We start from the raw sequence: 57671 nt of genomic DNA, 5'->3' as shown, positions 1-57671 counted from the left end.
TAAAGCAGAGACCTTAGCCGATCAGGTAGCTTTGTTGCAACGTTTGCGCAAGAACCGATTGCCGAATATTAAAATTGTTCTGACTGGAAGAGGAAAAGTAGCTTACGGAGCTAAAGAAATGTTGGACGGTATGAAGATCAAAGAGGTTTCGGTTGAAGATTATCTGACTAAAAAATACGATCAGCCGGTTTATACTTTTATTGATGTTCTGGATTACAACAAGCGCAAAGACGGACAAAAGTTAGACAGAAATGATTTTATAACGAACCCGGAAGAATATGAATCTGATTTTGAACGATTTACTGAGGTTTCGGATCTGTTCATTGCCGGACATTTTTATGGAAACAATTCGCCTGTCATTTTGTCAAAAGCAATGTTGCGTTCTTCTAAATGCAAGCTGAAAGTAGTGGCAGATGTGTCATGCGATATTGATGGTCCGGTAGCCTGTACCATCAGAGCGAGTACTATTGCGGAACCTTTATATGGGTATTTGCCTTCTGAAGATAAGGAAGTAGCTTTTAATCACCCGGCGGCTATTACAGTGATGGCTGTGGACAATTTGCCTTGCGAATTGCCGAAAGATGCCAGTGAAGGTTTCGGAGAAGTTTTTTTAGAACGTGTGATTCCGGCATTTTTTAATAATGATAAAGACGGAATTTTAGAGCGTGCAAAAGTTACTGAGAACGGAAAATTAACACCACGATTTGCGTATTTGCAAGCTTATGTAGACGGTAAAGAATAGAGATTTTTTAACGATAAGAAGCAGTCCCAAAAGTTATTTCTAGCTTTTGGGACTGTTCTTTTTTAATTCCAGAGCGTCCCGTTAAAACCGATTACTGTTCCGATCCATAAAAAGAAGATATAAGCCAGTAAGCATAACAAAATCTTAAAAAGGTTAAACAGTTGGTTTCTAAAAGATATTGTACTAATTAAATAGGAAACACCGGCTCCGGTAGCAGCTATGACTGGAGTAAGCAGAATGGGTCTGACAAACCAGTTCTTGCCCCAGACCGGATTAGGGTTGTTCACACTTAGGATCAAAGCTGTAACCAAGACAAAAGCGATTGCAAAACCCAAAGTTAGAGCTATAAAAAAGTTTTTTGATTGTATCTGTTCAAATAGTTTCATAAGCATTACAATTTAGTTGTTCCAATCAATTTTTCGTGAAAAGTACATAACAGCGCCCAAGATCAGGAATAATCCGGTACTGCCAACTAATAAAGCATAGTCTTCTAACTGAATGATTACATAGATAAAGCTATATAAAGCAGTTAACGACAGGCTTATAAAGATAGCATATTTTGTACTTTTAAGTACGGAAACGGAGTAGAGTAGGAGCATAATAATAACTGAAGCGGCTGCGATTGCATAAGCCAAAGTAAAACTGGAGTGCTCGGTAATAGAGATCAGCAGCGTGTAGAACATGATAAGTGCTAAACCTATCATTGTGTATTGAAAAATGTGAATATTTACCTTGCTGATGGTCTGGATCAAGAAGAAGACTAAAAACGTAAGTCCGATAACCAGAAATCCGTATTTTGACGAACGCTCGTTTTGTTGGTATTCGTCAACCGGTTCAATTAATTTCACACCATACGAATAGTTGTTCAGATTTGGGATTGCCCCAGGTATTGTTGCGAAAAAGGTCGGTTAACATGTATGATCTTCCAGTCGGCATGAAAGTTTTCAGCTGTAATCTTTTTAGTAGAATCGTTAGAAGCAAAAGTTCCTGTAAAAGAAGGAGAACTCCAGTTGGCATCAATCGAAGTGGCGGTTGTTTTTCCAATAGGAATAAATTCGATGGAATTGCTTCCGTTGTATTGGATATTCAATTGGAACGGATTAGTAACATCGGGTTGGTAGCTAAAAGTTTCTGTTTCTAATACATCAAAATAAGCATCACTGTCTGCATTTGCTTCCAGAGTCAATTGAGAATTATTCAACGTAATTTTCAGATCACTTTTAATGCTTTTCAGATCTGTAGTTTTTACAATAACAGACGTTTTATCCCAAAGTATATCTTCCGGTTTACAATCTAGCTTTTGCAGATCTAAAGAACTGAAATTTCCTTTTGCCAGTAGATTTGCTTTAAAAACAATCGGTTTGTAAATACCTCTTTTCAATTGATCTACTTTTTCAATTTCAGTAGTATGCTGTAGCGTTTCAGGAAAGAAATAAGCATAGGTTAATTCTTCTTGTTTTTGAATGGATTTTGTTTTTGTTTGTTCATCGTAAACTTCGGTTTCAGTGTAGGTTTTAACAGGAACTTTTAAAATAGGTCCCATAAAATGGATATTTTCGCCCCAGGTTTGTGTTTCTTTTTTTATAACATCATCTTTGCGTATTGAACGTTCCTGAATTAAGTTTTGTACTAAATTAAGGGGAATGAGTAACACTAAAGTAAGGACACCTACCATGATCATTTTGGCTGTTGTACTTTGCAAGAAAGTCTTCTTAGGGACTTTAAACTGATTTTCTGATTGATTTTCCATGATGAATTATTTTATATTAAAAATTGATTTTATTTCTACTGTCGGTCGATGTAATAATTTATAGAATTCCAGGTCATAGAATAAATAAGCATTTTTGCCTCTTTTATAGCAATTGCGAAAACTATTGTAGTGTATCGGATAAAATACAATGCCGGTTAGGATGACCAGTAAAGTAAAAGGCGACCTTTTTCCATTGCCCAGAAGATAAAATTGCAGATCAACTTCTTCTTTAACCGTAGTACCGATAGTTGTAAGGACATGAAATACATCATGTTCTTCTAAGCTGTCCTGTACCTCAAAAGCATTGTTCTTAAAGAATAATCCCAGATCATTTCCCAGTGTTCCGGCATCAAAGAGCAGAAGAGATTCTACACTTATGCCCCAAGGCTTTACTCTTTTAAATAACAATTGGTACGGAATTTTAATCATTTTGTAGAAGAATTCAATTATTTTATCTTTCATAAAGTACTTTGTATTTCAAAGTTAAATGGTAAAAATTTTTAGTTTTGGTTGGAGATCAATTTTTCAAGTGCTTCAATATGTTCCTGAAATGCTTTTTTCCCTTCTTTAGTTGCAATATATTTTGTATTTGGCTTCCTGCCGATAAATTGTTTTTCAACGGTGATGTATTTTTCATTCTCTAAGGCTTTAGCATGACTTGCCAGATTACCATCGGTTACGCCTAAGATCTCTTTTAGCGTAGTAAAATCGGCACTTTCATTCACCATTAGAACCGACATAATGCCCAGTCGTATACGGTGATCAAAAGCTTTATTGATATTTTGGATGATATTTTTCAAGACGAATCCCGCTTTAATTAATTTCTATCGTATTTAAAATACATTATACTACCATATAAAATGTGACATACACCAAAACCTAATGCCCAGAATAATAAACCATAATTCAGGAACCAGGTCGACAGCAACCCCAAAAAGATCATGGTTAATCCTAAGTAGCGAACATCCCTTAAGGTATATTTACTGGCATTTACACAAGCCAGTCCGTAAAATAATAAAGTTAGGGGAGCCACAAGGTTCAGTATTTCTTTTTCAATTAAAAAAAGGATAAAGATACCACCGGCAACTAAAGGAATTGAAAAATTGATAAGCAACCGTTTTGAAGCAGTATTCCAGATGGATTCATTTTCTCTTTTAGCCTTTTGCATACTGAAAATGATTCCGGTTGCAACAGAAGCTATCAACACAGAAAAAGCAATAGCGATCAACCGATACAAAATGGTCTCTGTAATAACTAATCCGGCATATGGATCGCCCGGCATACTGTCAGTGTAAATTGTTCTGTAAGCCAGCCAAGCTCCGATTAAAGCATAAATACCAGCCAAGACACCTGATAAACCACTTAACGACAAACATAATGTCGATTTATTCATGATTTCTTTAATGTCTTGTATATCTTTTAAATATTTACTTGCTTCCATATAAAAGTACTTTGAATTGCAAAGTAAATGAGTTTTTATCAATTGAACAAATTTTTTCCAGTATTTTTACAAAATGAAAGTAGTAGATGAATATATTTTGAGACAGCCTGAATTATATAGGGAAATGCTGTTGCATGTAATTGCTGTCATAGCACATGATTTGCCGGAGGCAGAATTGCTTTTTAAATGGGGAATTCCTTATTTTTATTATAAAAAGAAACCGTTTTATTATCTGGCTCCGAACCATAAGAAAAAATTTTTGGATGTTGGATTTGCAAAAGGCTTTGAGCTGAAAGAAAATCAGGAATTTTTAATAGGAGAGAAGCGAAATACTGTAAAATCCCTTCGTTATTATGCACTGGAAGAAATTGATAATCAGGTTTTGATTGCTGTAATAAAAGAAGCTCTGACACTGTATAGAACCTAAAAAGCCGATTGAATTTCAATCGGCTTTTAAATGTATGTTTTGAATCGGAATTTTAGAGTTTAAAAATACCTCCGATAGCAATAATTCTTTGTAAAAACCAGAAATGTTGTTCTGCATGATCAGAACTGCTACTGGTTGTTCTGATGTCTTGCATATTGATATATCCGCCTTTTAGTTCAGTTTGTATAAAGAAATGTTTGAAGAAAGTAAAATTAAGTCCGGCCTTTGCAGAAAGTCCGAATCCGGCAACATGAAATTCGTCATAACGATCTTTGCCCAATAATTTAGTATTTGTTCTCGGATATAAAAAACCTCCGCCAATACCTTCTGTAAGGTTGATCTGGAATTTATCAGTATTTAATGTTTTACTGAATAACTTAGTAATATCGTCAACTCTTGAGATCTCTGTATTTACATAATTAAGACCATCAGTATGTTCAAATGTTAAAAAGGCTTCGTCTAAAGTCAATTGGTCAGCAGTCGGATTTTCGTTATAACTTCCGGCATTAGGGTAATACCCTGAATAGTTTACTCTTTTATCCTGATACATTACGTATTTCATGTGGTCTACACCCAATGAAATGTTGTAGTGATCTGTAATAAAATAACCGATTCGTAAGTTGGTTTGCGGGATAGTCATTCTTCCCGGATTGAAATAATCAATGTGCCAACCTTTCGGTTTGTCATGTGCTTCAACATCATAAATAGTAAAATCATAACCATCTCCTTTAAAGCGGATGTCTGATTTAGAGTAACTTTCGCGGTTTCCACCCCAAAAGATATAGAATTTACCTTTGTTATGGGCTGTGTATTTTTCAGGATTTTCAACGGTTTCTTGTGAAAAGCTGTACTGTGAAAAAACACAAAAAGATAGTACAACCATTAGAAATGATTGTTTCATTTTAAAATACAATAGATTAAGTTAAAATTGGTTTACGGTTTTTCTTAGGGCAACTAATTTTGTCATTAAACCTTCTAACAGGTCAAGGTGTAACATATTGGCACCATCACTTTTAGCATTAGCCGGATCAAAGTGAGTTTCTATAAAAATTCCGTCTACTCCGGTTGCAATTCCGGCTTTGGCAATAGTTTCGATCATCTCAGGACGTCCGCCGGTAACTCCGCTGGTTTGATTAGGCTGTTGCAATGAATGTGTAACATCCAGTACCGTTGTCGAAAATTGTTTCATTGTAGGGATTCCTCTGAAATCTACGATCATATCCTGATAACCGAACATCGTTCCTCTATCGGTAACCATTACCTTTTCATTGTTACTGTCCAATACTTTTTGTACAGCATGTTTCATACTTTCGGGACTCATGAATTGTCCTTTTTTCAGATTAACCGTTTTTCCTGTCTCTGCAGCAGCAACTACTAAGTCGGTTTGACGTACTAAAAAAGCAGGGATTTGTAAAACATCTACATATTCGGCAGCCATTGCAGCATCTTCATTGGTATGAATATCCGTAATAGTAGGGATTCCGAACTCTTTAGACACTTTTTGAAGAATCTTTAAAGCTTTTTCATCACCGATCCCAGTAAAACTGTCAACTCTTGAACGATTAGCCTTTTTAAACGAACCTTTAAAAACGTAAGGGATTTCCAACTTGTCCGTAATGGAGACAATCTTTTCAGCTATACGCATAGCCATTTCTTCCCCTTCTATGGCACACGGACCTGCAAGCAGGAAGAAGTTGTCTTTATCTGCGTTTTTTATTTGTGGTATGTTATTTATATTCATTTTGTTTCAATTAAGTTGCAAAGATAAAAAATAAAAACCATTTAAACGATCGTTTAAATGGTGACAAATGTTACGAAATAGAAAAATATTTTAATTATTGATCGTCTGGAATTTTTTGATAGTAAATCCTTTAGGACATACGATCTTACCTCTTTCATAACTGTTAAAGTATAACTTTTTAGTGATATTAGTTCCTTCAAATTGTACTTCATAAATAGATAGTGTTCCGGCTCCCATGTTGTTATGTTGGGTTGGGAAGGGACAACAGGTATCTACTTTCTTGAATAATATTTTTTCGCCGTTAGGTCCTGTTAATCCGTTAAAAAAATAGGTAACAAAGGTTTCCTCTTGTCTTTCCAGAATAAGACCTATATTGATAGGAAAATCTTTGTCATAACCATATTTAGTGTCTTCAGCATATTCCGTTATGATAAAAGCATTATTCTGTACCTGGGGCTTTTTAGCCGTATCATTAATATTCTTCAGGGTAGACTTTGTACTGGTACAGCTTACCGAAAGAAAGAGTAAAAACAAAATTAAATGTTTCATCTATAGTGGTTTAGTTTTACTAAAATAACTAATAATTGCTGCAAAAACAACTCCGAAAGAAAGCTTGTCAAAAATATTATTTTTTACAAAAGCCTGAATGTTGTAGTTTATTTTTGCCAGTTCCTGATCTTTACTCATTGCAATTGCTTTTTCAAAAAACTCAGGAGATAGTATTGTAAAAGTAATATAAACAATTATTGAACTGGTTAGAGCAATAAAAAAACTTAAGACAATTCCACTACCAAAACCTTGTTTCCAGTCCATTTGTCCATTGTAATATTTTTTCTTTTTTTCTTTAATAGCCAGTATATATAAGATAACAGCTATAGGAATAAACAATAAGTTGAACAAAGGTTCGGCATTAGCTTTATCAAAATGGAAACCTAAAAAGCGTTCAAAGAACATCCATACTAAATAGCTAATGGCATAAATGACAGACCATTTGAGTTCAATTTCAAATTTTTTCATTTTAAAGGACTAAAATTTAGCCCAAAGGTAGTAAAAGTAGTTTAGATAATAAAAGTCTATTGCTTTGGTAGACTATTAGTGTATCACTATATTTGCAGTCAAATTTTTTGAACAAAATGGAATTAATCTCAGGAACCTGGCATTGGGCAATTTCCGGCTTTTTAATAGGGATAATTATGTTGGTATTGATATACTTCGGAAAAACTTTCGGAATGTCGTCTAATTTGAGGACGATGTGTACCATGATGGGGGCCGATAAAGCCAGTGATTTCTTTAAAATGGATTGGCGGGAACAAAAATGGAATCTGGCAGTTGTTCTGGGAGCTATTTTGGGAGGTTTTATCGCTTCCTATTTTTTAAGTGATCCTGATACAATTCTGCATCTGAATCCGAAAACAGTTGCAAGTTTGAATCAATTGAATATTGATACTCCTGAAGGAAAATGGGTTCCCGATGCTATTTTCGGCTGGGAAAATGTTTTGAGCATAAAAGGATTTACCATTTTATTTATCGGTGGAATTTTAATCGGTTTCGGAACCCGGTATGCCGGTGGTTGTACTTCCGGACATGCGATCAGCGGTTTGAGTAATTTGCAAAAACCGTCGTTGCTGGCTGTGATCGGTTTTTTTATAGGAGGTTTGATCATGTCTCATTTTATTTTACCCTTAATTTTTTAATGCTATGAAATTATTTCGTTTTTTTAGTATAGGTATTGTTTTCGGAATTGTACTGACTAAAGCAGAGGCTATTTCATGGTATCGTATCTATGAAATGTTTATGTTCCAATCATTCCACATGTACGGAATTATAGCTGTAGCTATTGCAACAGGCGTGATCGGAATACAACTAATTAAAAAGAAAAAAATAAAAGATTACAAAGGTTTTCCCATTCAGTTAATAGATAAGGACAGAGGTTTTGTACGTTACTTGGCAGGCGGATTACTTTTCGGATTGGGTTGGGGATTGGTAGGTTGTTGTCCGGGACCTGTTTTTATTTTGCTGGGAACAGGAGCTTTTAGTATTATCATTGTACTAGCAGGAGCTTTACTGGGTACTTTTTTATACGGTATTTTGAAAGATAAATTACCACATTAAAAATAATTGTAACAAGAGTTGCCTAAAAGATGTTTAAAGTATTTTATTTTTGAACAAAAATAAAGATGACTACAACAATTTATATTCAAAACCTGAAATGTGGCGGTTGTGCCAATACAGTGACTAAAAATCTTTCTCAGTTAGATGGAATTGAAAATGTTTCTGTTTCGGTTGATGAAAGTGCAGTAACATTTGATTACAACCATGAGAACTTAGTTGCAGAAGTAAAAGAACTTTTAAAAAAGACAGGATATCCGGAAGCCGGTGATGAGAATTCATTGGGAACCAAAGCCAAGTCTTTCGTAAGTTGTGCCGTAGGAAAGATATCATAAAAAAATCCCGAAACTTAGTTTCGGGATTTTTTTATTGTATTTCAGCACTCAAACCGGCATCCAGCAGGGCTGTACATTGCGGCTTCAGATCGTCATAACTTCCGGTTTTAACGGTACATTTTCCCGTGTAGTGAACCAGAATAGCGCATTGTTCAGCTTGTAAAGCATCATGTTCGCAAACCTGTATAAGTGTTTCGATTACATGGTCAAAAGTATTGACATCATCATTGAATAAAATGATCTCGTGGTTTATTCCCACTTGCTCTTCTACTAAAACTTCTTCCTGTACTTTTTCAATTGTGCTCATTGTATTTTAGTTAAAAGTTTGAAAATCAGTGTAAAAATATAAAAAATATTGAGTTTTAAAAAATTATAATAACTGAATCTATTATTTACTATATTTTAATGCAGTCCAATTGTTGCGCTCTTTTTGTCCTACTAATTTTAGTCCTTTAGCACTGCAACAGTTATCAATAGCAGCTATATCTTCCCGATAAAAACCACTTAAAAATAAGATACCGTCTGTATTCAAGCAATCGGCATAAGTTTGCATATCGTTTAAAAGAATGTTACGGTTAATGTTAGCAATGATCACATCGTATTTCTTTCCTTCCAGTAAAGTTGCATCACCTTCATAAACTGAAATATGTTGGCAGTTGTTTCGTTCCACATTTTCGATGGAATTCAAATAACACCAGTTATCGATATCAATGGCATCAATAGGTTGAGCTCCTTTCATTTCGGCTAAAATGGCTAAAATAGCAGTTCCGCAACCCATATCTAAAGTTTTCTTTCCTTTAAGGTCGGTTTCCAGTAAATGTTGGATCATCATGTGGGTCGTTTCATGGTGTCCGGTTCCGAAACTCATTTTAGGTTCAATGATAATTTCGTATTCCGCATCTGTTTTTTCATGAAAAGGAGCTCTTACATGACATTTTCCGTCGACATCGATCGGTTCAAAGTTTTTTTCCCATTCTTCATTCCAGTTAACCTGTTCTATTTGTTCTACTTTATAAGAGACTTCAAAATTAGGATTATCCAGAATATGAACTCCGTTCAGAATATTTTCGTCCCATAAATCTTTTTGAATATAAGCTGAAAGACCTTCTTCGGTTTCAATAAAACTTTCAAAAGGTAATTCTCCCAATTCTGCAATTAAAATTTCGCTTCCTAAATCTTTTGGTTCTACTTTAAAATGGTAACCAACATAAGCATTTGACATAAAAAATATTTTTTTGCAAAGTTAACTAAAGAAAGAGTTATTATTTTAAAAATTTTATTTTTGCAGCCAAATTAACAACAACACAACCACAATGAGACCTTTTTTTAGTATTTTACTGTTTTTAGTCTCAATTTTTGCTTTTTCGCAAAAATTAGACTCTTTAAAGAATAATGATATTCGTTTAGCAGCCTTACCTTATTATAGTTATGGAAAAGGTTTGGGGGTAACTTCTCCTGATAGTTTATTCCAACTGAACATTCGTTTCAGAATGCAAAATCGGGTAACATATATCAGTGAAGAGGATAAAGACAACCGATACGAAGCACAAATTCGTCGTTTGCGTTTGCGTTTAGACGGTTATGTTTGGCATCCTCAATTTTTATATGTGATCCAATTGTCTTTTGCACCGGGCGATGTCGGTACAGTTCACGACGGAGACAATGTAAATATCATTCGGGATGCCGTATTCATTTACCGTCCGGATAAACATTGGAACTTTATGTTCGGACAAACCAAATTACCGGGAAACCGTCAAAGGGTAAACTCTTCCGGGGCTTTACAGTTAACCGACCGAACGATCAATAATGCTAAATTTACGATCGACAGGGATTTTGGTTTTCAGGCTTATTATCTGAATGAAGATTTGAATACTTTTTCTTATAATATAAAAACGGCTGTTTCAACCGGAGAAGGAAGAAACTGGACCAAAACATCAGATGACGGGGTAGCTTTGACGGGAAAAGTAGAATTAATGCCGTTAGGTGCATTTAAAAGGAACGGAATTTATTTTGAAGGCGATGTAGCTCGTGAAAAAAAGCCGAAATTGATGATTTCCGGAGCCTATCAGCAAAATAACAGAGCAGTCAGAACCAACGGACAATTAGGGGACGTTTTATATTCCCCTCGAACGCTTCGTTCGTACTTTGTAGATGCAATGCTTAAATATAACGGCTGGAGTTTAATGTCGGCTTATATGCAACGTGAGGCTAAAGATCTGGTAACCTACAATCCGGATGATGTAACTGATTTTAATTATGTATATGCAGGAAAAGGAATGGATTATCAGTTGAGTTATATTTTCAAGAACGATTTTGAACTGATCGGGCGTTTTTCTAACCAATATGTAGATAAGGAGATCAAACCCTATACTCCGGATTTGAAACAATACAGTATCGGCGTGACAAAGTACCTGAGAGAACATGCCTTTAAAATGCAGGCAGAATTGACCTTTGATGAAAAAGAATATTATACGGGCGATACTAAAAATAATTGGTACTTAAGGTTACAATTAGAAATAGGAATTTAATTCCGATACAATTGTTTACCTTTGCACCATATTTAATATCATTATGCTGCAAATAGGGGAATACAATAGGTTAAAAGTATTACGTGAAACAAAAGTCGGACTTTTTTTAGGAGATGAAGAACAAGATGTTCTGCTGCCTAAAAAATATATACCTAAAGAGTTTTTCATTGGTGATGAAATGAATGTTTTCATTTATCTGGATCATGAGGAACGTCCGGTGGCTACAACTTTAAAACCTTATGTAAAGCTTAATGAATTTGCACATTTAAAAGTAAATTATATCAATAAATTCGGTGCGTTCTTAGATTGGGGATTAGAAAAAGACTTGTTTGTTCCTTTCAAAGAACAGGCAAAGCCTATGGAAGTCGGGAAGCGGTATCTGATCTATGCTTATTTAGATGAAAAAACCAATCGCTTAGCGGCAACAAGCAAAGTACAAAAGTATTTTGCAACCGATGTTCCGGATTATGAACCAAATGAAGAGGTTGAAGTAATGATTTCTCATATCACGGATATGGGGATAAATGTCATTATAGAAAACCGTTACAAAGGGTTAGCTTATGCCGATGAAGTGTTTAAAGATATTAAGCTAGGTAAAAAGACTAAGGCTTATATCAAACAAGTGCGTCCGGACGGAAAAATAGATGTAACATTTACAAAAATAGGATTAGAAGCCATTGATGATGATGCACAAGTTATTCTGAAAGAACTGAAAGCGAATAACGGTTTTTTAGGACTACACGATAAAAGCCATCCGGAAGAGATCAAGACCATTTTGCAAATGAGTAAAAAAGCATTTAAAAAAGCAGTCGGATCATTGTATAAAGCCCGTTTGATCGATATTAAAGACAACGGAATCTTTTTAGTTTAAACAGATACAATAAAAATTTAAAGACCCTGTGAATAGTTTGATTTACAGGGTTATTTTTTAGAAATAATTTTTTAATTTAGTTTATGCCGTTTATAGAACATTCAAAATACAACGATTGGGTTCCGTTCATTCATAAAAATCCGCATATTGCTACCATTTATGCCGGCAAGTTTAAAAAATTTCCTATTCCGGATTACCAACGGGAAAAATTAGAATTAGCTGACGGAGATTTTTTGGCTGTTGATTTTAGAATGATCAATCCTGATAAAGCTGTAATACTTTGTCACGGACTCGAAGGAAATTCGCAAAGAACCTATATCAATAGTTGTGCAGATTATTTTTTAAAACATGATTTTTCGGTTTTTGCCTGGAACAACAGAAGTTGTAGTGGCGAAATGAATCGTTTGCCGCGTATGTATCATCACGCAACTATTGAGGATTTAGATGCGGTTATCCAATTTACCTTGTCTAAAGGGATACAGGAGTTGTATCTGATCGGTTATTCTATGGGTGGTGCCCAAGTGATGAATTATTTTGGAAGAATAAAAAATATTGATAGGAGAATAAAAGCAGGTGTTTCCGTATCGGTTCCGGTAGAAGTAAAGGCAAGTGCAGATGCTTTAAAAAAAGGATTCAATCAGGTTTACATGAAAAATTTCATGTTAGACTTAACCCGAAAGTTGAAAGTTAAGGCAAAACAATTCCCTGAATTGATTGATGCGGAAAAACTGAGTAAGGTTAGGAATTTTGATGATTTAGATGATAATTTTACAGCGCCTTTGCATGGTTTCATAGACGGAAAAGACTATTATTATAAAGTTTCACCCGCCAGAAGCATTGAAAATATAAAAACTCCGGTTTTGGTTTTAAATGCTTTAGATGATCCTTTTTTAGGGGAAGGATGTTTCCCTGTACAATTGGCACAAAACAATCCTTTTATTTATTTAGAAACACCAAAATATGGCGGACATTGTGCTTACCCGATGAAAAATTCTCATTATTCTTATGCAGAAATCAGAGCACTGGAGTTTATTAACTCTTTATTTTAGTTAAAATGTAATCTTAAGAGCAATATCCCTCTTTTTCCTAAAAATTATTGTTTTTCGGCAATTAAGATGTTTTCAATTCCTCTTATAAGAGCATCGGAATTAAAGGAAATACTATCAATTCTTTGTTCAACTAAAAACTGTGCAAATTCAGGAAAATCGCTTGGCGCCTGACCGCATAATCCCACTTTTGTATTCATTTTTTTTGCAACTTGAATAACAGTAGAAATTAAGGTTTTTACGGCTTCATTTTGCTCATTAAATAGATCACTTACCAATTCAGAATCACGATCAATGCCTAAAGTGAGTTGAGTCAAATCATTAGAACCTATGGAAAATCCGTCAAAAATTTCTGCAAATTGTTCCGCTAAGATTACATTGCTGGGAATTTCAATCATAGTATAAATTTCGAGATCATTTTGACCTTGTTTTAAACCATATTCGGTCATGAGATTTAGTACTTTTTTCCCTTCTTCTACGGTTCTGCAAAAAGGAATCATGAGCTTAACATTGGTAAATCCCATTTCATTTCGTACTACTTTTACGGCTTCACATTCCAGTTTGAAACCCTCTTTGTAGAGCGGACTATAATATCTTGAGGCTCCTCTGAATCCTAACATCGGATTTTCTTCTTTAGGTTCAAATTGTTGGCCTCCGATTAAGTTAGCATATTCATTTGATTTAAAATCACTCATTCGTAAAATCACATCTTTAGGATAAAAAGCAGCTGCGACCATAGCGATCGCTTGAGAAAGCTTATCTATAAAATAGTTGTTTTTATTGTCGTATCCGTGGGTTAAGGATTCTATCTGATTCTTTACATCCGGATTCTTTATGTCTTCAAATTTTATGAGAGCCATCGGATGTATCTTAATACTATTATTTATAACAAATTCCATGCGCATGAGCCCAACTCCTTTATTCGGTAAAAAGGAATTTTTAAAGGCTTTATCAGGATCGGCCATGATTAACATTGGTGCTGTTTCAGGAATTTTTATTTTTTCGGTATCAATAATGTCTTTGCTCCAATTGAGTTTGTCTTTATACACAATGCCTACTTTACCTTCGGCACAAGATACTGTAATTTCATCTCCGTCTTTGATTACAGTGGTAGCATTTCCGGTTCCTACAATAGCTACTGCACCCATTTCTCGGGCTACAATTGCGGCATGACTTGTACGTCCGCCTTTATTCGTAATAATGGCTGCCGCTTTTTTCATAATAGGATCCCAATCCGGGTCAGTAAGATTGGTTATGAGTACTTCGCCTTCTTTAAGTTTATCTGCTTCATCAGGACTTTGGAGAATTCTGGCTTTTCCAGAAGTGATTTTATTTCCTAGCGCAATACCCTTTGTTAGAACTTCTCCTTTCTCTTTAAGAGTATAATTGTAAATGAGGTTCATTTTTTGATCGGCATAAACCGTTTCAGGTCTGGCTTGTACAATATAGAGTTCATTAGTAAGACCATCTTTTGCCCATTCAACGTCCATTGGCCTTTTATAATGTTCTTCAATGGTATTTAGCCAGTGTGCTAATTTGATGATCTCATAATCATTTAATACCAATTGTTTTTGTTTTTCGGGAGGTGTATCCCGATTAATTGTTGTAGATAGTGTTTTTGAAGTATTTTCATTTTCCGGAGCATAGACCATTGTTTGTTGCTTTTTGCCCAAACGTTTTGAAATAATACTCTTTTTATGATTTTTTAGTGCAGGCTTAAATATTATAAATTCATCCGGATCAACAGCCCCTTGTACAATATTTTCACCTAATCCCCAAATGCCACTTATAAGGATCACATCCCGAAAACCGGTATCAGGATCTAAAGTAAAAGCAACACCGGAGCTACTTAAATCAGAACGGATCATTTGCTGTATACCAACAGATAGTGCCACTTTCATATGATCGAAACCATTATCAATTCTATATTTTATGGCTCTTTCTGTAAAAAGAGAAGCCAAACATTTTTTGAAAGCACTCAAGATTTCGTCAATACCTACAATGTTAAGGTAAGTTTCTTGCTGACCGGCAAAACTGGCACCGGGTAAATCTTCAGCAGTAGCACTACTGCGCACAGCACATGCTACATTTGGTACTGTTTTTTCACAAAGTTCCTGATAAGAATTTCGAATATCCTTTTCTATATCAAAAGGGATTTTACCCTCTAAAATTAGTTCTTTTGATCTTGTACTGACTTCTTTTAAATTCGAGAAATTTTGTAAGTCTAACGTTGCTAAGATCTCAGTAAGTTCTTTTCGAATAGAATTAGCCTCTAAAAAGGTCCAATAGGCTAGAGCAGTTGTTGCAAAACCATCCGGAACTTGAATACCTTTTGTACTTAAATTTTGGATCATTTCTCCAAGAGAAGCATTTTTTCCACCTACAATAATAACATCTTTTAAATTTACTTGAGTAAATGGAATAGTAAATTCTTTGTTCATATTGTGTTGTTTTTGAGTAGTTTAAGATTAGCTTAAAGATACAAGATTAATCTTATTAAAGAACATTATATTTTAGTTAAGTTGTTTTTGGTAAAAAATAAATAACTTTGAGTATCTCTTTAATTATCATTAAAATGTTTGGGAAAGAAAAAGTATATTTATTATTGAGTTTAATCAGCTCTTTTTTGTTACTTACTGGAATTATTCAGGTTTTTCCTAAAGTAACATTTATTGGTTTGCGTTTTTCCCTGATTTGGATTCCTGTTTGGATTTTGATCTTGCTACTTCCTTTATATGGAATTGTTGAAATCATTAAAAGAACCGATGAGGCTAATTATATGTTTTGGATTGCTTTGCTTTTAAATCTGTTTAATTTTTTTATTGCCATCAGACATTTTAATTTTCAATTCTTATCAACATGATATAATAGAATAAACAATAAATAAAAAACCACCTTATTTAAGGTGGTTTTTTGTGATTTTATTTTTGGAAGATTATCTTAAACTGGCTCCTAACTCTTTTTCAAAATTAGTTTGTAATTTAGTCATGATCTTTTCAATATCTTTATCTTTTAACGTCTTGTTATCGTCCTGAATGATAAAGCTGATCGCATACGATTTTTTACCATTAGGAAGATTTTTGCCTTCATAAACATCAAACAGGTTAATTTCTTTTAATAACGCTTTTTCTGTTTGTTTAGCTAATTTAAAGACTTGTTCAAAAGTAACATTGTCATTTAATAACAAGGCTAAATCCCTGCGTACAGCCGGAAACTTAGGAATGTCGGTAAACTTAATTTTATTTGAAATATATTTTTGCAATTTTGACCAGGCAAAATCAGCGTATAAAACTTCTTGTTTGATATCGAAATACTTTAAGATCGATTTTTTAACTGTACCGAACTCTACTATGGTTTCTTTTCCTATGGCCAGGGCAATACCTTCCTGAAAAACATCATTTTCAAAAGGAAGAGTACTTACTTTGGTATCTAATCCGATTCGGGATAAAATACTCATTATATATCCCTTAAATAAGAAAAAGTCGGATTTATCAGTAGGCTGTTTCCAACTTTCATTGTTTCGGTTTCCGGTTACTAATAATGTTAAATGTTTAATCTCATCATAACCTGAAGGTAGTTTATGATACGTTTTTCCGAACTCATAGAATTTCAGGTCATTTCTCTTGCGATTGATATTAAAAGAAACAGCCTCTAATCCGGAAAATAACATAGACTGGCGCATAGCTGACAGGTCATTGCTTAAAGGATTCAACATTAGAACGTTGAAATCTTCTTTAATCTTTTCTGAAAGCTTAACGTAATCAGGAGTAGTTAAAGAATTAGCCATCATTTCATTGAAACCTAAGGCACATAGCTGGTCAGAAATGATATTTTGTATTTTGAACTCTTCTGTTCTTGATGAGTTAGAAACCGTAGCATTCAATTTCTGTGAGAATTGAATATTGTTGTATCCGTAAACTCTCAGAATTTCTTCAATAACATCAATTTCACGTTGTACATCCACACGATAAGAAGGAATGATTAGTCCTAAACCTGATTCTGTAACGTTATTGATCTTGATATCTAAGGCAACTAATATTTTTTTGATGATCTCTTTCGGGATTTCTTCACCGATCACTTTTCTGACTTTTTCGAAGCTTACAAAAACCTGAAAATCGTCTACTTTCTTAGGATAAATATCTGTTATTTCCGAAGTGATTTCACCACCGGCAACTTCCTGAATTAAAAGAGCAGCACGTTTTAAAGCATATTCCGTGATATTAGGATCAATACCTCTTTCAAAACGGAAAGAAGCATCAGTATTTAATCCGTGTCTTTTAGCTGTTTTACGAATAGAAACCGGATTGAAATAAGCACTTTCTAAGAAAATAGCTTGTGTGCTTTCACTTACTCCTGATTCTTTTCCTCCGAAAACACCGGCAATACACATTGGTTCTTCAGCATTACAGATCATAAGATCTTCAGCGTCTAAAGTACGTTCCACATCATCTAAGGTTCTGAACTTAGTTCCGGCTTCAACAGTTTTTACGATAACCTTATTACCTTTAATCTTATTGGCATCAAAAGCATGCAATGGTTGTCCTAATTCGTGTAAAACGTAATTTGTAACATCCACTACGTTATTTTTAGGCGTTAAACCGATAGCTTTTAAACGGTTTTGTAGCCAGGAAGGAGAGGGCTTAACATTAATTCCTGAGATCGTTACACCACAATATCGGGGAGCCATTTTTTCATTTTCTACTGCAACATCGATTTTCAAAGTGCGTTTGTCTACTCTAAAGTTACTAACAGAAGGTGTAATCAATTCCACATTCTTTTCGTTATTGTAAAGTCCGGCCTTTAAGTCACGGGCAACTCCGAAGTGGCTCATAGCATCGGCGCGATTAGGCGTTAATCCGATTTCAAAGACTTCATCCGTTTCGATTTCAAAAAGTTCAGCAGCAGGAGTTCCGGGTTTAACGTCTTCGTCAAGGATCATAATTCCGTCATGACTTTCGCCTAAACCTAATTCATCTTCAGCACAAATCATTCCGTGACTTTCCTCACCTCTGATCTTCCCTTTTTTTATTTCAAATGCATTTCCTTCTTTGTCAAATAATTTAGTCCCGATAGTGGCTACAGGTACTTTTTGTCCGGCAGCTACATTAGGAGCACCGCAAACAATCTGAACCGGTGGGTTTCCGTCACCCAGATCAACGGTAGTAATTCGTAATCTGTCTGCGTTAGGATGTTGTACACAAGTTAATACATGCCCCACAACAACTCTTTTTAAACCTCCTTTTAAACTTTCAAAAGTATCTACGCCTTCTACTTCCAGACCCAGATCAGTCAATAAAGCCGCAGTTTCTTCAGAATTCCAATCTAACTTTATAAATTGTTTTAACCAATTATAAGAAATACGCATTTTCTATTCAATTTTAGTCTGCAAATATACATAATGCTCAGAAGAGTTTAAAACATTATTTTAATTATAGTGTTTAATACTTTTTTAGGCTTAAAATTAATGATTTGATAAAAAAATGTGATTTAAAATGAAATTTAGTGAAAAAATATATGTTAAAATTTAATTAAATAAAATCTTGTGCTATAAAATGAAAAAATTATGCTATTTTTTTATGGATTAGGGTACTACCTTTGAATAAAACCAAAAAAAACAAAGATTTATGAGTAATTTAGTTCAAAGACCAAATTTCAAACAAAAGTACGATAATTATATCGGAGGGAAATTTGTTCCTCCTGCAAGTGGTGAATATTTTGATGTTGTTTCTCCTATAGATGGAAAGGTATTTTCAAAAGCTGCACATTCTAACAAACAAGATTTAGAATTGGCCGTAAATGCTGCATCTGAAGCTTTTGAAAGCTGGAGTAAAGTATCACCTACAGATCGTAGTAACTTGTTGTTTAAGATAGCACAGGTTATGGAAGATAATTTGAATTTGATCGCAGCAGCTGAAACGGTAGACAACGGTAAGCCGATTCGCGAAACAATGGCTGCTGACATTCCGTTAGCAATTGACCATTTCAGATATTTTGCCAGTGTGATCAGAGCAGAAGAAGGTTCTGTAAACGAATTGGATGAGCACACAGTTTCTTTGATCGTACACGAACCAATCGGAGTTGTAGCTCAGATCATTCCTTGGAATTTCCCTATCTTAATGGCTGTTTGGAAATTAGCACCGGCTTTAGCTGCCGGAAACTGTGTGGTATTAAAACCGGCTGAAAATACACCGATCTCTATTATGGTATTGATGGAGTTGATCGGAGATTTAATTCCTGCCGGAGTAATAAATGTCGTAAACGGTTTCGGTGCTGAGTTGGGTAGAGCTTTAGTGACTAATCCTAAGGTAGCAAAAGCAGCTTTCACAGGTTCTACAGCTACAGGACGTTTAGTAATGCAATATGCAACTGAAAACATTATTCCTGTAACCTTAGAATTAGGTGGTAAATCTCCGAATATTTTCTTCCCGTCTGTGATGGATCACGATGATGAGTTCTTCGATAAAGCTTTAGAAGGTGCAGCATTGTATTGTTTAAACCAAGGTGAGATCTGTACCTGTCCTTCTCGTTTATTAGTTCACGAAGATATCTATGATAAATTCATGGAAAGATTGTTAGAACGCGTAGCTGCTATTAAAGCAGGAAACCCGTTAGATCCTACAGTAATGATCGGTGCTCAGGCTTCAAAAGTGCAGAAAGAAAAAATCATGTCTTACATCAAGTTAGGTAAAGAAGAAGGTGCAGAATTGTTAATCGGTGGAGATGAAAATAATTTAGGTGGTGATATTGAAGGTGGTTACTACATTAAACCGACAATCTTTAAAGGAAATAACAAAATGCGTATTTTCCAAGAAGAGATCTTCGGTCCTGTATTAGCAGTAACTACATTTAAAACTACTGAAGAAGCTATCGAAATAGCAAATGATACTATTTATGGTTTAGGAGCTGGTGTTTGGACACGTGATGCTCACGAATTATACCAAGTGCCAAGAGCTGTACAGGCAGGTAGAGTTTGGGTAAACCAATACCATGCTTATCCGGCAGGAGCTCCGTTTGGAGGATACAAACAATCAGGTGTGGGACGTGAAAACCACAAAATGATGTTAGACCACTACAGACAAACTAAAAACATGTTAGTGTCTTATAACAAAAATAAATTAGGATTCTTTTAATTGATACCATAGGGCTTGCCCACTGGTTAAACTAAGGTGAACCCTATCAGGCTGTATAAAAACTGATAGGGTTTTCTTTTACATTTAAAAAAAGCGTTTGATAAAAGGCTTTTTTTAAAGATCAGATTATTATTGCTACTAACTTTTAGCCTTTTCAATTATTGAAAATGATCTTTATCTCTTTTAAGAGAAAACTTCTAACAGAAACAACTAAAAATAAAGAATTATGATTCCTAAAACCATGAAAGCGGCTGTTGTGCAAGGGTATGGACAGCCATTAAAAATAGAAGAAGTACCGGTAAGAGTACCGGGTAGATATGAGGTCTTGGTAAAGGTGATTGCCTGTGGAGTTTGTCATACGGATCTACATGCTGTAGACGGAGACTGGCCTGCTAAGCCGAAAATGCCTTTAATTCCGGGACATGAAGGCGTAGGTATTGTGGTAGCATGTGGTCCCGAAGCAATGGTAAAAGAAGGAGATGCAGTAGGTGTGCCTTGGTTGTATAGTGCTTGCGGATGCTGTGATTATTGTATTACTGGGTGGGAAACCCTCTGCGAAGCTCAGAAAAACGGAGGATATAGTGTAGACGGAGGTTTTGCGGAATATGTGATAGCAGATTCACGTTATGTCGGACATTTAAAACCGGATGTAAACTTTTTAGAGATTGCTCCGATACTTTGTGCCGGTGTTACGGTATATAAAGGACTTAAAGAAACAGAAACAAAACCGGGAGAATGGGTAGCCATTTCAGGGATAGGAGGTTTGGGACACGTTGCTGTTCAATATGCAAAAGCTATGGGAATGCATGTTGCAGCCATTGATGTTGCCGATGATAAATTAGAATTAGCTAAAAAGTTAGGTGCGGATATTACGGTAAATGCTAAAACTACTGATCCGGGACAGTATTTGCATAAAGAAGTAGGAGGAATGCACGGTGCTTTGATTACTGCTGTTTCGCCTATAGCTTTCAAACAGGGAATCGATGTGTTACGTAGAAAAGGAACAATTGCTTTGAACGGATTGCCACCTGGATCTTTTGAACTGCCAATTTTTGAAACCGTACTGAAACGTATTACGGTCAGAGGTTCGATTGTAGGTACTCGTAAAGACCTTCAGGAAGCTTTAGATTTTGCAAATGAAGGTTTGGTAAAAGCGACTGTAACTCCTGCTAAGTTAGAAGACATCAATGATGTGTTTGACAAAATGAAGCATGGACAGATTGATGGTCGAATAGTATTAGATATTGCCGGAAATTATAGTAATTGATGTAATAGTTTTTATCATTAATTTTTGGTATATTTATAGTTAGGTTGGGCAAAGTGGCCAACTGTATAAGTTGGCTGCTTTTTTAAATTAAAATGTTATGGTTAAGAGAATAGAAGTTACTGATCAGGCGAGAGAGATGATCCTTAAGTTAAAAGAAAAATTCGGTGATTTAATGTTTTATCAGGCCGGAGGATGTTGTGAAGGGACTCAGCCTCAGTGTTTTGAAAAAGGCGGTTTTTATTTAAGAGCCGATGATGTTTGTATTGGAGAAATTGAAGGAACTGAATTTTGGCTCGATAAGGATTTGTTTGAATATTGGAAGCACGCTCATTTTACTTTGGATATAATGGATGGAATAGGAGCGGGTGGTTTCTCTTTAGAAACACCTTACGGAAAAACATTTAAAGTAAATTATCGCATTTTTACACCAGAAGAAGAAGAAGATCTGGAACCTGTTAAACGAAATACACTTTAATAGTTCATCAATTGGTATTGTTTCGGGGTAATGCCTTCGTATTTTTTGAATATCCTGATGAAATAATTGCAGTCTTCAAATCCGGAAGCAAAACTGACTTCATTGACCTGAATGCCGGGGTTTTTAAGTAGTCTTTTGGCAAATTTTATTTTTTCATTTAAAATAAACTCTACCGGAGTCATGCCTAATTCTCGTTTAAAGTAACGATAAAAGGAAGTGGAGCTCATACACGCTTTTTCACTTAGTTCTTTAATGTTGATATTTTCAGTAATGTTTTTACGAATGTATTCTACAACTTGTGTGATCGGATTGGAACTATCTAAAAGTAATTGTTCATTTTCATACGAACGAAAAGTTTGTGTCTGAATGATCCTGATAATCAGTTCTTGTAAAGTTAAATCGGTAATAACATCTTTGGTAACCGATGTACTCATACATTCTTTGATTAATTTATTCAGCGTAGTGGCTAATTCAACATTATTGTAAAAGAAATAGTTTTCATAATCCAATTTCCAAAAGTTATTTTTACCTTCTTTTGGGTAGCGTTCGTTTAAAAAAGCTAAAGTTTCTTTTATCTTAAAATGATCAATGGCTAAAGCTAAACACTGCGTAGGATTTTTTTGTGAAGCTTCCGGAAAATCAATTTTCATTTCTACATTCGACGGCACTACGACAGTTTCCCCCGGAAGATATTCAAACTCGGGATCATCAAATAAGTGCATGACCTTTTTGCCTCTTAGCATACTGGTTACTACCAGATCGTTGAACTTTAACGGAACCAAAGCAGATTCTTTATAAGTCTCAAACAAATTCAGTTCACAGTTGTTCAACGAAAAAACCGTACGGTTTTCCACAAGTGTCTTTAACGATTTTTCGTGAGTCAGAGCTGGAGTACTGAGTAAACTTTTAGAAGGCATTGTAATTTTATAAAAATGATAAGTCTAATTTATGAAAAATTAAATGAAAATAAAAGTAAACTATATTTAATTAGCGATTTATGGAGAATGATAAGGTTATTCTTGCTTCATTTTTTTTAAATATAATTCAAAAGACTGAAAATTACTCTCTAGTAAAAAGGTAATGTAACCTGCTATTTGTTCTGCCGGTTGTTTGAACCCTCCTTTAATCCATTCTTGCATGAGGTAAATGGTTCCTTTCTTTTGAAAAATATATGTCAATTGTGCGAAGGGCTTTGCTTTTTGAGGATAGTTTTCTATTGATTTTGTTTTGTAGGTATTAATTATTTTAGTCAATAGTTTACTGTTTTCTATATTGCTAAAGATAAGCTCACTTATTTTTTTATTATTTTCTAAACACTTGCAAGAAGCTAAAATTATACTTTTTAATTCCTTGTCATTTTTTACTTCTTTTCTCAATTCCTGAAATAAGGTATTTTCAATTTCATGTAGAATTTCAAATGGGGAACTATAATGATTGTAAAATGTGTTTCTATTGACTTCAGCTTTTCTACAAAGTTCAGATACTGAAATTTCATTTAGTTTTTTATTTTTTAAAAGGCTTAATAAAGTGTCTTGTAAAATCATCTTAGAGTATTGAACTCTTCTATCTTCTTTTTTTTTCATCGAATTATTATACAAATTACGGTTTAACTGTTTGTAAATATACAGTTTGCTATAAAAATGTGTTTTTTAATATACAGTGTGTCTATAAATTTACAATGTGTATAAAAATAAGTAAAATAATATATAAATAAGTATCATTATGATTTTTGGAACACCTATAAGTTGGTTTTTGGTTGAAATTTTTTCATTAGTCTTGTTTTTTATGTGCATGAACCATGCAATAAAACAAGAGCGCCCATTTCTTAGATTACTTGAACTTTTTGGTTTTGTCTTAGGAGCAGGAATTTTTGAAAACATAGGGGTAAATAGTGCTCATGCATATTATTATGATATAAGAAGAATCATGATGATAGCAGATGTCCCTCTTGAAATTTTATTACTAGAAGCATCTATTTGGTATGCAGCATTTAATTTGGCTATTAAATTGAACTTACCTAAATGGGGAATCCCTTTTATTGTAGGTTTATTTGGCTCTATTCAAGATATGACAATAGACCCAGCAGCTGTTTTTGATAGTTATGCCCTTCAAGATACAGTTGCTAATACTGTTAATTTGAAATATCCTGGAGCTTTTATAGATGGATATTTATCAGGACAATGGAACTGGACTAATCCGGGATATGAAAATAGTTTTTTTGGAATTCCTATTTATAATTTTAGTGGTTGGATGTATCTTATGTTTTTTTATACGGTTTGGATATTAATCGGAAGATGGCTTCAAGAAAAATTTGATTCAATTGTAGTCGGATACTTTTATCCATTTATAGCAGGTGTTTTAAATGTAGCTTGTTTAGGTTTTCCTTTGACTGTTTTTTTGGTATTTGGAACATTTGATTCTAATCAATCTACTTTTCAAAGCGAATTGATAATTCTTTGTATTAATTTTGCTTTTGCAATATCACTTCTCGTGTTCTATCGCAAAAGATTAACTAAAATTGATATAAGAAAAGACGGTGTAATCTTATTTCTATTGCCAGTAATTATGCACTTATATGATGTATTTTATGCTTTTATACAAAAAGTAGAAATAGCTTATATACCGGTTTTGATAGTTTCATTGTTACATTTTGCTTATCTGTTTTATGTATACCAAAAAAGTAAAAATATGACAAGTATAGTTTACTAAATACAAAAGAGAAGAATCAATAAAAAAAGGAGTTTTCAAAAACTCCTTTTTTTATTGATTTCATTACAAAATTTCTTCTACATGTTTTTTAATATTGGCTGCTATCTTTTTAGTCGGTAAGTCATTAGCATCGTCACCGAAGGGGTCTTCAATTTCTTCAGCAATAAGCTCCAGACTGGCCAAGACATAAAAAATAAATACTACAACCGGAATAACATAATAGCCTAAGTTAAACACATAACCAAAAGGTAAGGTCATCACATAGATAAAAATAAATTTTTTGATGAACGAACTGTAAGAGTAAGGAATAGGTGTGTTTTTAATACGTTCGCAAGCTCCGCAAATATCCGTAAACGATTGCAATTCGGCATTAATGACAATTAATTGGTCGCCGGAAATTTTTCCCGAAGTGTACAGATCATTCGCTTTCTGGAACAGCATTTTAGCAATTTGGTTCGGACGGTGTTTGTGATGGTCTAATTCTAAATCCAAACCTTCAATTAGCATTAAAGCCGTTTCTTCATCTGCCAGGTGCTTTTGCAAAAAGGAAGCATAGTTGGGAATTAATTTTCGAAAGTAGTTACGGTCGCCTTCTTCCTGTAAGTAAGCAGAAAGTTTTAGCGCTAAATTTCGGCTGTTGTTGACTAAGGCTCCCCAATGTTTTCGACCTTCCCACCAGCGGTCATACGCAGTATTGGTCCTAAATACCAATAAAAGGGAAATCACAAAACCCACCATGCCATGCATCACCGTAATGTTCTTTACATGGCTATCATCGCTTAGTTTCCAGAATTCTATTTCAAGATAAGCTACTGCATATGAGTATAAGCCAATAGTGATCATCATAGGGATTAATTGACGAAATGTATCCGATTTATGAAAACGGAAAATAAAGGTGATCCAGTCTTTCGGGTTGTATTGTACCATAATTTTAGTGTTCAGTATTCAGTCAATAGTAAGCAGAAAAGTAATATTAACTAATATAATTCCAAATATTTTTCTTTTTACTCAATTCTAAGAAGATTTGCTTCATTTTTTGATGTTCGGGTTTCGTCATATTCGGGTCTTCTTTCAGAATCTTAATTGCAATATGACGAGCCAATTGTAAAATGTCTCTGTCTTTAACCAGATCGGCAATGTGTAAATTGAGTACGCCGCTTTGTTGGGTTCCCATAATATCACCGGGACCACGTAGTTTTAAATCGACCTCGGCAATTTCAAAGCCGTCATTTGTGGCACACATAGTTTCTAAACGCGTTTTACTGTCGTTACTCAATTTGTGTCCTGTCATTAAAATACAATAACTCTGTTCAGCGCCACGACCTACACGTCCGCGAAGCTGATGCAATTGCGATAATCCGAAACGTTCCGCACTTTCAATGACCATAACGGAAGCATTGGGAACATTTACGCCCACTTCAATAACAGTGGTTGCGACCATAATGTTAGTTTTACCTTCAGCAAAACGTCGCATTTCTTCGTCTTTATCAGCAGGTTTCATTTTTCCGTGAACAATAGAAATGGAATATTGTGGCAACGGGAAATCGCGTGAAATACTTTCATAGCCATCCATCAAATCCTTATAGTCCATTTTTTCAGATTCTTGAATTAACGGATACACAATATAAATTTGTCTTCCTTTTGCAATTTCATCTTTCAGGAATTTCCAGACTTTCAATCGGTTACTGTCGTAGCGATGTACGGTTTGTATCGGTTTTCTTCCCGGAGGCAATTCATCAATCACAGAAATATCCAAATCGCCATACATGCTCATGGCTAAAGTTCGAGGAATAGGAGTAGCGGTCATGACCAGAACGTGTGGCGGAATTTCATTTTTCTTCCAAAGTTTTGAACGTTGTTCAACACCAAAACGATGCTGCTCGTCTATGATAGCTAAACCTAAATTGTGGAACTGGACTTTGTCTTCTAAAATAGCATGTGTACCGATTAATATATCTAAACTTCCGTTTTCGAGTTCTTCGTGAATAATTCTTCTTTCGGCAGTTTTAGTCGAACCCGTTAGCAATTTGATGTTGATGTTTAGGTTTTTAGCTAAATCAGAAAGTCCGTTGAAATGTTGTGCAGCCAAAATTTCGGTTGGAGCCATCAAACAACTTTGGAATCCGTTGTCTTTAGCAATTAACATAGCAAGTAAGGCAACAATTGTTTTTCCGGAACCCACATCACCTTGTAATAAACGGTTCATTTGGGCATTGCTTCCCAGATCGTTCCGAATTTCTTTAATTACTCGTTTTTGGGCATTGGTTAGTTCAAAAGGTAAATGATTTTGGTAAAAATCGTTAAAATTTTCGCCTACAACCTCAAATGGATGCCCCTTGATTTTATGTTTTCGGATTAAATTTTTTGTGATAAGCTGTAATTGGATGTAAAACAGCTCTTCAAATTTTAACCGAAACTGTGCTTTAGCTAATAACTCTTGATTTTTTGGAAAATGAATATTGAACAATGCCGCATTTTTCGGGATCAATTGTAATTCTTGAACAATGCTATCCGGTAAAGTTTCCGAAAACAAAGCCTGTGTTTCTACGAATAATTGTTGCATCATTTTATTGACGGTTTTATTCGTAATATTTTTGTTGGCCAATTTTTCCGTACTCGGATACACCGGTTGCATAGCACTTCGCAAGCTGGCTTTGTGTTCTTCTAAGAACTCCATCTCCGGATGCGCCATATTGAATAAGCCATTGAAAGAAGTTACTTTTCCAAAGATCACATACGGAACATTAATCTTTAAGTTTTCTTTGATCCATTTATGTCCCTGAAACCAAACTAATTCCATTTCACCCGTATCATCAATAAAGGTAGCGACTAAGCGTTTGCCTCTTTTTTGTTCAACAGTTTTAATGTGGACGATCTTTCCGACAATTTGAACTTCCGAATTACTGTTAACCAATTGATTGATCTTGTAATAATGTGTTCTGTCAATGTATCGATTCGGGTATAAATTCAGCAAATCTCCGTACCTGTGAATAGCTAACTCTTTGCGAAGCAAATCGCCACGTTGTGGACCAACGCCTTTGAGATATTCTATAGGAGTTTCTAAGAGATTGTTTTGCATATTGCGAAGATAGCTTTTTTGTGAGAAAATTTAAAAAGTATAATTTGAAAAAGCAGGGAATCGCTATATTTGAGAAGTACATTTTTATAAGAATAAACTCAAAGGAAGCAATTCAATGGCTAAACCCATATATATTTTAGGTACCGGACTTTCTCATAACGGTTCGGCAGTATTGTTAAAAGACGGTCGTATTTGCGTTGGGATAGAAAAGGAACGGCTGAGCCGAAAGAAACACGACGGAGGAAATGATACTTTAGCTATTCAATATTGTTTAGCTGCCGAAGGAATTGGGATAGAAGATCTGGCACTGGTCGTACAATGTGCTAATTTTGATATACCCGGTCGGGAACGTTTTGAAGGAAAAAGAGTTTTTGCAGATACAACAACTCCAAAAATGGTTACCATTTCTCATCATTTGGCTCATGCTTATAGTGCTGTAGGAACTTCTCCTTTTACAGAATGTGCCGTGATGGTTATAGATGGTTGCGGCAGTCCGTTAGATCAATTTCTCGCTCTTCATCCGCAAGAAAAAGAAATAGTAGCTAAATCTTTTTTGGAAGAAACGGAAATGCTATGTGAAAAAGATAGTTTCTATTATTTTGACGGGCAAAAAGTAACTCCGCTAGTTAAAGATTTTAGTAAAATGGCACCACATGATGCCAATTCGTTATCGTTGCCTACTACCCAACATTCGATAGGAGGGTTCTATGCCACCATTAGTAAATATGTTTTCGGAGATATGGATGATGTAGGCAAGTTAATGGGATTAGCCCCATTTGGTACAACAGGAATTTACGATTTTGAAGCTTTTGAATTCCAATCAGGACGTTTGTATCTTTCAGAAAGTTGGAAAGAAAATTTTACCGATCCTTCTACGGGATATGACTATTTTAAGGAACATTTTGAATATTATGCCAATATTGCAAAATGGGCACAAGAACAGGTTGAAAAAGCTGTACTGCAATGTATCACGAATCGGATAGAAGAGTTTCCGTCTGCAAATTTATGTTATACAGGAGGCGTAGCTTTAAATGCTGTGGCTAATGCGAAATTACAGGACATCAAAATTGTGGAGAATACTTATTTTGAACCGGCTGCCAGTGATAATGGATTGGCACTAGGTTGTGCTTTTTATGGTTGGTTAGACTATCTTAATAAACCAAAAGTTGAACATAGCGGAAACACTTGTTTCGGAAAACAATATAGTATTCAGGAAATTGAAGATGTATTGAAAGAAGATGAATCGTCAATTTATACAAAAATAAAGTTTGAGAATGAAGAAGAGTTATTGCGTTATTGCACCGAAAAACTAAATCAAGGTAAAACACTCGCCTGGTTTCAGTCCGGATCAGAGTTTGGTCCGCGTGCTTTGGGAAGAAGAAGTATTTTAGCCCATCCGGGGATCGATAATTTAAAAGATCACATCAATAGAAATATAAAATTCAGAGAAGATTTTCGCCCGTTTGCGCCTGCTGTGCTCAAGGAAAAAGTTTCGGAATATTTTGAAAACGGAAGAGTAAGTCCTTATATGATCTTGGTTGATAAAACCCGCCCGGAATATTTGGAACAGCTTAAGAATGTAACTCATAAAGACGGTTCTGCTCGTGTACAAACAGTAGATGAAAATTGGAATGGTTTATTTTACAGGCTGATAAAAGCATTTTACGAAGTTAGCGGAATAGCAGTTTTGTTAAACACAAGCCTGAATCGCAGAGGAATGCCTATGGTTGAAACGCCCAGAGAAGCACTTCAGTTATTTCATGAAACGGCACTGGATGTTTTAGTAATGGAAAATATAGTTTTGGAGAAAAAATAGAATAATCTTCAGCAATCACTTTTTGAGCAATTCTGCTATGATTTGATTCGCTACAGGAGTATTCATCTTTTTTAATTCTTCAATCATCAATTGTTTTTCATTATCCTTTAGTTCAGGTATTGGTCGTATGAATTGTTCTTCTGAAGCTTGTTGAAAGAATAGCTTGTCTGTCCATTCGTTACGGATGCCATCAATGACGAGATGTATTCTGTCCTGTGCGCCGTTATTGGCTACTGAATGCGTAAAATTAGCATCAATATACCAACATTCGCCTTTATTCATTTGGAGTCTTTGACCGTCTAAAATAAATTCCACATGTTCATTTGTGATAATCGGAATATGAATTCTGAAATAACCGTCTTCATATCCCAAACAATTGTCGGTATGTGGTTTTACGGATGCTCCGGCTGCCAGACGCAATAAACGAACGGTAGTTTTTTCAAAAGCAAAACTGTCAATGACTTCTTTTAAATAAAAGCAAGAAGCCATGATTTCAGTATACGTTGCTTTTTCTGTTCCGATAGGAAAAGCATTGATATTCTCTGATTTTCCGCCTTGTGAAACCAATGCAATGGAAGACCAGTCACCATCATAATCATTCGTGTTGTAATGCGGCTTCCATTGATGATTCGTTATTTTTTGAAGATCCTTTTGCAATCTTTCAGGATCCCATTGAATTGGGAATTTTATATAACGTACGAGATTATCCATAAATTAGTCTCTTAACCATTGTTTCATTTTAGGAAATACAATGCCGTTTTGGCCATTTTCTTTACTTGCGGTTAATCCACACCATTCTAAAAAGGGCAATCCGATAAAATTTTGTTGCGTATAGCTTTCAATAAGCCATTGCGAACTTCCTTTGTAACCATTTTGGTGAAATACAACATCATTAGGAAGTTCTAAATGAACAGAAGCAGCATAAGACCAAAGCATAGCTCCGATTTCATCACCTTGTGAAGGCCAATCTTTATCCATTTTTTCCGTTCCGATATGAATCCTTTCTTGGGAAGGAGTTACAGCTAAATGTCCGGCTTCATGTAAAATATCTCCGGGATACAGAAGTTTATCCGTATCAATGATGATACTGTTGCTTAAAATCTTTAAACCCGGTAAAAAAGTAGCTTCAGAAAGGACTTCTTTAGGCGTAGTGATGCCAATCTCATTTAAAAATGTTGTAATTTTTTCGATAAGTAGCTCTTTTTCCATAGTTGTTTCTATTAATTTGGAATCAGGTCGCAATACCAAAATCCATAATCTGAATCATCATCAGTGTTTTCTGTTTGTGGCTTTGGATATGTTTTTCGCACAATTTCTCCTTTTTCAAAGGTAACAGGTTGGCTGAAAAGCGGTCCGTCGAAAGTAAAGGTATGAAATTCTCCGTTTTCTCCGCACGGATCAACATTTTCAGGTAGATCTGCTATAAATTGTTCGTCTATAATTCTGCCGGCAAAGCTTTTATCAAGATACTGTTCGTTTACACAGGTCACAATGGTTTTAAACCCTAAAGTAAGAAATTCTTGAATAAGTTCTGAAGTATCAGCTTTCCAGAGAGGAAAAACAGCTTTAAAGCCGATACTTTTTAATTTTTCTTCTCGGTATTGGCGTAAATCTTCCAGAAAAATATCTCCGAAAACAGAATATTCAATACCCTTTTGATGAAAGGAGCGAAGTGTTTGTTCCATTTTCTTTTCATAGGTTTCCATAGTAGTCATACTGGGAACACTCATTAATGTAAGTGGAAAACCTAGGCTTTTGGCTTGTTTTATTAATAAGTCGACCCGGATGCCGTGCATGGAAATACGTTGGTATTCTTCACTGATGCTGGTTAAAAAAGATACGATCTCATATTTGTCTTGTTGTAGGATCTTATATAAGGCTAAAGTGGAATCTTTTCCGCTGCTCCAGTTAAAAAGGGCTCTTTTTTTCAAAGTGAGTAAATTTTGAACTTCTGAAGCGTAAACTTACACATTTATGGAGAAAATTTCTCAAAGCTTTGTAAATTTGGAAAAATATAAAAAAATCCATGAAACTTTATCTAAGCTTTTTATTGTTCTCGATTACCTCATTATATGCCCAACAATTTCCAACAGTAGATTTTATAAAATGTAATGCCTATGTTAAGCCCGACTTTAATGAAAAGAGCATTTCAGGAACCGTAGAATACGAGTTTGTAGTACATAAAAAACCGGACACGATTAGTATTGATGCTGTAGCAATGGATTTTGATGAGGTAAAGATCAACGGAAAAAATGCCAAGTTTGTGAATTCGGGCAAAGCTTTAAAATTGTTTAAAGGCTATAAAAAGGGAAAAAATAAGGTAACGTTTCATTATAGTGCCAAGCCGAAACAAACACTTTATTTTGTAGGAACTCCGGAAGATTATCAGATTTGGACGCAAGGGCAGGGGAAATACACCAGTCATTGGTTGCCTAGTTTTGACGATGTGAACGAGAAAGTGATTTTTAATTTGAATATTGATTTTAATAGTCGTTATGATGTTTTGTCTAATGGACTAATTTCCTCTCCACTGGTTTCAGATGCTAATGAAACAATATGGTCTTATTCCATGAAAAAACCAATGGCTTCTTATCTGGTGATGTTAGCTATAGGTAATTTTGTAGAGCAAACAGAAATTACTTCGTCCGGAACTATTTTAGAATACCACTTAGACCGAAAAGACAGTTTAAAATTTGAACCTACCTATCGACATTCCAAACAAATATTTGAGTTTTTAGAACAGGAAATCGGTATTAAATATCCGTGGGAAGTCTATCGACAAGTTCCGGTACGTGACTTTTTATACGCCGGAATGGAAAATACGACTTCAACGATATTTGCTCAGGATTTTGTAGTAGATTCTATCGGTTACAATGACAAGCGTTATCTGAACGTCAATGCACACGAATTGGCACATCAATGGTTCGGTGATTTGGTTACCGCTACATCAGGAGTTCACCATTGGTTACAGGAAGGTTTTGCTACCTATTATGCTTTATTGGCAGAACAATCGGTTTTTGGTGACGATTATTTTTACTATCAGTTATGGGAAATGGCGCGCCAGCTAGAACAAGCCAAAGCAACGGATACCGAACCCATCTTAAGTGAAAAAGCAAGTTCACTGACCTATTACAAAAAAGGAGCTTGGGCACTACATGCTTTACGCAGTGACATCGGTGCGGAAAATTTCAAAAAAGCAGTCAAGACCTATTTGGAAAAATATGCTTATAAGAATGTAAATACAGATGAGTTTCTGGCTGAAATACAAAAAGTATCACCGGATTATAATATAGCCAGTTTTAAGAAAAATTGGTTAGAAACGGCAGGATTCGATTTTGAAGGCATTCAAAAATATTTAGAAGGAAATTCATTTATAGAACAGTTTTACGAAGTAATCAACAGTTATCAGATTCCTTTTGCCGACAAAAAGGAACGTTACGAAGCCTTAATGCAATCGGATGTGTATACACCGGTAAAAACTGAAATTTTATACCAGTGTAAAAGTGTTCCGCTTAAAGAAAAACAACATTTGATAGAATTAGCAATGGCTACCGGTAACATAAAAGTAAGGCAAGCCGTTGCCCAAACAGTAGGTTTTATTCCGTCGACCTTTCAGGATTCATTTGAAACCTTATTAAAGGATAAATCATATATTACACGAGAAATTGCTTTATTCAAGCTTTGGAAAAGTTTTAAAGACTTGCAATACCAGTATACAGAAATGAGCAATGGTTGGGAAGGTTTGAATTATAATCTGAAAATTGCCAATTTAACTTTAAAGTTAGTTACAAAAGGGATTGATCCTAATACTAAAATAGAAGCTATAGCTGAGTTAGAGAGCCTGACCAAAGCACCTTATGAAATGATCGTAAGGGAATCGGCTATTGAGACACTTTTAACTTTAAAAATTCCGTCCGAACAAAATTTGATCAGTATTTTAGATGCGACAATGCATCATAAATGGCAATTTGTTAAATTTGGAAAAGATAAGATCAGAAGGTTGCTTTCCGATGAAAAAGGACGTCAGGATTATTTAGCCATTCAGCCAAAACTTTCAGAGAAGCAACAGGAACGATTAGCACAATTTTTAAAAGAAACGGAATAATGAAAGCATTGGTCATTTCGGGAGGAGGAAGCAAAGGAGCATTTGCCGGCGGAGTAGCACAATATTTAATTGAAGACTTGCATAAAGATTATGAGTTATACCTGGGAACATCTACCGGAAGTTTATTGGTTTCACATTTAGCGTTACAAGAAGTAGAAAAAATAAAAGAAGTCTATACTTCAGTTACTCAAAATAGCATTTTTAGCAATTGTCCGTTCCAAATCAAAAAGCGTTTTGGTGAAGATACTATCGAAATCAATCACTTTAATGTCATTCGAAATTTCTTAAAAGGATCTAAAACCTTTGGCGAAAGCAAGAATTTACGAAAATTATTAGGCGAAGTATTTACAGAAGAAGAATTTATAAAACTCCAAAAAAGCACTAAAGAAGTTATTGTAACAGTATCAAACTTATCGTTGAATACAGTAGAATACAAATCGGTTAACGATTTTAGTTATGAAGACTTTTGTGATTGGGTTTGGATTTCCTGTAATTATATTCCGTTTATGTCGCTGGTGCGAAAAAATGGCTGTGAATATGCTGATGGTGGTTTTGCGGTGCAAGTACCTATTGAAGAAGCCATAAGAAGAGGAGCAAAACACGTTGATGCCATTATTTTACATACCGAAACGCCTTTGTTTAACAGAATGCCGTCGAGAAGTCCGTTTACAGCACTGACCAATTTGTTTTCCTATATGATGGATCGTATCGAGTATCAAAACATTAAAATAGGAAAATACGAAGCTAAAATAAAAGACACCACAATTAACTTTTATTACACGCCTACTTTGTTGACTACTAATTCATTAATCTTTAAAAAAGAAGAGATGAAAGACTGGTGGCATAAAGGATATCAGTATGCCCAACAAAAAGATGTGGACACACAAGAGATACAAGGAGAAGATAACGGCTAGAATACCTTTTTCAACTCTTCTTTGATAAAGGCAATGGCAATGTCCGTTGCTGATTCACTTTCCGTCAGATCCGTTAAGATAGCTTGTCGCATTTCATCTGCAGTAGTAATACCTTCTGTAATCGATTTGTTACGGATCAGAGTGATCACACTATTTTTTGCTTTTAAGATAATTTCCCAGGCTTCATTGGAAACATACACCTGTTGCGTAATATTATGCTCATATTCCGTTTGAATGGTATGCACTAATAGTGTGGCATAATTTTGCGGATCTAAGCCGTTAGAAGGTACTCGTAATAACAATTGTACCGGATTGATGCGTTCCAGAAATAAAACCAGACGCTCATAAGCCTGTAAGCGGATAGGTAACGATTGTTTCTGGTTTTGTTTTAATAGTTCAAAACGTCTTTTACTGTCTTCGTTGTTAAAAAATTTCTGAAACAAAAGAAAAGCAGTTCCGCCGGTAATTAGTGCCGGTAAAGTATAAGCTGCAAGCTCTATAATTTTATCTGTACTCATCCTGAATTAAAAATTGGTACACAAAATAAAACTAATCTTTTGGAAATTGCAAACCGAATGTCCATTCAAATTGTTAAATGGTTAATAACTTCTCTTGTAATAACCCTGTGCATGTTGTATTTTTGTAGCTTAGTTAAAACTTTGGAAACGAACTTATGCAGCAGTATATAGACCAATTAAACGAAGCACAACGCGCACCGGTATTACAAAAAGACGGACCTATGATCGTCATTGCAGGAGCAGGCTCAGGGAAAACCCGTGTATTGACCATGCGTATTGCTTATTTGATGAGTCAGGGAGTTGATGCTTTTAATATTTTAGCTTTGACTTTTACCAATAAGGCCGCACGTGAAATGAAAACCCGTATTGCCGGTATTGTGGGAAACAACGAAGCTAAAAACCTTTGGATGGGGACTTTTCACTCTATTTTTGCTAAGATCTTACGTATCGAAGCCGATAAATTAGGTTATCCGTCTAATTTTACGATCTATGATACTCAGGATTCTGTTCGCCTTATCGGGGCAATTATCAAAGAAATGCAGTTGGATAAGGATGTATATAAACCTAAGCAAGTATTAGGCCGTATCTCACAATATAAAAATTCATTGATTACGGTGAGAGCTTATTTCAATAATCCTGAATTGCAGGAAGCCGATGCAATGAGTAAAAAACCGCGTTTGGGTGAGATTTACGAAAATTATGTAGAACGCTGCTTCAAGTCGGGGGCTATGGATTTTGATGACCTTCTATTAAAAACCAACGAATTATTGAATCGTTTTCCCGATGTTTTAGCTAAATATCAGGATCGTTTCCGTTATATTCTGGTCGATGAGTATCAGGATACCAATCATTCACAATATTTGATTGTTCGGGCACTTTCCGACAGATTTCAGAATATTTGTGTGGTAGGAGATGATGCGCAAAGTATTTATGCTTTTAGAGGTGCCAATATTAATAACATCCTGAATTTCCAAAAAGATTACGATGGCGTTAAGATGTATCGATTGGAACAAAATTACCGATCAACCCGAAATATTGTAGAAGCAGCCAATAACGTTATTGATAAAAATAAGACTAAACTGGAGAAAGTGGTCTGGACGGATAATGCAGAAGGACCGAAGATCAAAGTTCATCGCAGTTTGACTGACGGTGAAGAGGGACGTTTTGTAGCCTCGACCATTTTTGAACAAAAAATGCAGCATCAATTACCGAATTCCCATTTTGCGGTATTGTACAGAACCAATGCTCAATCCCGTTCCATTGAAGATGCTTTGCGTAAACGCGATATTCCGTATCGTATTTACGGTGGTTTATCATTTTACCAACGCAAAGAGATCAAAGATGTGCTAGCTTATCTGCGTTTGATTATTAACCCTAAGGACGAAGAAGCCTTAGTGCGTGTTATCAATTATCCGGCTAGAGGGATAGGGGATACAACAGTAGAGAAATTAACCGTAGCAGCCAATCACTACAAGCGTTCTATTTTTGAAATAATGGAACATATTGATAAGATCGACTTGCGATTGAATTCAGGGACTAAAGCTAAGTTGAATGATTTTGTGACCATGATCAAAAGTTTTCAGGTAATTAATGAAAATCAGGATGCTTTTTATCTGGCAGAGCATGTGACCAAAAAAACAGGCTTGGTTCAGGAATTGAAAAAGGACGGAACACCGGAAGGAATTGCCCGAATCGAGAATATTGAAGAATTACTGAACGGTATTAAGGACTTTATTGAAGGACAAAAAGAAGTGGACGGTGCTCGTGGAGCCTTGTCTGAATTTTTAGAAGATGTGGCTTTAGTTACTGATCTGGACAAAGATACCGGAGATGATGATCGGGTTGCTTTGATGACGATACATCTGGCAAAAGGATTAGAATTTCCACATGTGTTCATTGTAGGGATGGAAGAAGACCTGTTTCCGAGTGCGATGAGTATGAATACCCGAAGCGAACTGGAAGAAGAACGTCGCTTGTTCTATGTAGCCTTGACCAGAGCAGAACATCAGGCTTATCTGACCTATGCGCAATCACGTTATCGCTGGGGAAAATTAGTAGATAGTGAACCTTCTCGTTTTATAGAGGAAATAGACGACCGTTATTTAGAGCACCTTAATATGGAAACCAATACATCCTATCGCTACAAACCGATGATGGATGTGGATATTTTCGGAGAAGTGGATAAATCAAAATTGCGTTTATCCAAACCGGTAAGTAGTACTCCGCCAAAATATATAACAGATCAGGAACCACAGAAACCGAATATCCGAAAGTTAAAACCTGTTTCAGGGATTAAGACACAAGGGAATGCTAATTTATTTGATAACAATTTGGTCGTGGGGAATATAGTGATGCACGAACGCTTCGGAAAAGGACAGATCGTGAGTTTAGAAGGTGTAGGAGCTGATAGAAAAGCAGAGATCAGATTTGAAGTAGGGGGCTTAAAGAAACTCTTGCTCAAATTTGCAAAACTGGAGGTTATCGGATAAAACGGATCTCATGTTGATTCACAATTCTAAACAAAAAAACGGAAACAAAAGAAACAAAAATTAGTATGGCAGAGTTTATCAAAATATACGAAGACAAGCCCAGTGAAGCTGCTATTCAAAAAGTAGTTGATGTATTGCGCAGCGGAGGGTTGGTTATTTATCCTACAGATACAGTCTATGGTTTGGGATGTGATATTACAAATTCCCGGGCTTTGGAGCGCATTGCCAAGATAAAAGGGGTAAAGTTGGAAAAAGCTAATTTTTCCTTTGTATGTAGTGATCTGAGTAATATTTCCGATTACATTAAGCAGATAGACACTTCTACATTTAAAATTCTGAAAAGAGCATTACCCGGACCTTATACTTTTATTTTGCCGGGGAATAATGATTTGCCTAAAGAATTCAGAAAAAAGAAAACTGTCGGGATTCGTGTACCGGATAATAATATTGCCATACAAATTGTAAAAATGCTGGGAAACCCTATTGTTTCAACTTCTATTTATGACGAAGATGAGGTATTGGAATACTCAACAGATCCGGAATTAATCTTTGAAAAATGGCAAAACAAAGTCGATATGGTAATTGACGGTGGTTACGGAGATAATGTAGCGTCGACAATCATTGATCTGTCAGGCTATGAGCCGGAAGTGATCCGCGAGGGAAAAGGAAGTTTAGATATTTTTTAATTACGTATAATTATCAAAAACAAAATGACCTCTTTTCCGGTAATAGCTTCAACCCTATCAGAAGTAGCATTAGAAAAATTTATAAAGGAAAAATACCATCTAACAAAAAATCTTCATTGTAAATTATTTAGAACAGGAGTAAATCACACCTATTTTATTTCGGATAACGAAATTCAATTTGTTTTTAGGGTGTATTGCTATGAATGGCGAACTAAAATTGAAATAGAAGAAGAATTAAAACTTCTAAATCTTCTCAAAGACAATTCACTCCCAATTTCCTATCCCATTTCAGATATAAATGGAAACTTCATTCAAGAAATTAATGCTCCTGAAGGAATTCGGTATGCAGTACTTTTTTCATTTGCTAAAGGTGAAAAAATGAGGTTTATGACGAATGAAACTTGCTTTGCCATTGGTGCTACAATTGGTAAAATACACAATGTTACAGCTGATGAAAAAATAGATAGAGTAAACTATACTTCAGATGCTCTTTTAAATAAACCGTATGATCTATTGAGTTCTTTTTTTTCTGAAGAATTAAGTGAAATGAAATATATCAAGCAAATTTCCAAGCAAATTAAAGAAAGTAATTTGTTTGCAAGTCAAAAAGGAATTGTTCATCTTGATATTTGGTATGATAATTTAAGTGTAAATAAGGATAATCAAATTACTATTTTCGACTTTGATAATTGTGGAAACGGTTATTTAATTTTAGATATCGGTTATTTTTGTAAACAGCTATTTTTCATTGAGTCAGACAAGAACGAATATGAGATGAAAGTTAAAAGTTTTTTAAATGGATACAAAAAAGAAAGAAATTTATCAGATGAAGAACTAACATTAATTCCAGGAGCAGGAGCATCTATTTTTATATTTTATCTTGGTGTTCAAGCACAAAGATTTGATTGGTCCAATATATTTTTTACAGAAAATTATCTAAAGATGTTCGTTGGCAGAATCCAAAATTGGATGGATTATTATGAAGCAAAAAACAGCAATGTTTAATGCCCTTTAATTATGGATTTAGCTAAAATTCATGATGTCAGATTTTATTTCACTTCCGATGCCATTGGGCAAACCTTTTAAAGCGGTAATCAAGTTTTCGATAGTATTACTTGTTTCTTCTGTAGATTCATAAATATCAAATTTAAATTCTCTTTAAAATTAGGCCGCTTCAGGCTACAAAATGTTCATTTCACGCCATTACAAAATAAGTACTTGAAAATACTGATGCAACTTTGTGTCATTCAAAAAAGAAATGATGTACAAAGTAATTTTAGTTCTGACTGTTTTCGCTTTTTCTTTAGTCGGAAAGGCACAAACAGCAGATCCATTAAAAGGCAAATGGATCAATGAAGAAAAAAACCGCATTTTAGAATTTGTTAAGACAGATTCCGGTTATGAAGCCGTTATCGTAAAAGCAGAAGAGCAGTCTTTAATAGGTAAAAAACAAATAACCGGTCTTAGGTTAGAAGAGACTGATTCTTATAAAGACGGCGTTTTATATATTTTTCAAAAGAACAGAACAGCATCTTGTTCTGTTAAAATTTTAGACTCTGATGCTATAGAGTTAAAGGCTACTATTGGAATATTTTCCCGAAAACAAAAATGGACCAGATACAATGGTTGATACAATGGAAAATATTCTTAAAAGTATTGCAGTCTTGTTTTTGCTTTGTATTGCTTTGGAAACTAAAGCTCAGGTTAATTTTAGTTCGTTAGAAGAAGTGTTGCGCTATGCTGACGAACATGAAATTTCGATACGTTCCGCAGGTTTACAGGAAAAGATCTATACCTCTGAATCCAGAAAGTCAAAAATGGCATTATTACCTTCAGTAAATGCTCAGGCCGGATACAATGATAATATTACTTTACAACCTACTTTAGTACCTTCTGATTTTCTGAATCCTTCTGCTTCATCCGGAACATATCAGGAGTTTACTTTCGGTAGAAAATATGTCTATACTACAGGATTTACAGCAAATTGGGATATTCTGGATTTTCAGAAGTGGTTTGCAGTTAAAACGGCAAAAAGCCAACAGGAAAAAGGAAGTATACAGCGAATGTATACACGGTATTCTGTTTATAATTTGTTAGCCAATACATATTACAGTATTCTGTTGTCTGAAAAATCATTAGAAATTCAATCTCAAAATTACCTGATCATGCAACGTATTTATAAAAATGCCGAAAATAAATACAAGGCTGGTATCATTTCGCAAGAAGCATTGAACAGGGCTCATATACAATTACTGCAGGTAAAAAATAACAAAGAAGCTGTTTCACATTCTTTGCAGGAATTGTACAATGATTTGCAGTCACAATTAGGAATAGAGGATGCTCTGAATATGACGGAAGAGTTAACGTATTTCGGTCAGGATAATGATATCGAAGGAAGTTTTACGGAACATCCGGAAGTTGTATTGCAACAAGCTGAATTAAAAATAACGTCTTCAAAATTGCAAGAAGCTAGAGCGGCACAGTTTCCATCATTAAGCATTGGTTACCAATATAATTACAGCTGGGCAACAGATAGTTTTATGGAGTTTCAAAATGCCAATGAGCTTCCGCAACAGATCTTAGGACTAAAATTAACTGTTCCCATTCTGAATGGTAGTACAGTACACGAGCAGATCCGCCAAATGAAGATTTCACAGGAGCAACAAAAAATTACGTTGGAAGCTCAAAAGCTGAAATCCGGTAAAGAAGATGAAAATCTGATCTTAGCTTTCAATAGTTCAAAGGAAGAGTTAGAAAACAGGGAAGAGATCGTATCACTTCAAAGTACCAATGACCGCCATACAGATAATCAATACGAAAGTGGGATCATAAGTCTGGAAGAACGATTGGATAGATTTCAGGATCTGTTGAATGTGCAGAATGATTACCTGCAAAGTTTCGGTAATTACTGTTTGAACTATTACAAATTATACATACGAAACCTAAACTACTAATACTATGTCTTGGAATTATAAATATATGATTTTGTTATCTGTTGTTCTATTGATTGCCTGCAACAGAGATAAGAAAGTGTCTCCTGTTCGAAAAAGCATTCAGGAAGCCGTTTTTGCCAGTGGTACCCTATCACAGGAAAACGAATTTTATCTGGCAGCGGGTTATGACGGAGTACTCAAAAATGTAAACTATAAAGAAGGTGAGTCCATACAAGGGAATGCGGTGTTTGCCACAATAGAGCATAATGTTCAGAGGAATCAATTGGAAGAGGCTCAGCTTAATTATAAAGACGCACAGTTTAATTCGTCTGCTCAATCGTTACAGTTAAAACAATTGAATGCACAGATAGAGCAGGCAAAAGCACAAGAAGCATTAGATTATAAAAATTATCTGCGATATAGAGAATTACGGGAACAAAATTCGGTTTCGGCATTAGACTTTGAAAAAGCTGAGTTACAGTATAAAACCTCATCAGAGCAATTGCAATTGCTTCAGAGTCAATATTTGGATATGGAGAAAACGCTGCGTCTTGCAAAAGAAAAAAGTTTGTCACAACTCAACTCCCAAAAAGAGATATATGACGATTATTTTGTGAAATCGGATAAACCGGGAATCGTACTGAATGTATATAAAAAAGAAGGAGAACTAGTAAAAAGAGGAGAAATAATAGCTAAGATCGGTAGTGGTTCTTATTTAGCCAAATTATTTATAGCAGAAGACGATATTGTTAAGATCAGGAACGGACAACGAGCAGCAATACAGCTCAATACTTATCCGGATGAGCTATTTGAAGGACACATTACTAAGATTTGGCCCGCGTTTGATGAAACCGAACAATCGTATGTAGTAGAAGCCCGTTTTGAGCAAATGCCCAAAGAGATATTTTCAGGAACCCAATTACAAGCTAATATTGAATTGGAAGTGCATCAAAATGTGATGGTTATCCCGATAAAAGCCTTAATAAAGGGTAAGTATGTAAAGTTAGAGAACGGTGAAGAAATAGAAGTTCAAACCGGATATAAGAATGAGGAATGGATAGAAATAAAATCAGGTTTAAAAGATAATGATGTGCTAATTGAAATGCCATAACTATGAACTATACCAATTATAAAATATCATGGGTACACCTGACCTCCAGAATCCGTCAGCTCATTGTAGCCGTATTGAGCGTTACGTTCGGAATTTCCATGTATATTTTCATGAACAGTTTCATGAATGGTGTAAATGATGCCCAAACAGAGATCACCTTTACGTCAATGTCTCATATAAAAGTGTATAATGATCTGCCCCAAAAAAGCCCACTCTTTTTGCCCCATTCAATGATGAGTGATACACTGATTATGCTGAGTAATCCTAAGCGGATCAACTATACCGAAGGTATACGAAACGTTCAGGAAGTTTCAGATATTTTAATGAGAGATAAAGATGTAAAGGCTGTTTCGGCTCAATTAAGTGAAAATGTATTCTTCAGAAATGGTGTAACCAAAGTAAATGGTGTTTTATATGGCGTCAATGTAGAAGATGATGACAGGCTTTTCCATACAGCGCAGTATCTTACAGAAGGCGATCTATTTCAGTTGACCAAAAGAACGGACGGAATTGTATTAGGAACCGGTTTAGCAGATAAGATCAGTGCTAAATTAGAGGATAATATTTCATTGACCACCTCAGAAGGGGTGACCAGAATTTTTAAAGTGGTCGGATTGATTGAAACGGGAAATGCAGGTGTAGACAAAACCAAGGCTATAATCTCCATTCTTTCTGCCCGACAACTTTTATCTAAGAACAGAAGTTATGTTACTGAAGTCTTAGCTAATGTTTCAGATTATAACACAGCACCGGAAATAGCACAACGCATACAACCTTTTACAGATTATAAAGTAGAACCCTGGCAGGAAGGCAACAGCCAGTTAGAATCAGCGAATGTACTGCGTGATATTTTAGCAGTGGTTGTTTCTTTGACTATACTAATCGTAGCCGGCTTCGGAATATACAATATTATGAACATGACCGTAAACGAAAAAATGAGAGAAATAGCCATTCTTAAAGCTATGGGATTTGGCGGCAATGATATAGTCAATATCTTCTTAACACAATCTTTAATTATTGGTATGTTAGGAGGCTGTGTAGGGTTATTTTTGGGTTATTTAATCTCTGCAATTGTAGACCGCATTCCTTTTAAAATTGCGTCGTTGACCGACTTGCCCATAGCTTATATTCCAACCGATTATTTTATGGCTTTGTTCTTCGGGTTGGTTATCACTTTTGTAGCCGGCTATCTTCCGGCGAGGAGAGCTTCAAAAATTGATCCGGTAGACATTTTAAGAGGATAAAAAAAAAGTATTATGGATTTTGCACTTTCAGCTAAAAATATCAATAAATTTTTTCATGAGCCGCTTGATTTTCAAGTGCTTCAGAATATTTCTTTTGATGTAATGAAAGGGGAGTTTGTTTCGATAATAGGAAAATCAGGTTCGGGAAAATCGACTCTATTGTATCTGTTATCAACTATGGATACCGATTATACCGGAAAGATCAGTATAAACGGAGTGCCCGTAACCGGTTTAACACAAAACGAACTCGCTTCTTTTAGAAATCAGCATATTGGTTTTGTTTTTCAGTTTCATTATTTATTACCGGAATTTTCCGTATTAGATAATGTGATGTTACCTGCTCTGAAACTCAATAAGCTCTCAAAAGAAGAAATAGAACATCATGCCATGGAATTATTAACATTACTGGATATTAAAGGACACGAAACCAAACAAGCATCCAAAATATCAGGAGGACAACAACAACGGGTAGCCATTGCCAGAGCTCTGATTAATGAGCCTGCTATCATTATGGGTGATGAGCCTACCGGAAACTTAGACTCTAAAAATACCAAAATTGTTTTCGACATCTTTAGGCAATTGGCAAAAGAAAGAGGTCAGACCATTATTGCAGTGACACACGATGATGAGTTTGCCGCGAATTGCGATAGGATAATAGAACTAGTTGATGGTAAAATTTTAAGTTAATTTGAATTGAAGTGAATAGGTTAATTATTTTTGTAGTAGTACTAAGTTTCAGTTGTTCTCCTTTTTTAAGATCTCAGACTAAGGAATTTCCCTTAGCAGGGATATCATATCAATACGATAAGTTGAAGTATGAGGATATAGACGGTTATGTGACTTCATGGGATGCTTTTATCAATTATCCGATAAAAAAAGTAAACAAAAGTGTTTTTTTAGGAAAAATGCAGTTGATCGCCCGATCGTTTGTCGACTTAGAGGATTCATATAATCAGAAAGTTTATGGTTTGGAAAATAACTTCTTTTGGAATACAACGTTGGCTAATCAGGATAAATGGATCGTTTGGGGTCAGGCAGGTCTTTTTTCTGATTTTGTCGATATAAGCGAAAAAGATATCAGGTATTCAATAGGTTTTCACTATTTGGATTATTGGCATGATCGTTTAAAGACAGGGTACGGAATAGGATATAGCCGACAATTTTACGGTCATCAGATCAATCCTTTTTTATCGATTGATTACCGCATTAATCCGAAGTTGAAATTGACAGGAATGTTACCTGTTCGTCCTAAATTAACGTATCAGATGACTGAAAACTGGAGTTGGAGCAATGAGTTTTACGGTAATGTAGATACTTTCAGGTTATCGGAAACGGAGTATGAAAATAGTTTTATTCGGATCAATAATTGGTATTACTTAAGCAAAATAGAATATTTGTTAAAAAAACACCATTTGTTTACAATAGGAGTCGGGTTTGATTTTGCCCATAACTTGAAGTTTTATAATGATTCTAATGCCGGTACTATAACTTTATTTACCTTTGATTTAAATGAAGCCGTAAAGCCTGTCAGTGAGTTGAAAACCAGAGGGTTTAAATTTCAGGTCAGTTATCGTTTTATATTGTAATAATTTTAAAAATTATGATGAAGACTCCTATAAACAGAATATTACCTTTTGCATTATCCTTTTTGTTACCGGTAATAAATTTAGTGAGCAATAAAGAAACCAATGATTCAATCGGAAGTTTCTATGATTATCTGGAACGTTGGTTTATAACCTCTGTCATATTAGTGGTTTTATGGTTTTTAATACGTTTTATTACTAAAAAAGGAAGTGTTTTCAATTGGGGAAAGATTGTGGTCTCTGTTTTAGTGCTTTTAGCATTTTTTTACACATTACTCTCTTATACAGTTTTTGTAGAACTCGGTCTCAAATGGAACATGATTATTAAATTTCTGTTTGCTACTACACTTTTTCTGGTCATTCAGTATGCATTATATGCAAATAAAAGTATTATGCGTTTAGAATTGGTAAACGAACAGATGAAGACAGAAAATTATAAAGTACAATTAGATGCTTTGCGCACAAAAGTGGATCCCCATTTTTTGTTTAACTCGTTGAATACTTTGAGAACTATGATCCGTAACAAGCATGAACATGCCGAACAATTTGTTTTAAGCTTATCTGATTTTTACAGACAAACACTAAAGTATAATGAGTGTACTGTAATTCCGTTACGAGACGAAGTTGAGGTTTTAAAGTCGTATCTTTTTTTAATGAAGAGCCGTAATGAAGATGCAGTGCAAATCACGATATCGATCGATGAAAATCGTTTGAAAGCTTTGATACCGACTTTGGCGTTACAAACGGTTGTAGAAAATTGTTTTAAACACAATTCCATGACGGCCAAAAAACCGATTTTTATCGCGATAACAACTGATGAAAATGATACGTTAAAAGTGATAAACAATTTACAACCGAAACTGGAAGTAAAAGAGCAATCCGGTTTTGGCTTAGCCGATTTGGTAAAACGCTATGAGCTATTGGGAGTAAAAGATGGTGTAATTGTTGAACAAACAGATGAATTTTTTGAAGTAATATTAAAACTAATTACTGTATGAATGTTTTAATTGTAGAAGATGAGAAGCACACAGCTCAGTTATTGAGAGAAATAATCAATAAGCACCCCGATTTTACTGTCGTTGATTCTTTGGAATCGGTAGAAGAGGCTGTAATTTATTTAAGCCAACACCAACAAGAACTGGAATTATTATTCTTTGATATTCAATTAGCAGATGGTCATAGTTTTGAAATATTTAAACATATTGACGTTGTAGTTCCGGTAATATTTTGTACGGCTTATGATGAATATAGTTTACAAGCTATAAAAAATAACGGTATCGATTATATATTAAAGCCTTTTAAAGAAGAAGAAATAGAAAAAGCGTTGTTGAAGTACAAGAGTTTTAGAAATACAATAAAAGCAAAGCCCGTTCCGGTTACAATACAACAAGAAACGGGATCACTTCAGCAATCTTTTTTAAGTCAGTACAGAGAAAAATCTATAATTATAAAAATTAAAGACATTGCTTTGTTTGCCATCGAATTTGAAACAACCTATATGTACTGTTTTGACGGAAAAAAATATCCGTTATACAAAACATTAGATTATGTATCATCAGTTTGTGATGATCAGTTGTTTTTTAGGGTGAACCGACAGATCGTCTTAAATCGTAATGCCGTTACAGCCTTTGAACCTTATTTTAATCGAAAAATACTGGTTCACACCAAGATACAATTCGACCAAAAAATTATTGTAAGTCGTTTAAAAGTAACAGAATTTAAAAAATGGTTGCAAAGCGGGTGATGACCGTTTTTGTTATTTTATTGTAAATAAAATATTGTAATTTGGTAATAAGAAAATGTCCAATAAATGATCTTAGATTCTGAATCCTTTAGTTTTTAATTCAGGTAAGGAAGCATAATAAGTGTAAATAATTGAAATATTTAAAGATTATTCCTTCTTTTCTGTTTAATTGTTTTGCTAAAATTAATATTTTACTAAAATAATTAAGTGATGTTGAAAAAAGCTTTTGTACTAAATTATTCGTAATATTTTAACTTTTAAAAGTAGTTTTATTGTGGTATTCCTATTAGTTTTAACGAAATTATTGAGAATGATTTGTTAATTTTTGAATGCTAAGCTATAAAATTGTGTCATTTAACTATATTTTAAGACCAAGCTCTTGTTTGAAATTACAACTTTACATAATTTTGTTGCGAAATGAGAGAGACTTTTAAAAAATATTTCTTACTATTATGTTTCATCCTTTTGGGTGGGTATGCTCACATGTCTTCCCATACCGTTAAGGAAGTTGCAAACTGTTCTCCTGAGATTATAGCTCAGAGTCTGAGATTAGAAGATAGTGTCTCTTTTCAAACTGATGAAACTTCCGGTAACAAGTTTTCTTTAACAGCTAAAGAAAAGGAACAGGAAAAAATAGAAATAGCCGAAAACGAAATTGAAGAAGAAGAGATACTTCATGTAAAGAAATATCTTGACTATAATAATTATTTCGGGTTGTTTTGTACAAAAGTTCTGGATCCTTATTGCTACTCAAGCGACAAAAGCTTATCTATAGGGAAGTCTTCATTTTTTTATTCCTCTTTAGAATCACTCTATATCGTATTTCGGGTATTTAGACTGTGATTTGATTTTTTTTCAGGTGTTTACGATCTTACATTTTACGCCTGAAACTTCTTGCTTATTATTTATTGTACAAAAAGGGTATCTGTATCATTTTTTAATGAACTGATTTTATCCCCTTTGTACCTTTCTTATTAAATTATCTAAGAAAACCATATCGTTAAAAACCCAAAAGTTATGTTGAAGAGAATTCTCATGTTAATGAGTTTGTCAGTTGTATTGATTAATACAAGTTGTCATTCTGATAAAAAAGATAAAGGTGAACATACCAAGTTCCTGGTAACCAGTCCTGCAATTGCAGACACCATTATCAATAAAAATTATGTGTGTCAGATACGTTCAATAAGTCACATTGAACTTAGAGCACAAGAAAAAGGTTATTTGCAAAACATCTATGTAGATGAAGGGCAACATGTTAAAAAAGGACAGTTGTTGTTTAAGATTATGCCTAATTTATACGAGGCAGATGTTCAAAGAGCTCAGGCTGAATTGAAATATACTGAGATTGAATATCAGAATACTAAAAAATTAGCTGATAATGACGTTGTAGCTCCCAATGAGTTAGCAATGGCAAAAGCTAAATATGAAAAAGCAAAAGCAGAACTTCAATTAATGCAGGTTCACCTACAGTTTACAGACATCAGAGCACCGTTTGATGGGATCATTGACCGTTTTCATGTTCGATTAGGAAGTTTAGTTGATGAAGGTGAACTATTAACAGAGCTATCTGATAATAGTAAAATGTGGGTCTATTTTAATGTTCCGGAAGCTGAGTATTTAGATTATATGACCCAAAATCAATTGAAAAAAGACAATAACTTATTACATGTAGGGCTTGAAATGGCTAACGGTAAAATGTTTGACCATGAAGGTGTTGTGGAAACAATTGAGGCTAATTTCAATAATGAAACCGGTAATATTGCTTTCCGTGCTACGTTCCCTAATCCTAATGGTTTATTGCGTTTCGGTGAAACAGGAAATGTAGTGATAACCACACCGATCAAAAATGCCATGTTGATTCCGCAAAAAGCCACTTATGAAGTACTAGACAAAAAATATGTTTATGTAATTACTAAAGATAACGTGGTTAAAGCAAGAGAAATTGATATAGAGGCTGAAATACCTCACTTATACGTGGTAAGATCAGGTCTTGAGAAAACTGATAAAATCTTGTTGGAAGGTCTCCGAATGGTTAAAGAAAATGAAAAGATTGAAACAAATTTCATGGATCCGAACAAGGTAATGAACAGTCTTGAACTATATGCCGAATAAAACCAGTATCTAAAAAAGAAAATATGTTTAGTAAAATCATACATAGACCGGTCTTTGCGATTGTAATTTCGGTCATAATAGTCTTTATAGGTACACTGGCAATTAAACAGTTACCTACATCACAATTCCCGGATATTGCACCGACAACCGTACAGGTTACCATTGCTTATCCCGGAGCAAGTGCCGACGTACTTGTAAAATCAAGTTTGATTACGTTAGAGAATGCCATAAACGGTGTACAAGGAATGCGTTATATAGCTGCCGATGCCACCAGTGCCGGTGAAGCAACAATTAATGTGATTTTTGAACCTGGGACAGATCCTAACGTTGCCGTTGTTTTGGTAAAAACAAGGGTAGATCAGGTAATGCCACTATTACCGGAATTGGTACAGAAAGAAGGGGTAGTGGTAATGCCCGTTCAGCCCAGTATGTTGATGTATGTCAACCTGTATAGTACCAATAAGAGTATGGATGAAAAATTCCTGTACAATTACGCAACGGTAAACATGATCCCTGAAATTAACAGGGTTCCCGGTATTGCACGTGCTAAAATATTAGGTAGCCGTAGATATGCTATGCGTGTTTGGTTAAATCCGGAGCGTATGAGAGCATACGATATTTCTGTTGAGGAAGTAATGAAAGCGCTTAGTGAGCAAAGTTTCATCGGGAGACCCGGAAGGATCGGTCAAAGTTCCGGTATAGCAGCTCAGTCGTTAGAATATGTATTAACGTATCAAGGCCAATACAATACTCCGGAACAATATGAAAATATCATTGTAAAAGCGAATTCTGAAGGAGAAAGAGTTCATTTAAAGGACATTGCCAGTGTAGAATTAGGTAGTGAATTCTTCGATATTTATTCTAACTTAGACGGACATCCTTCAGCATCTATCGTGTTAAAGCAAAATTATGGTAGTAATGCCAGTGATGTAATTGAAAGTGTAAAATTGAAATTGGAGGAAATGAAGAAAAGTTTCCCTCCGGGAGTAGATTATAAAATCAGTTATGACGTATCACAATTCTTAGATGCTTCCATTGAACAGGTAATCCACACTTTACGTGATGCCTTTATCTTGGTAGCCTTGGTAGTATTTGTGTTCTTAGGAGACTGGCGTTCAACTTTGATCCCTATTTTAGCGGTTCCGGTATCACTTGTAGGAGCGTTTTTTGTGATTAAGCTTTTCGGATTGTCGATCAACTTAGTAACATTGTTTGCCCTTGTATTGGCTATCGGTATTGTGGTGGATGATGCCATTGTTGTGGTTGAGGCCGTCCATGCCAAGATGGAGGAAAAACATTTGTCACCATATAAAGCCGTGCGTGAAGTAATGGGTGAGATCAGTGGTGCTATTATCGCGATTACCTTAGTAATGGTATCTGTATTCATTCCTATTTCATTCATGACAGGTCCGGTAGGTACATTCTACCGTCAGTTCTCTATAACTATGGCCAGTTCAATTGTGATTTCAGCTTTAATTGCCTTAACGCTAACGCCGGTATTATCAGCAATGTTGTTGAAAAATAACCATGGAAAAGAAAAGAAACAAAACTGGTTCACCCGATTCATTGATAAATTCAATCAAGGTTTTGAAAAATTAACCGGGAAATATGTAGGTGTACTTAGAAAGATTGTGAGCAGAAGAACTGTAACCTGGGCGATCTTATTAATTTTCTGTGCGGGTATTTATGTTGAAAATCATTTCTTACCGGGCGGATTTATTCCAAGTGAAGATCAGGGAACTATTTATGCTATTATTCAAACACCACCGGGATCCACTTTGGAACGAACAAATGCGGTTTCAAGAAAATTACAAAAAATATGTGAGGAAATTGACGGAGTAGAATCGGTTTCATCATTAGCAGGTTATGAGATTATGACAGAAGGTAGGGGATCAAATGCCGGTACGTGTTTGATCAACCTTAAACCTTGGTCTCAAAGAGAGCATTCCGTAACGAAAATAATGGAAGAATTAGAAGAAGAGACCAAAGGACTCGGAGCCGTTATCGAATTCTTTGAACCGCCTGCAATTCCGGGATTTGGTTCGTCAGGTGGTTTCTCTTTACGTTTATTAGATAAAAATACGACTACAGATTATCATGAATTCGATAAAATAAATAAAGAGTTCATGGAAAACTTAGGTAAGAGAAAAGAGTTGACCGGTATCTTTACGTTTTTTGCGGCCAACTATCCTCAATACGAATTGGTATTTGATAATCAGGCAGCTATGCAGAAAGGTGTTTCTTTAGGTAAAGCAATGGACAATCTTAATATCATGATCGGTAGTACCTATGAACAAGGATTTATTCGTTTCAACCAGTTCTTCAAAGTATATGTTCAGTCAGCACCGGAATTCAGAAGACTTCCATCTGATATATTGAATATGTATGTGAAAAATGAAGAAGGAGAAATGGTTCCTTATTCGTCTTTCATGAAATTGAAAAAGACACAAGGACCAAATGAGATTACCCGATTTAACTTGTACAATTCTGCTGCTATCAGAGGACTTCCGGCACCAGGTTACACTACTGCTGATGCTATTAAAGCAATCAAGGAAACAGCAGTAAAAACATTACCGCACGGATATGATATTGCATGGGAAGGTTTGTCGTATGATGAAGCACGTAGAGGAAATGAATCAGTTTATATCTTCTTAGTAGTATTAGTCTTCGTATACTTGGTATTAGCAGCACAATACGAAAGTTTTATTATTCCTTTAGCTGTAATTCTGTCTTTACCGGTAGGTATTTTCGGTTCTTTCTTTATGCTTAAAGCAATGGGATTAGCGAATGATATTTATGCACAAGTAGGATTAATTATGTTGGTCGGATTACTCGGTAAAAATGCCGTGTTGATTGTAGAGTTTGCCGTTCAAAGGCGCCAACAAGGTGTTAGTATTTACGAAGCGGCAATTGAAGGAGCGCGTATGCGTTTCAGACCTATTTTGATGACCTCGTTTGCTTTTATCGCAGGTATGGTTCCTTTGGTATTTGCTTCAGGAGCAGGTGCGATCGGTAACCATACTATCGGTTCTTCTGCATTGGGTGGTATGTTTTTCGGTACGGTTTTCGGGGTAATAGTTATTCCGGGATTGTATTACATCTTCGGAAAATTAGCAGATGGTCGTAAGATCATCAAAAACGAAGAAGAAGGTCCTTTAACTGAAGAATTTTTTGAACATGAAGAATAAAATAAGAATATACAAATACGCAGGTATAACCTGCGTATTGTTAGCATTAGCGTCTTGTAAGTTACCCGGTAATATAACGCCAAGACAAGAAAACAATACAGTTCCGGAAGCTTATGCTGCTCTGGCACAGGATACTGTTAATTCGGGAAAATTACAGTGGAAGAACTATTTTACAGATCCGTATTTACAAGCTTTGATCGATACTGCATTGGTAAACAATCAGGAGCTAAACATTACGTTACAAGAAATAGAGATTTCCAGAAATGAAATCAGAGCACGTAAAGGTGAGTATTTACCGTTTATCGGTCTAAAAGGAGGAGCCGGATTTGAAAAAGCATCCCGATATACGAATATTGGTGCTATGGAGGCAACAACTGAAATTGAACCCGGTAAAGAGATGCCCGAGCCGCTTCAGGATTATATGGCAGGTGCATATGCAACTTGGGAAGTAGATATCTGGAACAAGCTACACAATGCTAAAAAAGCAGCGGTTAGCCGTTATTTGTCAACCGTTGAAGGAAAGAACTTTATGGTGACCAATCTGATCTCTGAAATAGCAGATTCTTATTATGAATTATTAGCTTTAGACAATCAGTTGGAAGTAGTCAATCAAAATATTACCATTCAGACTAAAGCTTTAGATATTGTTAAACTATTGAAACAGGCAGCCCGTTCTAATGAATTGGCAGTAAAAAGATTTCAGGCTCAGGTATTAAAGACCCAAGAAATGCAGTTTGAGATCAAGCAGAAAATTGTGGAAACTGAAAACAGAATTAATTTCCTGATCGGTAGATTTCCACAACATGTTGATAGAAGTTCGGATAGTTTTGACAATTTGGTTCCTAATGTAGTACATGCAGGTTTGCCGTCTGATTTATTAGCTAATCGTCCGGATATTAAACAAGCCGAACTAGAATTGGCAGCAACAAAACTCGATGTGAAATCAGCTAAGGCATTATTTTATCCTTCATTAGGTATTTCAGCAGGAATAGGATATAAAGCATTTAATCCGAGTTATCTGGTAAAACCTGAATCTTTAATGTATTCATTAGCAGGTGATTTAGTTGCTCCTTTAATTAACCGAAATGCTATTAAAGCAACATATTTCAATGCTAATTCAAAACAAATTCAGGCGGTATATGACTATGAGAGAACAATTCTTAAGGCTTATATTGAAGTTTCTAACCAAATGTCAAAAATTCAGAATTTGGAGAGTAGTTACAACTTGAAAACTCAGGAAGTAGATGCTTTAACACAGTCAATTACGATTTCCAATGACCTGTTTAAATCAGCCAGAGCTGATTATATGGAAGTTTTGTTAACGCAAAGAGATGCTTTGGAAGCTAAATTTGACCTGATTGAAATAAAAATGCAGCAAATGAATGCTATGGTTACTATTTACAGAGCCCTTGGTGGTGGATGGAATTAATCGATCTTAAATAAATAATAGCTATTAACCTTTATTTTAAAAGCCATTTTACTTTTGTAAAGTGGCTTTTTTAATGATGATATTTTCTTTTGGTTGTGATTATTTTAAACTTAAAAGGATCGTATAACATACTTATTAATAATACAGAAGCAGCTATAAGCAGTGTATTTAATTGCAGGTTAATTTCTGAAAAAAAGAAACCACCGATCAAGCCTCCCATAAAAAATCCGCAGATGATAACAACTCTTAATGCTATTGTTGTTTTGATCTTACTTCTGTCGGGATATGATTTAGGGAAGAATAGTTGAGACAATTCGATACCCAGATCCGTAAAAAGTCCTGTTAAGTGAGTGGTTCTGACTACGGCATTGGAAATTTTGGTAACGTAGGAGTTTTGTAATCCCATAGCGAAAAGCAATAAGCAGGCGATCGTGTTGTCTGTTATGCCAAAATTATAGTTACTCATCACGGCAATAGCAATTAAAATGAATGATTCTATAGCAGTGGGAATTACATAGGCGTTGATCTTAGTGTTTCCTTTGTATTTTTCAACTAAAAAATTGGCACTAAAGGAACCTAATAAAAAAGATAAAATATAAAGTAAGTAAACAGTTCCCACCCAAAACTTAAAGTGTGCAAAATCATTGATAAACAATGCAAAATGTCCTGTTACATTTGTTGTAAGCTGCTTGATCGCTAAAAAGCCGGAGACATTCACAATTCCGGCAACAAAAGACAATATAGTAGCGATTCGCAGATTGTGTTTGAAAGTTCTGCTTTTACCTTGATGCCTGAACATAATGCTTTATTTTATATAAATTGTAATGTGGGAGATTTTTTTATTGCAGTATTTTTCTTTTCATACTGAAACAGAGCAGAACAGTCCATAACATCTGAGATACCATCTAATTGGCATAGTAAACTAACCACAGCTGACAGTCCATCAAATAAGATGTCTTTATTTTTCGGATCATCCGGACGTTTATGTTTGTAATGCAAAGGAAGCTGATAACCGCAGGCATTTAAAAAAGTATGTTCAATTAACAGTAGTTCAGACGGAGAATAACCGTTGAATTTACGTCCTAATTGTTCATGTACCCGACCCCAATAATTCAGTTCTAGTGTTCCATGCTGTTCCGCAAAGTTTTTCCAGAAATCGTTATGATCTAAAATATTACCGACAGCACATTGGTTGCAACATTCCGGATGCAACGTATCGTTGTGGAAAGCTTTGTAAAGCTTATTTAGAGCCATATCCAATCTGTCGGTAGTTTTCATAGAAAAAAGATTAGCATAAAATTAGAAAAAAACGGCGTCTTTTACAAATCTTTATGTTCTGATATATCAGTCTATTTTTTTAAAAACTAAAGGAGATCCATCCGAATTAGAAAGTACAAGCCTGTTATCAGCAATAGTATAGGTTGTTGTACTTTGTAATGCTTTTAAAAATTCGGTTTCTTTACTACCGGATTCGCACATCATTTTTGTCGTCATGATTTGAGAAAATCGAAGGAGTCCTTTTTCGAAGAACAAACTACCGTTCATTTGATTGCATCCTGTAAATCCTATAAATTGATTTGTCTTTGTATTGATTTCAATTCTAGGAAATTCATTTTTAAAGTCGGATCTATCTATTGTTTTCCCATTCAATTCTTCCAGGATCCAAATATCGTGTAAACGATAATCAGTGATGTAATCTCCGCAGCCTTTTAAAATTGTAAGATCTTTGTCGAGCCCTTTTTTAAGCTCAATATCAACCGTATAATTTGATTGTTTATCTGATGCTTGGTTCAGACATTCAACATGTTTAATTTGAATGTTTAATTCTGTTGATTCGGTATGTATTTTATAACTTTTTACATTGGCATCTGCTGCTTTAATCGGTTCGGTGTGTGGCGTTACAAAAGTCTGTTCAGGAGTTATCAGGGTTATTCGTTCATCGGTGATTTTTAGTTTCCAGAATGGTTCTGTACCATTTGCTGTAAAATAAATTCCTTCCGTTAAATCTGTATTATTTTCTTTGTTTTCAACAGCAGGGCTTTTACTGACGTTTTCTTTTGTTGTATGGTCTGACGACTTTACCTTATTGCAGGCTATAGTCATTGAACAGCTTATAATCAGAAAGACCAAATTTCTCATTATTTTACTTCTTTAAATCGCATCATAGAAACATCTCCGATCATCAAATTAAGCTTTCCGTTTTCATCAATTTTATATTTATTTACCAGTTTTACAGTTTTCAGGAAAAAAGGTTCTCCTTCACCACAATACATCATGGTTGAGATTCCGGGTTCTTCAAAAGAAATAGCATCTCCATTTATCGTAAAACCGGCAGAATATCCGTTACAACCGGCATTACCTTCAACTTTTTGAGTTTCCTTATTAAAAGAAATCATTGGCTTTTTGTTCGGAAAAAGCCCTTCAAAAGCGATTCGTGGACCGGAGAGATACTCTAATTCCCAAGTTTTTCCATAAATATTTTCATCTGCTGTTTTTTGAGTTGAAGAGCAGGATTCTGTAAAGATCGTGACCAATATAAGAAAAGCCAGTGTTTTTAAATGTTTCATAACGGGTTGTTTTTTAGGTTAGTATTGTTTCTTTTGTTATTTGCTAATGTCAGAATAGATATTGTTACCAGTATCAATACTAAAATGATGCCAATATTCAGTAGTGTCTTTTGATAACCGATAGTAGTAACATTTAAAAAAGGGTAGGGATAAAACCCGGACAAAGTACCTCTGATCAAAATAAATGAAATATAGCATACAGGATATAGTAACCATTGAAATACTTTTGGTAAACTGAGTCTACTTCGATGGGTATATAGGAGCCAATATAAAAACATGTACAAAGGGATTACTGTATGAAGTAGTTCATCAACAATAAGTTGTAAGCCTTTGGGATCCCAAATTTTTCTCAAAACTATTGTATAAACAATGCCAACAATCAGGATAAAGGAGGTTAATGCAGTAGGGGTTTCTTTTTTATGAAATAGTTTAAATGTAGTAATGTTTAATGCTTTTATCGTAAAAAAAAGAGTAACCAGCAAATTGGTCAAGATTGTAAAAAAACTGAAAAACCGAATAATAGATTCAGCGATAGAGGCTTGCCTGTTTTGAATCATTAAAATGAATTGGGTAATAATTGCAAACCACCCGAGACCAAGCCCTATAAATTCGATTTTCTTTTGCATGCTCAGAATTTGTTGAACAGGATATTATACTTCTTATCAAATATAAGGAAAAAACATAAGAAAATTTTGAATACCGATTTTGAGTATTTGAGCTACTTTTTAGTGATTATGCTTTTTTAGTGATTTTTCTGTTCCAATATGCAATAATAAATCCGCCTATAATTCCCGGAATAAACCAACCGTAAAAACTTGGAAAAAATTGATTAACCACAACAAATGCAGTTGTAGCCGCTATATAGCCACCTAACATTTTACTTAAATGCAATCTGAGCCAGCTTTTTCTTAATTGCTTTGGTTTTTTATATAAAATAAGGTCTTTTACAGAAAATAGTATTCCGAAAGCGCCGAAAACGGTAAGTATAATGTTGCTATTTTTAGCTACTATAACAGGTAGTAAGATCATTAAAACTCCGGTAATGATCATAGTTACCGAAATCCATCGATCGACAGTTAAATTAGTATTTTGTTTTTTGAATTTTAAGGCTCGGAATCCTGTTAAGATAAAGTACAAACTAAAAATACCTATAGCAAATAAAAACGGATTGTGATGATTAGGAGAAAGGGCAACAAACATAGAAATAATTACAGATGCCAGCATGGCATAGAAAAAGACTGATCCTGATTTTTTATGAGCGGTTTGTCCTTTTGGGGTAAGGATAGCAACCAATCCCGTTATTAGTGCAACGCCTCCTAACGAAGCGTGAATGTAAATTAAAATTTTAACTACTTGTTCCATATTTTTATTGAATTGAGATTAGACTGTTCAAAATTCATTTTTTTGTATGGCTTTTAAAAAATATAATTTCCGAATTGTCATTTTCACAGGATGAATTGTGCTTTCTTTTCGAAAGAAACCACTCTGTATCTTCAGATATTTAAAATAATAAATGGGTAGTTTGAGATCATTATTTTAAAAGCAATATTAAACTGTAACTTAATAAATAGGCAAAAAAGGG

60 protein-coding genes (2 of these 60 running past the window's edge) are annotated in these 57671 nt (G+C 34.9%); 31 read left to right on the top strand and 29 right to left on the bottom strand.

Annotated elements, in window-relative coordinates; all coding sequences use genetic code 11:
* Nucleotides 1-742, top strand: partial view of an NAD(P)-dependent oxidoreductase gene (locus DI487_RS15805; protein ID WP_109570516.1) — the 3' portion only. It extends 464 nt beyond the left edge of the window; the window shows 742 of its 1206 coding nt (coding positions 465-1206); its start codon lies off the left edge, out of view; the stop codon is at nt 740-742.
* A gap of 62 nt (nt 743-804) precedes the next feature.
* Here the strand turns inward: DI487_RS15805 and DI487_RS15800 are convergent, their stop codons facing one another.
* From DI487_RS15800 to DI487_RS15780, 6 genes are read right to left on the bottom strand one after another with little or no spacing between them, the layout of a single operon-like run.
* Nucleotides 805-1128 (bottom strand): hypothetical protein, encoded by a 324-nt coding sequence (locus tag DI487_RS15800; protein ID WP_146193507.1) that lies wholly within the window; start codon nt 1126-1128, stop codon nt 805-807.
* Nucleotides 1129-1140: 12 nt separating this feature from the next.
* On the bottom strand, nt 1141-1590 hold the full coding sequence (locus tag DI487_RS16665; RefSeq protein ID WP_317046239.1) for an inner membrane CreD family protein: 450 nt from the start codon (nt 1588-1590) through the stop codon (nt 1141-1143).
* 17 nt (nt 1591-1607) lie between these two features.
* Nucleotides 1608-2492, bottom strand: coding sequence for an inner membrane CreD family protein (locus DI487_RS15795; RefSeq protein ID WP_317046238.1), 885 nt, complete (start codon nt 2490-2492; stop codon nt 1608-1610).
* A gap of 6 nt (nt 2493-2498) precedes the next feature.
* Nucleotides 2499-2954 (bottom strand): hypothetical protein, encoded by a 456-nt coding sequence (locus DI487_RS15790; protein WP_109570514.1) that lies wholly within the window; start codon nt 2952-2954, stop codon nt 2499-2501.
* Between the two features lie 38 nt (nt 2955-2992).
* Nucleotides 2993-3292, bottom strand: a complete 300-nt coding sequence (locus DI487_RS15785; protein WP_109570513.1) for a winged helix-turn-helix domain-containing protein — start codon at nt 3290-3292, stop codon at nt 2993-2995.
* A gap of 17 nt (nt 3293-3309) precedes the next feature.
* A complete protein-coding gene (locus DI487_RS15780; RefSeq protein ID WP_109570512.1) occupies nt 3310-3933 on the bottom strand; it encodes a hypothetical protein in 624 nt (207 codons plus the stop codon).
* Nucleotides 3934-4006: 73 nt separating this feature from the next.
* On the opposite strand from DI487_RS15780, the gene DI487_RS15775 reads away from it, so the two are divergent.
* Nucleotides 4007-4360 (top strand): DUF1801 domain-containing protein, encoded by a 354-nt coding sequence (locus DI487_RS15775; RefSeq protein WP_109570511.1) that lies wholly within the window; start codon nt 4007-4009, stop codon nt 4358-4360.
* 52 nt (nt 4361-4412) lie between these two features.
* On the opposite strand, the gene DI487_RS15770 is transcribed toward DI487_RS15775, so the two are convergent.
* The 4 genes from DI487_RS15770 to DI487_RS15755 all read right to left on the bottom strand — a co-directional run bounded on the left by DI487_RS15770 (nt 4413) and on the right by DI487_RS15755 (nt 7118).
* Nucleotides 4413-5261 (bottom strand): hypothetical protein, encoded by an 849-nt coding sequence (locus DI487_RS15770; RefSeq protein WP_109570510.1) that lies wholly within the window; start codon nt 5259-5261, stop codon nt 4413-4415.
* A 21-nt stretch (nt 5262-5282) separates the two neighbouring features.
* Complete coding sequence (kdsA, locus tag DI487_RS15765; protein ID WP_109570509.1) at nt 5283-6101, bottom strand: 3-deoxy-8-phosphooctulonate synthase; 819 nt, start codon at nt 6099-6101, stop codon at nt 5283-5285.
* A 90-nt stretch (nt 6102-6191) separates the two neighbouring features.
* A complete protein-coding gene (locus tag DI487_RS15760; protein ID WP_109570508.1) occupies nt 6192-6650 on the bottom strand; it encodes a 2-dehydro-3-deoxyphosphooctonate aldolase in 459 nt (152 codons plus the stop codon).
* On the bottom strand, nt 6651-7118 hold the full coding sequence (locus tag DI487_RS15755) for a DUF4199 domain-containing protein (protein WP_109570507.1): 468 nt from the start codon (nt 7116-7118) through the stop codon (nt 6651-6653).
* A 116-nt stretch (nt 7119-7234) separates the two neighbouring features.
* On the opposite strand from DI487_RS15755, the gene DI487_RS15750 reads away from it, so the two are divergent.
* From DI487_RS15750 to DI487_RS15740, 3 genes are all read left to right on the top strand, one after another.
* Nucleotides 7235-7795 carry a YeeE/YedE family protein gene (locus tag DI487_RS15750; RefSeq protein WP_109570506.1) on the top strand — a complete coding sequence of 187 codons (561 nt, stop codon included), beginning with the start codon at nt 7235-7237 and terminating at the stop codon, nt 7793-7795.
* A 4-nt stretch (nt 7796-7799) separates the two neighbouring features.
* Nucleotides 7800-8213 (top strand): DUF6691 family protein, encoded by a 414-nt coding sequence (locus DI487_RS15745; RefSeq protein WP_109570505.1) that lies wholly within the window; start codon nt 7800-7802, stop codon nt 8211-8213.
* A gap of 65 nt (nt 8214-8278) precedes the next feature.
* Nucleotides 8279-8545, top strand: coding sequence for a heavy-metal-associated domain-containing protein (locus tag DI487_RS15740; RefSeq protein ID WP_109570504.1), 267 nt, complete (start codon nt 8279-8281; stop codon nt 8543-8545).
* Between the two features lie 31 nt (nt 8546-8576).
* Here the strand turns inward: DI487_RS15740 and DI487_RS15735 are convergent, their stop codons facing one another.
* A complete protein-coding gene (locus tag DI487_RS15735) occupies nt 8577-8852 on the bottom strand; it encodes an ATP-dependent Clp protease adaptor ClpS (protein ID WP_109570503.1) in 276 nt (91 codons plus the stop codon).
* An 81-nt stretch (nt 8853-8933) separates the two neighbouring features.
* A complete protein-coding gene (gene prmA, locus DI487_RS15730) occupies nt 8934-9767 on the bottom strand; it encodes a 50S ribosomal protein L11 methyltransferase (RefSeq protein ID WP_109570502.1) in 834 nt (277 codons plus the stop codon).
* A 91-nt stretch (nt 9768-9858) separates the two neighbouring features.
* Between prmA and DI487_RS15725 the strand changes: the two genes are divergently transcribed.
* The 3 genes from DI487_RS15725 (at nt 9859) to DI487_RS15715 (ending at nt 12993) form a co-directional block, all read left to right on the top strand.
* Nucleotides 9859-11073 (top strand): porin, encoded by a 1215-nt coding sequence (locus DI487_RS15725; protein ID WP_109570501.1) that lies wholly within the window; start codon nt 9859-9861, stop codon nt 11071-11073.
* 43 nt (nt 11074-11116) lie between these two features.
* Nucleotides 11117-11944 carry a CvfB family protein gene (locus DI487_RS15720; protein WP_109570500.1) on the top strand — a complete coding sequence of 276 codons (828 nt, stop codon included), beginning with the start codon at nt 11117-11119 and terminating at the stop codon, nt 11942-11944.
* Between the two features lie 83 nt (nt 11945-12027).
* Nucleotides 12028-12993 carry a YheT family hydrolase gene (locus tag DI487_RS15715; RefSeq protein WP_109570499.1) on the top strand — a complete coding sequence of 322 codons (966 nt, stop codon included), beginning with the start codon at nt 12028-12030 and terminating at the stop codon, nt 12991-12993.
* Nucleotides 12994-13037: 44 nt separating this feature from the next.
* On the opposite strand, the gene ppsA is transcribed toward DI487_RS15715, so the two are convergent.
* Entirely contained in the window at nt 13038-15431 is a 2394-nt protein-coding gene (gene ppsA / locus DI487_RS15710) for a phosphoenolpyruvate synthase (protein ID WP_109570498.1), read from the bottom strand.
* Between the two features lie 107 nt (nt 15432-15538).
* Here ppsA and DI487_RS15705 point away from each other — a divergent pair, with 107 nt between their 5' ends.
* Nucleotides 15539-15853, top strand: a complete 315-nt coding sequence (locus DI487_RS15705) for a hypothetical protein (protein ID WP_146193505.1) — start codon at nt 15539-15541, stop codon at nt 15851-15853.
* A gap of 72 nt (nt 15854-15925) precedes the next feature.
* On the opposite strand, the gene pheT is transcribed toward DI487_RS15705, so the two are convergent.
* A complete protein-coding gene (pheT, locus tag DI487_RS15700; RefSeq protein WP_109570496.1) occupies nt 15926-18355 on the bottom strand; it encodes a phenylalanine--tRNA ligase subunit beta in 2430 nt (809 codons plus the stop codon).
* A 259-nt stretch (nt 18356-18614) separates the two neighbouring features.
* Between pheT and DI487_RS15695 the strand changes: the two genes are divergently transcribed.
* The 3 genes from DI487_RS15695 to DI487_RS15685 all read left to right on the top strand — a co-directional run bounded on the left by DI487_RS15695 (nt 18615) and on the right by DI487_RS15685 (nt 21862).
* Nucleotides 18615-20120, top strand: a complete 1506-nt coding sequence (locus tag DI487_RS15695; protein ID WP_109570495.1) for an aldehyde dehydrogenase family protein — start codon at nt 18615-18617, stop codon at nt 20118-20120.
* A 226-nt stretch (nt 20121-20346) separates the two neighbouring features.
* Nucleotides 20347-21387: an alcohol dehydrogenase AdhP gene (gene adhP / locus DI487_RS15690; protein ID WP_109570494.1), complete on the top strand. Its 1041-nt coding sequence runs from the start codon at nt 20347-20349 to the stop codon at nt 21385-21387.
* 97 nt (nt 21388-21484) lie between these two features.
* The gene (locus DI487_RS15685) at nt 21485-21862 is read left to right on the top strand and encodes a DUF779 domain-containing protein (protein ID WP_109570493.1); all 378 of its coding nucleotides are present in this window, start codon (nt 21485-21487) and stop codon (nt 21860-21862) included.
* On the opposite strand, the gene DI487_RS15680 is transcribed toward DI487_RS15685, so the two are convergent.
* Nucleotides 21859-22779, bottom strand: coding sequence for an AraC family transcriptional regulator (locus DI487_RS15680; RefSeq protein WP_109570492.1), 921 nt, complete (start codon nt 22777-22779; stop codon nt 21859-21861). The genes DI487_RS15685 and DI487_RS15680 overlap by 4 nt on opposite strands.
* A gap of 96 nt (nt 22780-22875) precedes the next feature.
* Complete coding sequence (locus DI487_RS15675) at nt 22876-23445, bottom strand: TetR/AcrR family transcriptional regulator (RefSeq protein ID WP_109570491.1); 570 nt, start codon at nt 23443-23445, stop codon at nt 22876-22878.
* Nucleotides 23446-23584: 139 nt separating this feature from the next.
* Here DI487_RS15675 and DI487_RS15670 point away from each other — a divergent pair, with 139 nt between their 5' ends.
* On the top strand, nt 23585-24571 hold the full coding sequence (locus tag DI487_RS15670; protein ID WP_146193503.1) for a ferrous iron transporter B: 987 nt from the start codon (nt 23585-23587) through the stop codon (nt 24569-24571).
* 63 nt (nt 24572-24634) lie between these two features.
* Here DI487_RS15670 and DI487_RS15665 read toward each other — a convergent pair whose 3' ends face one another.
* Nucleotides 24635-25498: a bestrophin family protein gene (locus DI487_RS15665; protein ID WP_109570489.1), complete on the bottom strand. Its 864-nt coding sequence runs from the start codon at nt 25496-25498 to the stop codon at nt 24635-24637.
* A gap of 46 nt (nt 25499-25544) precedes the next feature.
* A complete protein-coding gene (gene recG, locus DI487_RS15660) occupies nt 25545-27650 on the bottom strand; it encodes an ATP-dependent DNA helicase RecG (protein ID WP_109570488.1) in 2106 nt (701 codons plus the stop codon).
* 115 nt (nt 27651-27765) lie between these two features.
* On the opposite strand from recG, the gene DI487_RS15655 reads away from it, so the two are divergent.
* Nucleotides 27766-29466, top strand: coding sequence for a carbamoyltransferase family protein (locus DI487_RS15655; RefSeq protein WP_109570487.1), 1701 nt, complete (start codon nt 27766-27768; stop codon nt 29464-29466).
* Between the two features lie 15 nt (nt 29467-29481).
* Here the strand turns inward: DI487_RS15655 and DI487_RS15650 are convergent, their stop codons facing one another.
* From DI487_RS15650 to DI487_RS15640, 3 genes are read right to left on the bottom strand one after another with little or no spacing between them, the layout of a single operon-like run.
* A complete protein-coding gene (locus DI487_RS15650; protein WP_109570486.1) occupies nt 29482-30177 on the bottom strand; it encodes an aspartyl/asparaginyl beta-hydroxylase domain-containing protein in 696 nt (231 codons plus the stop codon).
* A gap of 3 nt (nt 30178-30180) precedes the next feature.
* Nucleotides 30181-30675, bottom strand: a complete 495-nt coding sequence (locus tag DI487_RS15645; protein WP_109570485.1) for a hypothetical protein — start codon at nt 30673-30675, stop codon at nt 30181-30183.
* Between the two features lie 11 nt (nt 30676-30686).
* Nucleotides 30687-31397 (bottom strand): Dph6-related ATP pyrophosphatase, encoded by a 711-nt coding sequence (locus DI487_RS15640; RefSeq protein WP_109570484.1) that lies wholly within the window; start codon nt 31395-31397, stop codon nt 30687-30689.
* 95 nt (nt 31398-31492) lie between these two features.
* Here DI487_RS15640 and DI487_RS15635 point away from each other — a divergent pair, with 95 nt between their 5' ends.
* Nucleotides 31493-33571 (top strand): M1 family metallopeptidase, encoded by a 2079-nt coding sequence (locus DI487_RS15635; protein WP_109570483.1) that lies wholly within the window; start codon nt 31493-31495, stop codon nt 33569-33571.
* A complete protein-coding gene (locus tag DI487_RS15630; RefSeq protein ID WP_109570482.1) occupies nt 33571-34485 on the top strand; it encodes a patatin-like phospholipase family protein in 915 nt (304 codons plus the stop codon). Before DI487_RS15635 ends, DI487_RS15630 begins: the two co-directional genes overlap by 1 nt.
* Here the strand turns inward: DI487_RS15630 and DI487_RS15625 are convergent.
* Nucleotides 34482-35003, bottom strand: a complete 522-nt coding sequence (locus DI487_RS15625) for a DUF7935 family protein (RefSeq protein WP_109570481.1) — start codon at nt 35001-35003, stop codon at nt 34482-34484. The genes DI487_RS15630 and DI487_RS15625 overlap by 4 nt on opposite strands.
* Nucleotides 35004-35158: 155 nt before the next feature.
* Between DI487_RS15625 and DI487_RS15620 the strand changes: the two genes are divergently transcribed.
* From DI487_RS15620 to DI487_RS15550, 15 genes are all read left to right on the top strand, one after another.
* The gene (locus tag DI487_RS15620; protein WP_109570480.1) at nt 35159-37492 is read left to right on the top strand and encodes an ATP-dependent helicase; all 2334 of its coding nucleotides are present in this window, start codon (nt 35159-35161) and stop codon (nt 37490-37492) included.
* 65 nt (nt 37493-37557) lie between these two features.
* Entirely contained in the window at nt 37558-38178 is a 621-nt protein-coding gene (locus DI487_RS15615) for an L-threonylcarbamoyladenylate synthase (RefSeq protein WP_109570479.1), read from the top strand.
* Between the two features lie 24 nt (nt 38179-38202).
* Nucleotides 38203-39183 (top strand): phosphotransferase, encoded by a 981-nt coding sequence (locus DI487_RS15610; protein ID WP_109570478.1) that lies wholly within the window; start codon nt 38203-38205, stop codon nt 39181-39183.
* Nucleotides 39184-39436: 253 nt separating this feature from the next.
* Nucleotides 39437-39808 (top strand): DUF2147 domain-containing protein, encoded by a 372-nt coding sequence (locus tag DI487_RS15605; RefSeq protein WP_109570477.1) that lies wholly within the window; start codon nt 39437-39439, stop codon nt 39806-39808.
* A 4-nt stretch (nt 39809-39812) separates the two neighbouring features.
* Complete coding sequence (locus tag DI487_RS15600; RefSeq protein WP_170108225.1) at nt 39813-41132, top strand: TolC family protein; 1320 nt, start codon at nt 39813-39815, stop codon at nt 41130-41132.
* A 4-nt stretch (nt 41133-41136) separates the two neighbouring features.
* Nucleotides 41137-42222 (top strand): efflux RND transporter periplasmic adaptor subunit, encoded by a 1086-nt coding sequence (locus DI487_RS15595; protein WP_109570475.1) that lies wholly within the window; start codon nt 41137-41139, stop codon nt 42220-42222.
* A gap of 2 nt (nt 42223-42224) precedes the next feature.
* Nucleotides 42225-43466, top strand: coding sequence for an ABC transporter permease (locus DI487_RS15590; RefSeq protein WP_109570474.1), 1242 nt, complete (start codon nt 42225-42227; stop codon nt 43464-43466).
* A 12-nt stretch (nt 43467-43478) separates the two neighbouring features.
* On the top strand, nt 43479-44153 hold the full coding sequence (locus tag DI487_RS15585; RefSeq protein WP_109570473.1) for an ABC transporter ATP-binding protein: 675 nt from the start codon (nt 43479-43481) through the stop codon (nt 44151-44153).
* A gap of 11 nt (nt 44154-44164) precedes the next feature.
* Nucleotides 44165-45052 (top strand): DUF6268 family outer membrane beta-barrel protein, encoded by an 888-nt coding sequence (locus DI487_RS15580; RefSeq protein WP_146193501.1) that lies wholly within the window; start codon nt 44165-44167, stop codon nt 45050-45052.
* 14 nt (nt 45053-45066) lie between these two features.
* Nucleotides 45067-46047 carry a sensor histidine kinase gene (locus DI487_RS15575; protein WP_109570471.1) on the top strand — a complete coding sequence of 327 codons (981 nt, stop codon included), beginning with the start codon at nt 45067-45069 and terminating at the stop codon, nt 46045-46047.
* A complete protein-coding gene (locus DI487_RS15570; RefSeq protein ID WP_109570470.1) occupies nt 46044-46793 on the top strand; it encodes a LytR/AlgR family response regulator transcription factor in 750 nt (249 codons plus the stop codon). Before DI487_RS15575 ends, DI487_RS15570 begins: the two co-directional genes overlap by 4 nt.
* Before the next feature lie 417 nt (nt 46794-47210).
* Nucleotides 47211-47636 carry a hypothetical protein gene (locus DI487_RS15565; protein ID WP_146193500.1) on the top strand — a complete coding sequence of 142 codons (426 nt, stop codon included), beginning with the start codon at nt 47211-47213 and terminating at the stop codon, nt 47634-47636.
* 177 nt (nt 47637-47813) lie between these two features.
* Nucleotides 47814-48905 carry an efflux RND transporter periplasmic adaptor subunit gene (locus tag DI487_RS15560; protein ID WP_218925804.1) on the top strand — a complete coding sequence of 364 codons (1092 nt, stop codon included), beginning with the start codon at nt 47814-47816 and terminating at the stop codon, nt 48903-48905.
* Between the two features lie 23 nt (nt 48906-48928).
* Nucleotides 48929-52093 (top strand): efflux RND transporter permease subunit, encoded by a 3165-nt coding sequence (locus DI487_RS15555; RefSeq protein ID WP_109570467.1) that lies wholly within the window; start codon nt 48929-48931, stop codon nt 52091-52093.
* Entirely contained in the window at nt 52083-53522 is a 1440-nt protein-coding gene (locus tag DI487_RS15550; RefSeq protein ID WP_109570466.1) for a TolC family protein, read from the top strand. The genes DI487_RS15555 and DI487_RS15550 overlap by 11 nt, the downstream gene beginning before the upstream one ends.
* A 70-nt stretch (nt 53523-53592) precedes the next feature.
* Here DI487_RS15550 and DI487_RS15545 read toward each other — a convergent pair whose 3' ends face one another.
* From DI487_RS15545 to DI487_RS15515, 7 genes are all read right to left on the bottom strand, one after another.
* Entirely contained in the window at nt 53593-54321 is a 729-nt protein-coding gene (locus tag DI487_RS15545; protein ID WP_109570465.1) for a YoaK family protein, read from the bottom strand.
* Between the two features lie 11 nt (nt 54322-54332).
* Nucleotides 54333-54800: a Na(+)-translocating NADH-quinone reductase subunit F gene (locus DI487_RS15540; protein WP_109570464.1), complete on the bottom strand. Its 468-nt coding sequence runs from the start codon at nt 54798-54800 to the stop codon at nt 54333-54335.
* A gap of 66 nt (nt 54801-54866) precedes the next feature.
* Nucleotides 54867-55661, bottom strand: coding sequence for an META domain-containing protein (locus DI487_RS15535; RefSeq protein ID WP_245896455.1), 795 nt, complete (start codon nt 55659-55661; stop codon nt 54867-54869).
* The gene (locus DI487_RS15530; RefSeq protein ID WP_109570462.1) at nt 55661-56089 is read right to left on the bottom strand and encodes an META domain-containing protein; all 429 of its coding nucleotides are present in this window, start codon (nt 56087-56089) and stop codon (nt 55661-55663) included. The genes DI487_RS15535 and DI487_RS15530 overlap by 1 nt, the downstream gene beginning before the upstream one ends.
* Nucleotides 56086-56715: a Pr6Pr family membrane protein gene (locus DI487_RS15525; RefSeq protein ID WP_109570461.1), complete on the bottom strand. Its 630-nt coding sequence runs from the start codon at nt 56713-56715 to the stop codon at nt 56086-56088. The genes DI487_RS15530 and DI487_RS15525 overlap by 4 nt, the downstream gene beginning before the upstream one ends.
* Before the next feature lie 106 nt (nt 56716-56821).
* Nucleotides 56822-57451: a DUF2306 domain-containing protein gene (locus tag DI487_RS15520; RefSeq protein ID WP_109570460.1), complete on the bottom strand. Its 630-nt coding sequence runs from the start codon at nt 57449-57451 to the stop codon at nt 56822-56824.
* Nucleotides 57452-57620: 169 nt separating this feature from the next.
* Nucleotides 57621-57671 carry the 3' end of an inorganic phosphate transporter gene (locus DI487_RS15515; protein ID WP_109570459.1) on the bottom strand. 966 nt of this gene lie beyond the right edge of the window, so the window shows 51 of its 1017 coding nt (coding positions 967-1017); its start codon lies off the right edge, out of view; it ends in the stop codon at nt 57621-57623.

Origin of the sequence: Flavobacterium sediminis (assembly GCF_003148385.1) — a bacterium.
GTDB lineage: Bacteria > Bacteroidota > Bacteroidia > Flavobacteriales > Flavobacteriaceae > Flavobacterium > Flavobacterium sediminis.
Note: the sequence above shows the minus strand (reverse complement) of the source record. Positions and strands in the feature narration are given on the sequence as shown.

Excerpts from the sequence above, each read along its gene's own strand:
- DI487_RS15715 (WP_109570499.1), top strand. The coding sequence starts at position 12,028 with ATGCCGTTTATAGAACATTCAAAATACAACGATTGGGTTCCGTTCATT.
- DI487_RS15795 (WP_317046238.1), bottom strand. The coding sequence starts at position 2,492 with ATGGAAAATCAATCAGAAAATCAGTTTAAAGTCCCTAAGAAGACTTTC.
- DI487_RS15760 (WP_109570508.1), bottom strand. The coding sequence starts at position 6,650 with ATGAAACATTTAATTTTGTTTTTACTCTTTCTTTCGGTAAGCTGTACC.
- recG (WP_109570488.1), bottom strand. The coding sequence starts at position 27,650 with ATGCAAAACAATCTCTTAGAAACTCCTATAGAATATCTCAAAGGCGTT.
- DI487_RS15725 (WP_109570501.1), top strand. The coding sequence starts at position 9,859 with ATGAGACCTTTTTTTAGTATTTTACTGTTTTTAGTCTCAATTTTTGCT.
- DI487_RS15530 (WP_109570462.1), bottom strand. The coding sequence starts at position 56,089 with ATGAAACATTTAAAAACACTGGCTTTTCTTATATTGGTCACGATCTTT.
- DI487_RS15590 (WP_109570474.1), top strand. The coding sequence starts at position 42,225 with ATGAACTATACCAATTATAAAATATCATGGGTACACCTGACCTCCAGA.
- DI487_RS15575 (WP_109570471.1), top strand. The coding sequence starts at position 45,067 with ATGATGAAGACTCCTATAAACAGAATATTACCTTTTGCATTATCCTTT.
- DI487_RS15745 (WP_109570505.1), top strand. The coding sequence starts at position 7,800 with ATGAAATTATTTCGTTTTTTTAGTATAGGTATTGTTTTCGGAATTGTA.
- DI487_RS15720 (WP_109570500.1), top strand. The coding sequence starts at position 11,117 with ATGCTGCAAATAGGGGAATACAATAGGTTAAAAGTATTACGTGAAACA.
- DI487_RS15555 (WP_109570467.1), top strand. The coding sequence starts at position 48,929 with ATGTTTAGTAAAATCATACATAGACCGGTCTTTGCGATTGTAATTTCG.
- DI487_RS15550 (WP_109570466.1), top strand. The coding sequence starts at position 52,083 with ATGAAGAATAAAATAAGAATATACAAATACGCAGGTATAACCTGCGTA.
- DI487_RS15755 (WP_109570507.1), bottom strand. The coding sequence starts at position 7,118 with ATGAAAAAATTTGAAATTGAACTCAAATGGTCTGTCATTTATGCCATT.
- DI487_RS15520 (WP_109570460.1), bottom strand. The coding sequence starts at position 57,451 with ATGGAACAAGTAGTTAAAATTTTAATTTACATTCACGCTTCGTTAGGA.
- adhP (WP_109570494.1), top strand. The coding sequence starts at position 20,347 with ATGATTCCTAAAACCATGAAAGCGGCTGTTGTGCAAGGGTATGGACAG.
- DI487_RS15775 (WP_109570511.1), top strand. The coding sequence starts at position 4,007 with ATGAAAGTAGTAGATGAATATATTTTGAGACAGCCTGAATTATATAGG.
- DI487_RS15605 (WP_109570477.1), top strand. The coding sequence starts at position 39,437 with ATGATGTACAAAGTAATTTTAGTTCTGACTGTTTTCGCTTTTTCTTTA.
- kdsA (WP_109570509.1), bottom strand. The coding sequence starts at position 6,101 with ATGAATATAAATAACATACCACAAATAAAAAACGCAGATAAAGACAAC.
- DI487_RS15655 (WP_109570487.1), top strand. The coding sequence starts at position 27,766 with ATGGCTAAACCCATATATATTTTAGGTACCGGACTTTCTCATAACGGT.
- DI487_RS15740 (WP_109570504.1), top strand. The coding sequence starts at position 8,279 with ATGACTACAACAATTTATATTCAAAACCTGAAATGTGGCGGTTGTGCC.
- DI487_RS15645 (WP_109570485.1), bottom strand. The coding sequence starts at position 30,675 with ATGGAAAAAGAGCTACTTATCGAAAAAATTACAACATTTTTAAATGAG.
- DI487_RS15770 (WP_109570510.1), bottom strand. The coding sequence starts at position 5,261 with ATGAAACAATCATTTCTAATGGTTGTACTATCTTTTTGTGTTTTTTCA.
- DI487_RS15600 (WP_170108225.1), top strand. The coding sequence starts at position 39,813 with ATGGAAAATATTCTTAAAAGTATTGCAGTCTTGTTTTTGCTTTGTATT.
- pheT (WP_109570496.1), bottom strand. The coding sequence starts at position 18,355 with ATGCGTATTTCTTATAATTGGTTAAAACAATTTATAAAGTTAGATTGG.
- DI487_RS15790 (WP_109570514.1), bottom strand. The coding sequence starts at position 2,954 with ATGAAAGATAAAATAATTGAATTCTTCTACAAAATGATTAAAATTCCG.
- DI487_RS15610 (WP_109570478.1), top strand. The coding sequence starts at position 38,203 with ATGACCTCTTTTCCGGTAATAGCTTCAACCCTATCAGAAGTAGCATTA.
- DI487_RS15680 (WP_109570492.1), bottom strand. The coding sequence starts at position 22,779 with ATGCCTTCTAAAAGTTTACTCAGTACTCCAGCTCTGACTCACGAAAAA.
- DI487_RS15735 (WP_109570503.1), bottom strand. The coding sequence starts at position 8,852 with ATGAGCACAATTGAAAAAGTACAGGAAGAAGTTTTAGTAGAAGAGCAA.
- DI487_RS15545 (WP_109570465.1), bottom strand. The coding sequence starts at position 54,321 with ATGTTCAGGCATCAAGGTAAAAGCAGAACTTTCAAACACAATCTGCGA.
- DI487_RS15625 (WP_109570481.1), bottom strand. The coding sequence starts at position 35,003 with ATGAGTACAGATAAAATTATAGAGCTTGCAGCTTATACTTTACCGGCA.
- DI487_RS15585 (WP_109570473.1), top strand. The coding sequence starts at position 43,479 with ATGGATTTTGCACTTTCAGCTAAAAATATCAATAAATTTTTTCATGAG.
- ppsA (WP_109570498.1), bottom strand. The coding sequence starts at position 15,431 with ATGAACAAAGAATTTACTATTCCATTTACTCAAGTAAATTTAAAAGAT.
- DI487_RS15525 (WP_109570461.1), bottom strand. The coding sequence starts at position 56,715 with ATGCAAAAGAAAATCGAATTTATAGGGCTTGGTCTCGGGTGGTTTGCA.
- DI487_RS15535 (WP_245896455.1), bottom strand. The coding sequence starts at position 55,661 with ATGAGAAATTTGGTCTTTCTGATTATAAGCTGTTCAATGACTATAGCC.
- DI487_RS15670 (WP_146193503.1), top strand. The coding sequence starts at position 23,585 with ATGATTTTTGGAACACCTATAAGTTGGTTTTTGGTTGAAATTTTTTCA.
- DI487_RS15620 (WP_109570480.1), top strand. The coding sequence starts at position 35,159 with ATGCAGCAGTATATAGACCAATTAAACGAAGCACAACGCGCACCGGTA.
- prmA (WP_109570502.1), bottom strand. The coding sequence starts at position 9,767 with ATGTCAAATGCTTATGTTGGTTACCATTTTAAAGTAGAACCAAAAGAT.
- DI487_RS15615 (WP_109570479.1), top strand. The coding sequence starts at position 37,558 with ATGGCAGAGTTTATCAAAATATACGAAGACAAGCCCAGTGAAGCTGCT.
- DI487_RS15750 (WP_109570506.1), top strand. The coding sequence starts at position 7,235 with ATGGAATTAATCTCAGGAACCTGGCATTGGGCAATTTCCGGCTTTTTA.
- DI487_RS15630 (WP_109570482.1), top strand. The coding sequence starts at position 33,571 with ATGAAAGCATTGGTCATTTCGGGAGGAGGAAGCAAAGGAGCATTTGCC.
- DI487_RS15570 (WP_109570470.1), top strand. The coding sequence starts at position 46,044 with ATGAATGTTTTAATTGTAGAAGATGAGAAGCACACAGCTCAGTTATTG.
- DI487_RS15780 (WP_109570512.1), bottom strand. The coding sequence starts at position 3,933 with ATGGAAGCAAGTAAATATTTAAAAGATATACAAGACATTAAAGAAATC.
- DI487_RS15595 (WP_109570475.1), top strand. The coding sequence starts at position 41,137 with ATGTCTTGGAATTATAAATATATGATTTTGTTATCTGTTGTTCTATTG.
- DI487_RS15635 (WP_109570483.1), top strand. The coding sequence starts at position 31,493 with ATGAAACTTTATCTAAGCTTTTTATTGTTCTCGATTACCTCATTATAT.
- DI487_RS15695 (WP_109570495.1), top strand. The coding sequence starts at position 18,615 with ATGAGTAATTTAGTTCAAAGACCAAATTTCAAACAAAAGTACGATAAT.
- DI487_RS15540 (WP_109570464.1), bottom strand. The coding sequence starts at position 54,800 with ATGAAAACTACCGACAGATTGGATATGGCTCTAAATAAGCTTTACAAA.
- DI487_RS15675 (WP_109570491.1), bottom strand. The coding sequence starts at position 23,445 with ATGAAAAAAAAAGAAGATAGAAGAGTTCAATACTCTAAGATGATTTTA.
- DI487_RS15685 (WP_109570493.1), top strand. The coding sequence starts at position 21,485 with ATGGTTAAGAGAATAGAAGTTACTGATCAGGCGAGAGAGATGATCCTT.
- DI487_RS15800 (WP_146193507.1), bottom strand. The coding sequence starts at position 1,128 with ATGAAACTATTTGAACAGATACAATCAAAAAACTTTTTTATAGCTCTA.
- DI487_RS15565 (WP_146193500.1), top strand. The coding sequence starts at position 47,211 with ATGAGAGAGACTTTTAAAAAATATTTCTTACTATTATGTTTCATCCTT.
- DI487_RS15665 (WP_109570489.1), bottom strand. The coding sequence starts at position 25,498 with ATGGTACAATACAACCCGAAAGACTGGATCACCTTTATTTTCCGTTTT.
- DI487_RS15650 (WP_109570486.1), bottom strand. The coding sequence starts at position 30,177 with ATGGATAATCTCGTACGTTATATAAAATTCCCAATTCAATGGGATCCT.